This window comes from Mycobacterium sp. NGS22 (assembly GCF_059813095.1).
The window spans coordinates 1-56,599 of record NZ_JCALDY010000022.1; the positions used below are offsets into that span (position 1 = coordinate 1).

52 protein-coding genes and 4 pseudogenes are annotated in these 56,599 nt (G+C 66.0%); 26 read left to right on the forward strand and 30 right to left on the reverse strand.

Annotated elements, in window-relative coordinates:
• Window positions 1-79: 79 nt before the first annotated feature.
• Together AC5Y47_RS19195 and AC5Y47_RS19200 are read left to right on the forward strand one after the other, a co-directional pair.
• Window positions 80-1,102 (forward strand): TauD/TfdA family dioxygenase, encoded by a 1,023-nt coding sequence (locus tag AC5Y47_RS19195; RefSeq protein ID WP_499945841.1) that lies wholly within the window; start codon window positions 80-82, stop codon window positions 1,100-1,102.
• Window positions 1,103-1,220: 118 nt separating this feature from the next.
• Window positions 1,221-4,517 carry an MMPL family transporter gene (locus tag AC5Y47_RS19200; RefSeq protein ID WP_499945842.1) on the forward strand — a complete coding sequence of 1,099 codons (3,297 nt, stop codon included), beginning with the start codon at window positions 1,221-1,223 and terminating at the stop codon, window positions 4,515-4,517.
• Window positions 4,518-4,625: 108 nt separating this feature from the next.
• Here the strand turns inward: AC5Y47_RS19200 and AC5Y47_RS19205 are convergent, their stop codons facing one another.
• Window positions 4,626-5,192: a dihydrofolate reductase family protein gene (locus AC5Y47_RS19205; protein ID WP_499945843.1), complete on the reverse strand. Its 567-nt coding sequence runs from the start codon at window positions 5,190-5,192 to the stop codon at window positions 4,626-4,628.
• A 97-nt stretch (window positions 5,193-5,289) separates the two neighbouring features.
• Here AC5Y47_RS19205 and AC5Y47_RS19210 point away from each other — a divergent pair.
• A pseudogene (locus AC5Y47_RS19210) lies at window positions 5,290-6,536 on the forward strand (HNH endonuclease signature motif containing protein).
• A 419-nt stretch (window positions 6,537-6,955) separates the two neighbouring features.
• Window positions 6,956-7,139: pseudogene (locus AC5Y47_RS19215) on the forward strand (IS256 family transposase); the annotation flags it as partial.
• Window positions 7,140-7,379: 240 nt separating this feature from the next.
• On the opposite strand, the gene AC5Y47_RS19220 reads toward AC5Y47_RS19215, so the two are convergent.
• From AC5Y47_RS19220 to AC5Y47_RS19265, 10 genes and pseudogenes are all read right to left on the reverse strand, one after another.
• Window positions 7,380-9,032 carry a TerD family protein gene (locus tag AC5Y47_RS19220; protein WP_499945844.1) on the reverse strand — a complete coding sequence of 551 codons (1,653 nt, stop codon included), beginning with the start codon at window positions 9,030-9,032 and terminating at the stop codon, window positions 7,380-7,382.
• Between the two features lie 518 nt (window positions 9,033-9,550).
• Window positions 9,551-9,886, reverse strand: coding sequence for a type II toxin-antitoxin system PemK/MazF family toxin (locus AC5Y47_RS19225; RefSeq protein WP_499945845.1), 336 nt, complete (start codon window positions 9,884-9,886; stop codon window positions 9,551-9,553).
• Window positions 9,883-10,116 (reverse strand): hypothetical protein, encoded by a 234-nt coding sequence (locus tag AC5Y47_RS19230; protein WP_499945846.1) that lies wholly within the window; start codon window positions 10,114-10,116, stop codon window positions 9,883-9,885. Before AC5Y47_RS19230 ends, AC5Y47_RS19225 begins: the two co-directional genes overlap by 4 nt.
• A 240-nt stretch (window positions 10,117-10,356) precedes the next feature.
• Window positions 10,357-10,664, reverse strand: a pseudogene (locus AC5Y47_RS19235) (type II toxin-antitoxin system PemK/MazF family toxin).
• Window positions 10,654-10,887 carry a hypothetical protein gene (locus tag AC5Y47_RS19240; protein ID WP_499945847.1) on the reverse strand — a complete coding sequence of 78 codons (234 nt, stop codon included), beginning with the start codon at window positions 10,885-10,887 and terminating at the stop codon, window positions 10,654-10,656. Before AC5Y47_RS19240 ends, AC5Y47_RS19235 begins: the two are co-directional and overlap by 11 nt.
• Window positions 10,888-10,972: 85 nt before the next feature.
• Window positions 10,973-11,272 (reverse strand): type II toxin-antitoxin system PemK/MazF family toxin, encoded by a 300-nt coding sequence (locus tag AC5Y47_RS19245; protein WP_499945848.1) that lies wholly within the window; start codon window positions 11,270-11,272, stop codon window positions 10,973-10,975.
• Window positions 11,269-11,505, reverse strand: a complete 237-nt coding sequence (locus AC5Y47_RS19250; protein WP_499945849.1) for a YlcI/YnfO family protein — start codon at window positions 11,503-11,505, stop codon at window positions 11,269-11,271. Before AC5Y47_RS19250 ends, AC5Y47_RS19245 begins: the two co-directional genes overlap by 4 nt.
• Window positions 11,506-11,832: 327 nt before the next feature.
• Window positions 11,833-16,101 (reverse strand): patatin-like protein, encoded by a 4,269-nt coding sequence (locus AC5Y47_RS19255; protein ID WP_499945850.1) that lies wholly within the window; start codon window positions 16,099-16,101, stop codon window positions 11,833-11,835.
• Between the two features lie 208 nt (window positions 16,102-16,309).
• Window positions 16,310-16,942 (reverse strand): ATPase, encoded by a 633-nt coding sequence (locus tag AC5Y47_RS19260; RefSeq protein ID WP_499945851.1) that lies wholly within the window; start codon window positions 16,940-16,942, stop codon window positions 16,310-16,312.
• 13 nt (window positions 16,943-16,955) lie between these two features.
• Complete coding sequence (locus AC5Y47_RS19265; protein ID WP_499945852.1) at window positions 16,956-17,303, reverse strand: type II toxin-antitoxin system Phd/YefM family antitoxin; 348 nt, start codon at window positions 17,301-17,303, stop codon at window positions 16,956-16,958.
• A 134-nt stretch (window positions 17,304-17,437) separates the two neighbouring features.
• On the opposite strand from AC5Y47_RS19265, the gene AC5Y47_RS19270 reads away from it, so the two are divergent.
• On the forward strand, window positions 17,438-18,001 hold the full coding sequence (locus AC5Y47_RS19270; RefSeq protein WP_499945853.1) for an FKBP-type peptidyl-prolyl cis-trans isomerase: 564 nt from the start codon (window positions 17,438-17,440) through the stop codon (window positions 17,999-18,001).
• 297 nt (window positions 18,002-18,298) lie between these two features.
• On the opposite strand, the gene AC5Y47_RS19275 is transcribed toward AC5Y47_RS19270, so the two are convergent.
• The 3 genes from AC5Y47_RS19275 to AC5Y47_RS19285 form a co-directional block, all read right to left on the reverse strand.
• Window positions 18,299-18,769 (reverse strand): DIP1984 family protein, encoded by a 471-nt coding sequence (locus tag AC5Y47_RS19275; protein WP_499945854.1) that lies wholly within the window; start codon window positions 18,767-18,769, stop codon window positions 18,299-18,301.
• Between the two features lie 97 nt (window positions 18,770-18,866).
• Complete coding sequence (locus AC5Y47_RS19280) at window positions 18,867-19,265, reverse strand: type II toxin-antitoxin system VapC family toxin (RefSeq protein WP_499945855.1); 399 nt, start codon at window positions 19,263-19,265, stop codon at window positions 18,867-18,869.
• Window positions 19,262-19,522, reverse strand: a complete 261-nt coding sequence (locus tag AC5Y47_RS19285; protein ID WP_499945856.1) for a type II toxin-antitoxin system Phd/YefM family antitoxin — start codon at window positions 19,520-19,522, stop codon at window positions 19,262-19,264. Before AC5Y47_RS19285 ends, AC5Y47_RS19280 begins: the two co-directional genes overlap by 4 nt.
• Before the next feature lie 127 nt (window positions 19,523-19,649).
• Between AC5Y47_RS19285 and AC5Y47_RS19290 the strand changes: the two genes are divergently transcribed.
• The 3 genes from AC5Y47_RS19290 to AC5Y47_RS19300 are packed head-to-tail and all read left to right on the forward strand — an operon-like array spanning window position 19,650 to window position 22,478.
• Window positions 19,650-20,603 carry a GGDEF domain-containing protein gene (locus AC5Y47_RS19290; protein ID WP_499945857.1) on the forward strand — a complete coding sequence of 318 codons (954 nt, stop codon included), beginning with the start codon at window positions 19,650-19,652 and terminating at the stop codon, window positions 20,601-20,603.
• 57 nt (window positions 20,604-20,660) lie between these two features.
• Window positions 20,661-21,584 (forward strand): class I SAM-dependent methyltransferase, encoded by a 924-nt coding sequence (locus AC5Y47_RS19295; RefSeq protein ID WP_499945858.1) that lies wholly within the window; start codon window positions 20,661-20,663, stop codon window positions 21,582-21,584.
• Window positions 21,585-21,632: 48 nt separating this feature from the next.
• Entirely contained in the window at window positions 21,633-22,478 is an 846-nt protein-coding gene (locus tag AC5Y47_RS19300; protein ID WP_499945859.1) for an aldo/keto reductase, read from the forward strand.
• A gap of 16 nt (window positions 22,479-22,494) precedes the next feature.
• On the opposite strand, the gene AC5Y47_RS19305 is transcribed toward AC5Y47_RS19300, so the two are convergent.
• The 3 genes from AC5Y47_RS19305 to zwf are packed head-to-tail and all read right to left on the reverse strand — an operon-like array spanning window position 22,495 to window position 26,423.
• Entirely contained in the window at window positions 22,495-23,730 is a 1,236-nt protein-coding gene (locus AC5Y47_RS19305) for an osmoprotectant NAGGN system M42 family peptidase (RefSeq protein WP_499945860.1), read from the reverse strand.
• Window positions 23,731-23,768: 38 nt separating this feature from the next.
• Complete coding sequence (locus AC5Y47_RS19310; RefSeq protein WP_499945861.1) at window positions 23,769-24,908, reverse strand: M42 family metallopeptidase; 1,140 nt, start codon at window positions 24,906-24,908, stop codon at window positions 23,769-23,771.
• 3 nt (window positions 24,909-24,911) lie between these two features.
• Window positions 24,912-26,423, reverse strand: coding sequence for a glucose-6-phosphate dehydrogenase (zwf, locus tag AC5Y47_RS19315; protein ID WP_499945862.1), 1,512 nt, complete (start codon window positions 26,421-26,423; stop codon window positions 24,912-24,914).
• Between the two features lie 107 nt (window positions 26,424-26,530).
• Here zwf and AC5Y47_RS19320 point away from each other — a divergent pair, with 107 nt between their 5' ends.
• Window positions 26,531-27,610, forward strand: coding sequence for a YihY/virulence factor BrkB family protein (locus tag AC5Y47_RS19320; RefSeq protein ID WP_499945863.1), 1,080 nt, complete (start codon window positions 26,531-26,533; stop codon window positions 27,608-27,610).
• A 17-nt stretch (window positions 27,611-27,627) separates the two neighbouring features.
• On the opposite strand, the gene hrpA is transcribed toward AC5Y47_RS19320, so the two are convergent.
• A complete protein-coding gene (hrpA, locus tag AC5Y47_RS19325; RefSeq protein WP_499945864.1) occupies window positions 27,628-31,425 on the reverse strand; it encodes an ATP-dependent RNA helicase HrpA in 3,798 nt (1,265 codons plus the stop codon).
• A 28-nt stretch (window positions 31,426-31,453) separates the two neighbouring features.
• Entirely contained in the window at window positions 31,454-31,768 is a 315-nt protein-coding gene (locus tag AC5Y47_RS19330) for a hypothetical protein (RefSeq protein WP_499945865.1), read from the reverse strand.
• Window positions 31,769-31,889: 121 nt separating this feature from the next.
• On the opposite strand from AC5Y47_RS19330, the gene AC5Y47_RS19335 reads away from it, so the two are divergent.
• Complete coding sequence (locus AC5Y47_RS19335; RefSeq protein ID WP_499945866.1) at window positions 31,890-32,531, forward strand: cutinase family protein; 642 nt, start codon at window positions 31,890-31,892, stop codon at window positions 32,529-32,531.
• 16 nt (window positions 32,532-32,547) lie between these two features.
• On the opposite strand, the gene AC5Y47_RS19340 is transcribed toward AC5Y47_RS19335, so the two are convergent.
• The 3 genes from AC5Y47_RS19340 to AC5Y47_RS19350 form a co-directional block, all read right to left on the reverse strand.
• Complete coding sequence (locus AC5Y47_RS19340) at window positions 32,548-33,936, reverse strand: PPE family protein, SVP subgroup (protein ID WP_499945867.1); 1,389 nt, start codon at window positions 33,934-33,936, stop codon at window positions 32,548-32,550.
• A gap of 204 nt (window positions 33,937-34,140) precedes the next feature.
• Entirely contained in the window at window positions 34,141-34,575 is a 435-nt protein-coding gene (locus AC5Y47_RS19345) for a hypothetical protein (protein ID WP_499945868.1), read from the reverse strand.
• 1 nt (window position 34,576) lies between these two features.
• Window positions 34,577-35,386, reverse strand: a complete 810-nt coding sequence (locus AC5Y47_RS19350; protein ID WP_499945869.1) for a 1-acyl-sn-glycerol-3-phosphate acyltransferase — start codon at window positions 35,384-35,386, stop codon at window positions 34,577-34,579.
• Between the two features lie 303 nt (window positions 35,387-35,689).
• On the opposite strand from AC5Y47_RS19350, the gene manT reads away from it, so the two are divergent.
• Genes manT through mmpH form a run of 3 tightly spaced genes read left to right on the forward strand, consistent with a single transcriptional unit; the run spans window position 35,690 to window position 38,746 of the window.
• Window positions 35,690-36,940, forward strand: coding sequence for an MMP alpha-(1->4)-mannosyltransferase (manT, locus tag AC5Y47_RS19355; protein ID WP_499945870.1), 1,251 nt, complete (start codon window positions 35,690-35,692; stop codon window positions 36,938-36,940).
• The gene (locus AC5Y47_RS19360) at window positions 36,934-37,668 is read left to right on the forward strand and encodes a class I SAM-dependent methyltransferase (protein WP_499945871.1); all 735 of its coding nucleotides are present in this window, start codon (window positions 36,934-36,936) and stop codon (window positions 37,666-37,668) included. Before manT ends, AC5Y47_RS19360 begins: the two co-directional genes overlap by 7 nt.
• Before the next feature lie 10 nt (window positions 37,669-37,678).
• Window positions 37,679-38,746 (forward strand): MMP endo-(1,4)-3-O-methyl-alpha-D-mannosidase, encoded by a 1,068-nt coding sequence (gene mmpH / locus AC5Y47_RS19365; RefSeq protein WP_499945872.1) that lies wholly within the window; start codon window positions 37,679-37,681, stop codon window positions 38,744-38,746.
• On the opposite strand, the gene AC5Y47_RS19370 is transcribed toward mmpH, so the two are convergent.
• The 3 genes from AC5Y47_RS19370 to AC5Y47_RS19380 form a co-directional block, all read right to left on the reverse strand.
• Window positions 38,747-39,403: a class I SAM-dependent methyltransferase gene (locus tag AC5Y47_RS19370; RefSeq protein ID WP_499945873.1), complete on the reverse strand. Its 657-nt coding sequence runs from the start codon at window positions 39,401-39,403 to the stop codon at window positions 38,747-38,749.
• Between the two features lie 100 nt (window positions 39,404-39,503).
• Window positions 39,504-39,782 (reverse strand): hypothetical protein, encoded by a 279-nt coding sequence (locus AC5Y47_RS19375; protein WP_499945874.1) that lies wholly within the window; start codon window positions 39,780-39,782, stop codon window positions 39,504-39,506.
• Window positions 39,783-39,877: 95 nt separating this feature from the next.
• Window positions 39,878-40,747, reverse strand: coding sequence for a cyclopropane mycolic acid synthase family methyltransferase (locus AC5Y47_RS19380; RefSeq protein WP_499945875.1), 870 nt, complete (start codon window positions 40,745-40,747; stop codon window positions 39,878-39,880).
• 182 nt (window positions 40,748-40,929) lie between these two features.
• On the opposite strand from AC5Y47_RS19380, the gene AC5Y47_RS19385 reads away from it, so the two are divergent.
• The 3 genes from AC5Y47_RS19385 to katG all read left to right on the forward strand — a co-directional run bounded on the left by AC5Y47_RS19385 (window position 40,930) and on the right by katG (window position 44,420).
• Entirely contained in the window at window positions 40,930-41,622 is a 693-nt protein-coding gene (locus AC5Y47_RS19385) for a DUF899 domain-containing protein (protein WP_499945876.1), read from the forward strand.
• Between the two features lie 70 nt (window positions 41,623-41,692).
• Complete coding sequence (locus tag AC5Y47_RS19390; RefSeq protein WP_499945877.1) at window positions 41,693-42,130, forward strand: Fur family transcriptional regulator; 438 nt, start codon at window positions 41,693-41,695, stop codon at window positions 42,128-42,130.
• A 49-nt stretch (window positions 42,131-42,179) separates the two neighbouring features.
• Window positions 42,180-44,420 carry a catalase/peroxidase HPI gene (gene katG, locus AC5Y47_RS19395; RefSeq protein ID WP_499945878.1) on the forward strand — a complete coding sequence of 747 codons (2,241 nt, stop codon included), beginning with the start codon at window positions 42,180-42,182 and terminating at the stop codon, window positions 44,418-44,420.
• A 476-nt stretch (window positions 44,421-44,896) separates the two neighbouring features.
• Here katG and AC5Y47_RS19400 read toward each other — a convergent pair whose 3' ends face one another.
• The 3 genes from AC5Y47_RS19400 to AC5Y47_RS19410 all read right to left on the reverse strand — a co-directional run bounded on the left by AC5Y47_RS19400 (window position 44,897) and on the right by AC5Y47_RS19410 (window position 46,989).
• Window positions 44,897-45,226, reverse strand: a complete 330-nt coding sequence (locus AC5Y47_RS19400; protein WP_499945879.1) for an STAS domain-containing protein — start codon at window positions 45,224-45,226, stop codon at window positions 44,897-44,899.
• Window positions 45,227-45,356: 130 nt separating this feature from the next.
• Complete coding sequence (locus AC5Y47_RS19405) at window positions 45,357-46,154, reverse strand: DUF1906 domain-containing protein (RefSeq protein ID WP_499945880.1); 798 nt, start codon at window positions 46,152-46,154, stop codon at window positions 45,357-45,359.
• Between the two features lie 37 nt (window positions 46,155-46,191).
• A complete protein-coding gene (locus tag AC5Y47_RS19410) occupies window positions 46,192-46,989 on the reverse strand; it encodes an enoyl-CoA hydratase-related protein (protein WP_499945881.1) in 798 nt (265 codons plus the stop codon).
• 242 nt (window positions 46,990-47,231) lie between these two features.
• Here AC5Y47_RS19410 and AC5Y47_RS19415 point away from each other — a divergent pair, with 242 nt between their 5' ends.
• On the forward strand, window positions 47,232-47,870 hold the full coding sequence (locus tag AC5Y47_RS19415; RefSeq protein WP_499945882.1) for a cutinase family protein: 639 nt from the start codon (window positions 47,232-47,234) through the stop codon (window positions 47,868-47,870).
• 3 nt (window positions 47,871-47,873) lie between these two features.
• On the opposite strand, the gene AC5Y47_RS19420 is transcribed toward AC5Y47_RS19415, so the two are convergent.
• Window positions 47,874-48,146, reverse strand: coding sequence for a hypothetical protein (locus AC5Y47_RS19420; RefSeq protein WP_499945883.1), 273 nt, complete (start codon window positions 48,144-48,146; stop codon window positions 47,874-47,876).
• A gap of 760 nt (window positions 48,147-48,906) precedes the next feature.
• Here AC5Y47_RS19420 and AC5Y47_RS19425 point away from each other — a divergent pair.
• From AC5Y47_RS19425 to AC5Y47_RS19440, 4 genes are read left to right on the forward strand one after another with little or no spacing between them, the layout of a single operon-like run.
• A complete protein-coding gene (locus tag AC5Y47_RS19425) occupies window positions 48,907-49,206 on the forward strand; it encodes a PE family protein (RefSeq protein WP_499945884.1) in 300 nt (99 codons plus the stop codon).
• 30 nt (window positions 49,207-49,236) lie between these two features.
• Window positions 49,237-50,424, forward strand: coding sequence for a PPE family protein (locus AC5Y47_RS19430; protein WP_499945885.1), 1,188 nt, complete (start codon window positions 49,237-49,239; stop codon window positions 50,422-50,424).
• A gap of 23 nt (window positions 50,425-50,447) precedes the next feature.
• Entirely contained in the window at window positions 50,448-51,635 is a 1,188-nt protein-coding gene (locus AC5Y47_RS19435) for a PPE family protein (RefSeq protein ID WP_499945886.1), read from the forward strand.
• A gap of 52 nt (window positions 51,636-51,687) precedes the next feature.
• Window positions 51,688-52,497 (forward strand): glycoside hydrolase family 16 protein, encoded by an 810-nt coding sequence (locus tag AC5Y47_RS19440; RefSeq protein WP_499945887.1) that lies wholly within the window; start codon window positions 51,688-51,690, stop codon window positions 52,495-52,497.
• Window positions 52,498-52,593: 96 nt separating this feature from the next.
• Here the strand turns inward: AC5Y47_RS19440 and AC5Y47_RS19445 are convergent, their stop codons facing one another.
• Window positions 52,594-52,800: a hypothetical protein gene (locus tag AC5Y47_RS19445; RefSeq protein WP_499945888.1), complete on the reverse strand. Its 207-nt coding sequence runs from the start codon at window positions 52,798-52,800 to the stop codon at window positions 52,594-52,596.
• Window positions 52,801-53,059: 259 nt separating this feature from the next.
• Between AC5Y47_RS19445 and AC5Y47_RS19450 the strand changes: the two genes are divergently transcribed.
• The 5 genes and pseudogenes from AC5Y47_RS19450 to AC5Y47_RS19470 all read left to right on the forward strand — a co-directional run bounded on the left by AC5Y47_RS19450 (window position 53,060) and on the right by AC5Y47_RS19470 (window position 56,524).
• Window positions 53,060-54,064 carry an NADP-dependent oxidoreductase gene (locus tag AC5Y47_RS19450; protein WP_499945889.1) on the forward strand — a complete coding sequence of 335 codons (1,005 nt, stop codon included), beginning with the start codon at window positions 53,060-53,062 and terminating at the stop codon, window positions 54,062-54,064.
• Window positions 54,065-54,186: 122 nt separating this feature from the next.
• A complete protein-coding gene (locus tag AC5Y47_RS19455) occupies window positions 54,187-54,480 on the forward strand; it encodes an EF-Tu/IF-2/RF-3 family GTPase (RefSeq protein WP_499945890.1) in 294 nt (97 codons plus the stop codon).
• A 37-nt stretch (window positions 54,481-54,517) separates the two neighbouring features.
• Window positions 54,518-55,948, forward strand: coding sequence for an amino acid permease (locus AC5Y47_RS19460; protein ID WP_499945891.1), 1,431 nt, complete (start codon window positions 54,518-54,520; stop codon window positions 55,946-55,948).
• Window positions 55,949-55,960: 12 nt separating this feature from the next.
• A pseudogene (locus AC5Y47_RS19465) lies at window positions 55,961-56,167 on the forward strand (nitroreductase/quinone reductase family protein); the annotation flags it as partial.
• Between the two features lie 87 nt (window positions 56,168-56,254).
• Window positions 56,255-56,524 carry a hypothetical protein gene (locus tag AC5Y47_RS19470; protein ID WP_499945892.1) on the forward strand — a complete coding sequence of 90 codons (270 nt, stop codon included), beginning with the start codon at window positions 56,255-56,257 and terminating at the stop codon, window positions 56,522-56,524.
• Window positions 56,525-56,599: the final 75 nt, after the last annotated feature.

A 56,599-nucleotide genomic window follows, 5' to 3' on the forward strand; every position in this document is an offset into this window, starting at 1 on the left:
GGCGGCTTTCCAAGAATTCATCAAGGCGGACACGTCAAACTCATAGAAAGCGCCAAAGCTAGACCAAAGGGGAGAGATCATGGGGATGATCACCGCAGAACGCAGCAGGGACGAACTGCTCTTCGGAAAGAAGGCGGCACAACCTCAAGCGGCCGTCCGTCCTCCGATTACCGGACCGTCGGTCTGGAACCGGGACAGCCTGCACGCCTGGGACTACATGATCGCGGTGGGACCGCGCCAGGTCGAAGCTTTCCTGGACATCCGCAACCGGCTGCGCCGTCGTGGCCGCCGGCTGGACACCATCGTGGCGTCGGACTTCCGGCAGCCGGAGCTGGTGGAGGTCGCCCGCGCGATGCGGCACTGCCTGCGCCTGGGGCCGGGCTTCTGCGTGCTGCGCGGTCTGCCCCTCGAGGGCTGGACGGACGAGGAACTCTCGATGCTCTACTGGGGTGTGGGCACCTACCTGGGCGGCCCGCAGCCGCAGAACCGCCAGGGCGACCGCGTCTACCTGGTTCAGGACACCGGGCAGACGGTCGGGGAGGCACGCGGCTCGAAGACGAACTCGGCGTTGATCTTTCACACCGACTCGGCGTGCGCCTACGCCGGCAGCCGGCCCGACATCCTGGGGTTGTTGTGCCTGCGCAAGGCGGTGTCGGGCGGTGAGTCGCTGATGGTCAGCGGCCACAGCGCCTACAACGCGCTGCTTGCCACCGACCCCGGGCTGGTCGACGAGCTGTACGGGCAGTTCTGCTTCGACCGCTCGCACGAGACCCAGCCGGGTGAGGACCCGATCACCGAGGGCGCGATCTTCACCGACACCACCGACGGTGTCCGGATCCGCTACAACCGGCTGCACATCGAACTCGGCCACTACCGCGGCGGCCGCCCGCTCACCGACCGGCAACGCCAGGCGCTCGACGCCTTCGACCGTGCCCTGACCGACCCAGCCAACGCCGTCGAATTCACGCTGCAACCCGGTGACGTCCTGTTCGCCGACAACTACACGACGCTGCACAACCGCCGCGCTTTCGTCGACGCGCCTGACGTGCGGGCCCGGCGCTGCCTGGTGCGGCTGTGGCTCGCCGGAGAACCGCGCAACTAACCGTCGACACGGCCAGCTGACCGGCCTAGATTCACGCTGTGATCTCCATTTAGAAAGCGCCAAGGTCCGCGCGGCACGCTGCCAGGAGCAGCAGAACAGGCACGGGGGAGAGGCAGACATGTTGAGGCGGTTGGCCGAATTCACCGTGCGGCGACCCAAGCTGGTGCTGGCGGCCGTGCTGGTCCTGCTCGGCATCAGCGTCGTGCTCGGCGGCTCGGTGTCCGACAAGCTCGGCACCGGCGGCAACACCGATCCCGCGTCGGAGTCCTCGCAAGCCGAGGACTACATGAACGCGCAGTTCGGCACGAATCCGAATCTGGTGATTCAGCTGCTGCCGCGCGAAGGCACCGTCGACAGCCCCGAGGTCGCGGCGGTGCGCGATCAGGTGCTTCGACTCGTCGCGTCCGAGCCGAAAGCCAGGATCACCAGATCCTTCGGCGACGAGGGGGCCTCGGACCTGCGCAGCAAAGACGGCCGTTCCGGACTCATGCTCGTGCATGTCGGTGGCACCGCCGACGAGGCCGCCGAGACCGCCAAGCGGATCATCGCCGATCTGCCCCATGACGGGAACGTCGCGGTGCGCGCCGGTGGCGGCCTGGGGGTGCAGCAGGAGATCCGCGACAAGGTCAAACAAGATCTCAAGACCAGCGAGAGCATCGCGGTGCCCGTTTCGCTCGCCGTGTTGGTCGTCGTGTTCGGCGGCCTGATAGCCGCGGCGCTGCCCGTGGTGGTCGGCGTCGTCTCGATTGTCTCGACGCTGTCGGTGTTGCTGCTGATGACGGCGATCACCGATGTGTCGGTGCATGCCCTGACAGTCACCACCGCATTCGGTCTCGGATTGTCCATCGATTTCGGCTTGCTGATGGTGTCGCGGTTCCGCGAGGAACTGGCCAACGGCAAAGAGCAACATCCCGCCATCGTCGCCACCGTCACCACCGCCGGCCGGACCATTCTGTTCAGCGCGGCAACGGTCACCCTGGCGATGACCAGCCTGCTGGTGTTCCCGACCTACTTCCTGCGGTCCGTCGGTCTTGCGGCCACGGCCACCGTGTTGCTGTCGGCGTTCGCCGCGATCGTCGTCCTGCCCGCGCTGCTGGCTCTGCTCGGCAAACGCGTCGACTCGCTGTCGATCATCCGCCGCAAGGTGGCGCCCTCAGCCGATTCCCTGTTCTGGCGGCACTTCGCCGAACTGGTGACGCGCAAGCCGCTCATCTACGCCCTGCCGGTCGTCGCAATGCTGCTGGGACTGGGCATTCCGTTCCTCAACGTCCAATTCGCCACGCCCGACGAGCGAGCGTTGCCGACGAACTCGAGCGCGCGGTTGGTCTCCGAGTCCTTGCAACGCGACTTCGCGCTGGACCCCTCGCAGGCGATCACCCTGGTCACCCGCAAAGACGCCGGCGCGCTGCAGACCCTCGCCCCCGACATCTCGCGCATGAACGGCGTCGTGCTCGTCACCGGTCCCATCGGCAGATTCGAGCACGGCCAGGCGGCCGGACCGACGCCGGCGGTGTCCGGGCCGAGCTACGCGATCGTTTACCTGTCGGTGCAGGCCGATTCGGACACCGCCCAGCACGTCGTCCGTGACATCCGGGCCAAGATCACCAACCGTCAAATCGAGGTGGGCGGTCCGACCGCGACGCTCATCGACAGCCTCAGCTCAATCGGCGCCAAGCTCCCACTCGCGATAGGTCTGATCGCGGTGGCCACCTTCATCCTGCTGTTCCTGTTCACCGGCAGCGTCGTGGTGCCGATCAAGGCGCTGATGCTGAATCTGCTTGTGATGAGCGCGGTCCTGGGGATCATGGTCTGGGTCTTCCAGGAAGGGCATTTGGCCGGGCTGCTGGGAATCACACCGGCGCCGCTGAACCTGTCGATGGTCGTGCTGCTGTGCGCGATCGCATTCAGCTTGTCCGTCGACTACGAGATCTTCCTACTCAGCCGCATCAAGGAAGCCCGCGACTCCGGGCTTTCGAATACCGCGTCCACCGTCATCGGATTGGGCCGGGTGGGCCGGATCGTCACCAGTGCCGCGCTGTTGCTGACGATCACCCTCGTCTCGTTCGCCAACGGATTGTCGTTCATGAAGATGTTCGGCATCGGCACCGCGCTGGCCGTGGTGATCGACGCGACGATCATCCGCGGCGTCGTCGTGCCCGCGTTCCTGCAGGTCGCCGGCGACCTCAACTGGTGGGCGCCAAAACCGTTGCGGTGGTTGCACTCTCGCATCGGCATCAGCGAGGCGCCGTCCGCGGAAGTCATCGAGACCCCGGCCACGGCGGCCGTCGCCCCGGCCCCGGCTGCACCCGCGGCCCCGTCGGCCCCCGCCCCGGCGGGTCCCCCCGAGATGCCGGTTGGCGTTCCTGCGTGGGTGCCCCAGGAACCCGTCGTGGTCGGGCGCACCCCGGCCGCGTCGTCCAGCGAGATCGAGGTCATCCCCGGACAGCACCTGGTGGCCAACGTCAACGGCACAGTGATCGTCGTGGCGCACCGCGAGCGGTCGCCGCTGTCTCAGCACTCCCTGGCCGCCAAGCAGATGGCCGCATTGTCCGACATGGTTGGACGGTCCGACCCGCAGAAGCTGGTCAGCGCGTTCCAGAAACTCGCCAAGGAGCCCTGGGACCACACGCTGGTCGACATCGGGATCGTGATGCCGACGGCGACGGGTCTGGAGATCCTGCTGTGCGGCAGTGTCACCGTGGCACTCGACGACGGTATGGGTCAGACGGTGTTGCGTGGCCGCGGACGCTTGGTGCACCGGTCGGTGCCGGTACCGGTCGTCGCGGCCGTCATCACCGTCGACGAATTCATCGCGAGGCCGCGCGCCGCAGCCGAGGGACAGGGCGTTTACAAGCTCTCCGGCGGGACCGTGCCGGGACAAGGTGCCGTCCTGTGGTCGCGGCGGGACGCGCCGGCGGTGCCCCCGCACCGCCCCGAGCCCGCCCGCTTCGAGAACGTGCCTGCCGCCCCGATGGACCATGCGCCGCAGCCGAAGCGCTGGGTTTCCCTCGACGACAACTCCCGCTTCGAGGTCGATCGGGACTGCTTGATCGGTCGGGATCCGCACGGGTCGGAAGCTGCGCAGCGGGGACTTCGTCCCGTGCGCATCGACGATCACTCCGGCGAGATGTCACGAGCCCACGCCGAAGTGCGCATCGTCAACGGCGAAGTGTTCATCGTCGACACGAATTCCACCAATGGAGTGTTCGTGCGCGAACAGCCACAGCTGCGCTGGTCCAGGCTCAGTCCGTGGGAGCCCGTCGTCTGGCGGCCGGGCGCGTACGTCCAGGTCGGCGGGCGGATTCTTCGGTTGCACGAGACGACCGCGGATGCCTTGCAACGCGGACCGCGGGTCAATGTGCATCACGGCGTGCCGGGACGTCCACATTCGGGGCGGGCGGATATCGGGAGATAGGTTCGTGGGCAGGGGATTTGGGTGGTTCTAGCCGCCCGGACTCTCGGCAGGTCGCGGCCATCGGGGCAGAGTCGACGTCTTGCGCGGGGGATTAGTAGGGAAGCGCTATCAGTCGCGTTTCGCTTCGTAGCGCAGCAGGACCGTGCCGCACGGGAAGGTGCGATTCTCCAACAGTCGCAACGAGATCCATGACGGCAGGGCCGGGAAGAACGGGGTGCCGCCGCCCACGGCGGTAGGCGCAACGACGATCCGGTATTCGTCTACCAGCCCGGCCTGCACGATCGGTGCGGCCAGGGTTGCACCGGCCACCTCCAGCCTGCCGTCTGTTTCGGCTTTCAGCTTCGTCACCACCTCGACCGGGTCGCCGCGTTCCAGGCGGGAGTTCCAGTCGACGGACTCCAGCGTGCGCGAGAACACCACCTTGGACATGTCGCGCCAGATCCGCGCGTAGTCGACGATCAAAGGGGTGGCGTCCGGGGCCTCGTCTGCGGTCGGCCAGTACGCGGACATCAGTTCGTAGAGGCGTCGGCCGTAGAACGACAGGGCGGTCTCTCGCGCGAAGTCGTTCCAGTATTGGTGCAGTTCTTCGCTCGGCTCGGACCAGTCGATGTTGCCGTGCGCGTCCGCGATGTAGCCGTCCACCGACACGTTGAAGCCATAGATGAGTTTGCCCATGCAGATCAGACTGCACCGGCGGACAAAAATCATCGCGGCGCCACGCGCCTGAATTGCGCGGTCCGAACTTGTCATACCTCGCTGCGATGATGAGGTTATGTCGTCGTCTCCCGTCGTGAGTCCGCGTGAGCGTCTGGATACGTTGGTCGAGGAACTGGCGGAGTTGGCCGGTCAGCGCAACGCCATCGATGGGCGCGTGGTGGAGATCGTGGCCGAAATGGAGCGCGACGAGTTGTGCGGGGCCACCGGTGCGCGTTCGGTGGCGGCGTTCGTGGGCTGGAAGCTGGCTTTGTCTTCGGCGACCGCGCACACGCTCACCACGGTGGCGCGCCGGCTCGAGGAGTTCCCGCGCTGCGCCCAAGGAATGCGGGAGGGACGGTTGTCGCTGGATCAGGTCGGGGTGATTGCCGCGCGCACCGGGGAAGGATCTGACGAGCACTATGCGCAGTTGGCGGCGGTGGCCACGGTCGGCAGTTACGCACCGCGGTCAAGCTCGAACCGCGCCCCGAGCCCGAGCCCGCGCCCGAGCCGACGCGACCGGTGATCACCAAGACCTGCGATGAGCGGTTCACCTGCTGGCGGATCAAACTGCCGCACTTGGATGCGGCGACATTTGACGCCGCGCTGACTGCGCATCGGGAAGCACTGGTCACCGAATGGAAAAACGATCACAGCGACGGCGACCCCGATCTGCGCCCGCCGCTGCCCGGTAACGGAGAGGCGTTTATGCGGCCGGTCGAGGCCGGCTGGGACACCGAGGCCGCCCGCCGTCCGCATGGGCAGCACACCACCGTGGTGGTGCACGTCGATGTCGCGCAGCGCGCCGCCGCGCTGCATCTGGGGCCACTGCTCAGCGAGGCTGAACGCCAGTATCTGAGTTGTGACGCCACCTGCGAGGTGTGGTTCGAACGCGACGGCGAGCCCATCGGCGCGGGCCGCACGACTCGGGTGATCAATCGGCGGCTGCGCCGGGCGCTCGAGCACCGCCATCCCACCTGTGCGGTGCCCGGGTGCGGGGCCACCCGGGGTCTGCATGCCCATCACCTTCGCCATTGGGAAGACGGCGGGCCTACCGAACTGTTCAACCTGGTGCTTGTGTGCCCCTATCACCATCGGGCCCACCACCGCGGGTTGATCACCCTCACCGGACCCGCCGACAGTCTGGTGGTCACCGACAGTGACGGGCGGGCGCTGAGCTCAGGATCCCTGGCGCGTCCGCCCAACGAGCCTCCGCCCGACGTCCCGCCGTGGCGGGGACCCCACGGCGAACGCGCCGACTGGTGGTGGTACCAACCCTACGAACCACCGGGCACCGCAACCGAAGCTAAACAGGCTGAGACTTAGCGACGACGCGCTGACCACGATTCGTTTGTTGTTGCCTGATCTGCAGGGGCCTCAATAACCCAGCGCTGTAACGCAATTCGTCACGGTGACGAAATAACAGTGGAGGGCGGCGGCGCCTGTGCAGGACCGGTGCGGGTCAGCGGTGGGTTGCGACGCCACGGCAGTCAGGCCGTCGCACTCTGATGACGACGGAAGGGTGACGCCCGGCCATTGGCGGCTGCGGATTGAGACAGTCGGCGACGCAAGCAGTAGAGCTCAGTTGCCTGCGGCAGGCCGTGGGTGCACGGCAGTGCAGTGGCGAATCTCCAGGCGTTGCAGGACAACTCCACCGTCCGCCCACGTAGTCGATTTGCCGATAAGCGACATTATGTCAACTAAGCGTCGCCGTTTCATCTGATCAAACGCACGCGCCGACGTCGTTAAAAATCTTCCCCAACCCCGCCGCGTTCCTGCGCCTGGCCGCCGCCGGTCATCGAAGGTCACGACGAATGGCAGGTCACCCGCCGCTACCTGTCCGAGATCTCCATGGCCGAACTCCGCAAAGTCATCGCCACCAAACAGTCCGCCGACCAACCCCTCGCCGAGCAACGCCAAATCGCCTAACATTCATCGCGACTCGTTGATCACCACGCGTGAGCACACGCCGATCCGAAGTCCACCACCCCACGGGGCACTGTCGCATACTACTTACTCAATTGGTCGAACCGACCGTGCAAGAGGCGCTACGCCTCTCAGGCCGCCCCTAACTAAGAAGCAGCGCCATACCGCTCGCCGCATCCTGGCCCGGATCGTCGATGGGCATGGCTGCGGTCCGCTCTAGACGCCTAGCGGGCCAACTTCGGCTCAGATTCGTGCGCCTTTGGCGAGATTGCATCGGCGGCACAAGATTTGCAGGTTGTCGACGCTTGTGGCGCCGCCGCGGGAGAGTGGGATGTCGTGGTCGTATTCGAGATATTGTGTCGCGCGACATTGCCTGCACATGCCGCCGTCACGTTGCCAGACAGCCGATTTAACGTGTTGCGGGATCGCGCGAGTGTCCCGCTGGCCGCGAACCAGGATGAGGCGTTTTGCGACTCGCACCGTTCCTTCCAAAACCGCAGTCACATACGCGCTGTCGTTCACCACATAGGTGGCGCTGCCTCGCGCCGTGGTCGCCTCGACGACGACATTCCGGTATTCGCTGCGCACCGAGATCACCTTCGTCCACGGCAACTCGGTGCCACTTCCGACGCCGACGAACCGAAGCTTGCGGCTGCTGGCGATCAGCCGACCTGGGTTCTGCTTTGGCCCACTGGCGAGATACCGAATCTGTGTCGCCGGCTCATCGAGGTGGAGGATCTCGTCCATTTCGAGGTGCAGACTTCCGTGCTGAATGCGAGGGAGGTTGCCGTCGCGGATGCGTGAAAGCTCCAGGCCACGAAGCAGTCGGTTGCGCATGTCGTCGATGGAGGGATCGGCGATCCCCAGGGCTGCGACGGCAGTTTCGAATCCGTCGAGTTCGTGTTGTTCGATCACACCGTCCGCGAAGGCGAACGCAACGACACGCTCAAGGTGGGCCAATGCGAGCGGGCGTAGGATTGCGCGCCCGGAGTCCTCGGCGATCCGAGCGCGCCGCAGTGTTGACCAGAGAGAATCCCAAGGCGGTCCGTGGGGTCCGGTGGTGGCGAGCACGTTGGTGGCGTCCACCCGCCACTGGCTGAGGACGGCGTTGGCGTGGTTTTCACACGTCCGACAGGGGCGAGGAGCGCCGAATCGTCGCTTCTTTCGTGGTTGGCCGCAGCGCTCACAGACGACCGGGTCGTGCTGTGGCGGTAGGCGGTAGGACTCGCCGGTGTAGCGGCTCCCGTCCCACCAGAGTTGAACACTCGCATCAGCAGGGTCGGGGTACCAGTCGGCGCGCCGGCCTAGAGGCGGCGGTGGGGTGTCTGGATGCGATCCACCAGGTTGGACTGGTGGTTCCTCGTCGACGGTGATGCCGTAGTCGATGGCAAGGCCCTTCAACCCGGTGTCCCATCCCTGGCCGACGGCGCGGAATTTCCAACCGTCGTTTCGGCGGTATATCTCACCCAACACCATCGCCGAAATCGCCTGTGGATCAGCGAGCTGGAATTCGACCAGTGCTCCGGCGGTCGACCCAACAGTGATCGATACGAACCGGGTGTCAGCGAATGTGCCGGAATCCACAGAGCCTGCGATAACAATCGCGTCGATGCCGGACTCGACCGCACCGAGGTCGATCAGCATCGTGGCAGCGGTGGGTGTCGTTTCCTGAAGCGATACTGCGCCGGATCGGTGTCGGGGCGCGTTATAGAACACGAAATCGTGATCGGATCGAACTTTCCGCGTCGAGGTAACCAATAGCGCCTCGGGGTCGACGTTAATACCTGTCCCCCATCGGAGCCGGATCGTCAGCTGGGTAGTCGGCACCACCGTATTGGCGCCACGTGCTAATTGCTTTGGGTTAGGGCACACTTTTGACCGATCCGATCCCGCCACTTTCGATGGACGGCCGCCGACATCGTTGAATCATGCATCTTGGTGCGACACCTCGCCGGTTTCTACGAGAAGGGCCGCGGCGGCCTCGGCGGTTTGGCCAAGATGTCGGCCAGCTCCGAGGCAGTTCCACGCTCATACATTCAATCCCATCGACGGCCCGCTGAGAGACCCTACTCAGCTGCGCCGACATTCTGTCCGTTCAAGGAATCGGACTGATGATAGTCGCGACCCCGAGCGATGCCAGGGCCGTTGCCTCGGGCTCGCCAGCTGACCGCGAGACCCGTCCAGCAAACAAATCGCTGGCTAATTTCGGGTCGGCGGCTGACCGTCGCCCGGTCCGGCATCACGTACGACACAAGCCGTCCGGACTCGGCTGCCAGAGTCAGTCCCCCGCAATGCACGGATAGGAATACGACGAAATCGAATATGGCGGGTTACCGGTAAACTACGCCGTTTCATCTGATGAATCAGCCCAATTGTTTCATTCGACGACGACGCGCTATCCCGAGAGCTGGGCATCACAGATCTAGGACGAAGCGCAGTGCTTGGTCAATGGCTTGAATCTGTTCTTGACTAACCATTCCCTGGCGAGATGACAGTCGTTCGACGGAGATCACCCGCAGTTGGTCGCAGCGCGCGTAGGAAGTGTGGCCCAACCCGCTGATCACTGGCTCAAGTTCGACGTGGCTTCGCAGGCCGTAACCAGTGGTCGTGATCGGGACGACGACCACTAAACCGCCCGGTCCGTTGTTGAGAATGTCGACCGACACCACCACCGCCGGTCGGCGAAAGGCTGGCTCGTGTCCGACTGGCTGGCCGAGATCGACGTGGTAGACCTCCCCTCGCCAGATCAAGCCAGTGCGTCCCACTCGTGACGCTCGGCCAGGTATTGCTCCCACAGTTCGGGGTCGTTGCGCAGGCGCTGGTAATCCCCATTGAGCCCGCGCAGGAATTCCTGCCTCTCCAAGGCGTCGATGGCTGCGTGCACGACGTCGACGACAGCGGTTTGACGAGCCTTGGCTAGAGATTGCAGCCGCTCAGAATCGGAACGGCGGACTCGGACAGTTGTGGTTTCTGCTGCCATAAAGCCAGTGTAGACGAATTGTAGACATAGGGCATGGCGGATCGTCCCATGCGTTCAGCAAACGAACGCCGGGCAGGCTTCGAGTGCTACCCGACCCGTGCTCTCCTGCTTGGCCAGGACGACGCCCAGATTTCAGATCTAGGACTCGGTGGCGATCGCGGCTTGCCTCGGTGAGGAATACGGCGAGATCAAATATGGCGGGTTACCGGTAAAGCTCGCCACGTTGCGCTGCGGCAGCGCTCAAAGATCGAGGACGATGCGCAACGCCGCATCAACGCGGCGCATCTCGTCGAAGCTGAGGAACCCGATGCTCCTGCCGAGTCGGCCCGGGTCGACCGCCGCGGCCTGCTCGGCAAGCACCCGGGTGTTCACGCCACCGATCTGAACCTCGGGACGGAAGCTTGCGGCACGGGCCGACGTAGACGTTGAACCAGCCAGGTTGACAGAGGCAGCTGATCTGACTGGACGACGACGGCGTAGCGGGAAACCGACAGCTCGTGACCGCGACTCCCCCGTGGGGCATGCAACTGAAAGACCTCACCACGCACGCAGCGTCTCCATATCGCGCAGCACCTGCATTGCCTCAGCGCGATCGGACTCGTCTTCGGCAAGACTTTCCGCCTCGGCGCGAATCGCCGCGGCGGCCTTCCGTCGTGCCGCCTCGATGAGGGCAGATCGAACGGCCGCGGACACGGCCGTGCCATCTTTGGTCAAGACCTCCAGCGCCTTGGACGTGTCGTCGTCCGGCCGGAAGGAAATCGTGTCAGCCACAGCAACAGCGTACGACGTTTTGTATGACAGTCGGCGCATCGGCAATAAGCCGCGCGGCAAGCGAATTCGCCACGGCCCCTGCTTGTCAGTCCAGATCGAAGGCGTGCTGAATCGCCGATGTCAGCGATTCCTCTTGATCAGGAAGAAAGAACCCGATCTGGCGGCCCAGGGCCGTAACCGGGATCGTGACAATGTCGTCGACGCTGACGACGGAATCTTTCTCGAGCCCGTTACGCACACCTACTGGAACTTCGGTCGACAGGCCGCGAGCTGTTCCGGTGATCGGTGCCACGGTGACTCTGGTCAGGTGAGGCCGCACGAGTTCCCGAGTGAGGATCAGAACCGGCCGAGCCTTATCGAGTTGGGCGAGGTGAATTGGCCTCAATCGATATCCAACTCGAGGGTAGAGGTATGAGCAGCGAGCGCATAGAAGTCATCGTCGGCCGTGGTCCGGGTGGCCAGAATCGCCGCATCGCGGGCGGCGATAAGCCGGCGTCGCTCACGTTCGAGCGCTTTGAGTACAAACGATGCACGGCTCTCGACGTGCCGCTGGTCCACTTCCCTGTCAATGAAATCGACGACCTCGTCCGGGAGCCGAACGGCGATCTGTTTGCTCATCGCGCTATGGTACCGATGTGGGATGCGAGACGCTACCACTGATTGACGCGTGGACGCTTGCCAGCCGACGTTTTCTCGGATGGGTCGGATATCCGCCCGAGGAGGATCACCGTTGAGGTGTCCAGGGTCCCCCGGCTCGAAACGGTTGTCACAGCGACGAGTCGGTTCAGATCATCGATGGCGCGTCGGAGCGCGTCTGGACGCTCACCTGTGGGAGATTCTTGCGGCGACGAATGAGTTCGGCTGAGCCTGCGCTGGATCGCGGCAGCGGGCGGAGCTCCGCCAACACCGCCGCCGGCTTCCGATAACCGCTCCCCGCTCGGCGGCTCAGAGTTCCTTGGACTGCTTGCCAGCCCGGCCGGCGGCTAGCGACCCGGTTGGATTACGTTGCCGCCGTTGGCTTTCGACGGAACGGCAAACGCGCTTCTGCACCCGCTTGCCGTGCTTCGACAAAACGGACGGTCGGATTGTGGGGCCGACGGGCAGCGTGTCGGCCCCGACGGGCGTCGTGTCGGCCCTCTGATCCGTCTTGACGCCCAGCAAGTAATTGGAGAACTCTCCGACAGTCGCTAGCGCGCTGATGAACTCGGCATCGTCGTAAGGATTGCCGCGCGGTCCGAAATGTGTCGCGAGTCGTCGTACAAGTCGTCGCTCGCGCAGGAACGGAATCAGATGTACCGCGACCACGCAGAAAACCAGCCCGAAGACGGTCGAGACGATTGCCGCGGTCTGCAGCCAATTGCGTACGCCCATACCCAAAAGGGGTACCAATGTGACACCCGCCAGGAGGTAGAAGGACCCGTACACCGGCGACCACGCCGTCGCCAGACCGGCCGGGTCGGCTAGCCGCGTGACAGAACCGGCCGGTGCTGACGGACGGAACCGCCTCGAGATGAGATACGCCGCAACGCCTCCGTACAGAGCCGCGCCAACCACCGGAACGATTGCGAGAGAACAAAAGTCGCCGGTCCACGGACTGCTGCTGAGGTTGCGTCCCAGCCACGCAACCAAACCCTGTGCCCACGGGCACCGGTGGTAGAGATCCAGGATCGGCTGCCTCAGCCAGACGTAAAACAGCAGTGCCGCCGCCCCACCGGCGACAAAGATCAGCAGTGTGCGCACCAGCACGGCCTTGCGAGCGCGTATCCATGACCGTGACGCGCGAAACAACTTGTTGAGAGTAGCAATTGGCGATCGCGTGTTCGGGGCAAAGTTGGCGACGACCACCACCGATGCCACCAGCAACACCAGACAAATCACTCCGACACTTGCTTCGCCCGGGGCCTTGGCGTTCGTAGGCTGCGTGGCACCGGCTGTCGCGTAGGCGATCAGTGGAATGTACAGGCCGAGTAACGCCGCCCCGTGTACCAACGAGCGCGTCCGCAACGTGGCGAACACCAGAAGTGTGAGCAGCGCCGTGATCCCGACGGTCGGCACCAACTTGCCCACAAAGCCTGGCAGATCCGTAAGCAGCGACAGCGCAGTCAAAGTCACGCCGAGTGCCAACATCAAGGTGGCCAGAGTTCTGGCGACGGGGCTTCGACTGGACAAACTCGTCAGCGTCCAATACGGCAGAGCGATGAAGCCACGAGCCACCCTGGTCACCGGTGCGGCGAAACCCAATCCGGACCTCTCGGAGCTCAGTGCTGTCAACGCAGTGGCGGCCGCGGTCGCGGTGGTACGAATCATCAGATCGCTCGGCATCTGACCGGCCAGAGCTTCCTGTCCGATGCGCGAGTCGGCAAACAGCGTGAGCAACCGATAACCGTCAGGCGGCCGGCCGCCGTCACCGTCTCGGTGAAGGGAATCAAACTGATTGATGAATTCGGCGGTCTCTGCCCCGGTCGCCCCATCTTCGCGATCGTCGAGAATCGTCGTGGCCAGCCACGGGACATCCTCTGCGGCTGTTGCGATTTGGAAACCGTACGCGGCAAGGCTGGCGAGATTGACCATCGGCTCGTCACTGCCGGCGAGGGCCCGTTTCACGTCCGTGATCGCGTCCGTACGCAATCGCCCCAGCTTGCTTGGCGCCTCGTTGGCAGGTGTGGGTTTCGCGAGGGCGACATAGAGCTCATCGTTCGCAAACGCCCGCTCGGCTATATCGTCGACAATCTGTTCGGCGCTACCGTTTTGCCCGGCGGCCTCGCTGTTGCTGTCATTCAGTCCTCGAATCATCTCGGGCGTCAAGATGATGAGCATCAGTATCTTGGCCGCGTCGAGCCGACCCCAGATCCAGTCGTTGGCGCGCCATGCCCGCTTCAGGAACGCGCCGAACCGGTTCAGGGACATCCCGGCGAGTTTGTCGTCGGAGGTGAAGCGGGGCGCGAAGTGTTGCTGGATCTGCGCACTCAACTGGACGAATTCGATTGGCGCAGTGGGCACCGACGCGTCGTTGACGTCCTGTTCGGCGGTGAGATAGGCCACGATCTCGATTTGGACCATCCGCTTCAGAAGCTCGGTTTCGTCGGTGACGTTGCGCAGCGGATTGTGCGGCTCCAGCAGTGATGCGGTCTTGTTTCGCGGAACCTCCTGCGCCGTACCATCACGGTGAGGGGCACCTGAGTTCGACGCGGCGAGTGCTGCCTGGAGAGCGGTGACGACCTTGACAAAAGAAGAAGCGATACGGCGCAATGCCTTTATCGTTCTTTCGCCGTCTGAGGTCTCCGCGGTGTTGGTCGCATCGCTGGTAGTCGTCGACAGCATCTTGGTGGCGTAGTCGCACAGGTTTTGGCGAAGGCATTTGCGGATTCTGTTGCTCTCCTGCTCCTCTTCGTGTGGCGGACTGTCGACGGACGCGCGTTGCCTGGCAGCCGCTATCCGGCGTTGTCGGGCGGCGGCCGCTTTGGACCGTCTTTCCCGATCTTGTTCCTCCCCGATCTGATCGAGCTCGATGCCGACGTTCACCGCTGTCTCCCACGCCTCATAAGCTTTGGCGATTAGGTCGGTGCAGTCTGTCTCGGAGACCGGAATGTCCTGTCGCGAGTTGATCAGCTGGCGCAGCACATCGGTCGCTTGGGTCGCGACGCCGACCGCCAACTGCAGTCCCCACCGCCATTCCTTCGAGTTCTTATCGAAGTCCTTGGGTCCGGGTGGCCTCTTGGGCAGGAATGGCAAGCCAGCCGCATTGCTGTCATCAGCGTCCTGCAAGACTTCGGCGGCGTACTGCATCAACTTGGCGAAAGGCGTTGCGAAATCTTCGCGTATCTGCTGCGCCATGACGTACGCGGCGCGCCGCATTCGCATGCGACGGAACAGCTGCCAGGACGGGCACCCGTCGTCGGTCTCACCGATGAAGTCGGCCAGCGTGTCGGAAGTGAACTGCACCATCGCGGCTTCTCGGCCGTCGCGCCACCGCAGCGCGAGGTCATTGTGTTGGCGGATCTCCTCGACGTAAGTGCGAGAGCCAACAGATCCGGAGGCGCTCAGGACCTTCGTGAGAGTGCCTGCGAGCGTGGGTGGTTTGCCTGGATCATCACCGATGTTGTCGATGTCGCTGGCGTATTCAGCGTGTGGATGGACGAGGACAAGGACCCGGCGCACCATTGTCTTGGTGACTGTTTGTCGGCGAATCGCCGACAACGCGGGGCGGGTCGGCGTGTTGGCGAGTACTCCCCCGTCAACGGCAAAACGTGACAGATCTCGTGTGTCGTCCTCTTGCTTTCCGGTGACTGCCCAATCCGCGTAATACCCCATGTCCGGCCGGTTGTCATCGGTGGTGCCGTCGTATCGCACGGGAACAAAGGTCGGCTCGAAGGCCGCCGGGAAGCCTGCGGAGGCGCGCGCCGCCAGCGCGAGAGCTTCAACGGTTACATCGATTTCGCGCCGCTCGTCGCTGTCATCCTTGACGTTTCGTCCATCCCTCTTTGCGGGTCCATCCGAGAAGGCGTCTGCCGGTGGACCGTCGTCCGGAACACTTCGGTTGCTGCCCCGAAAATAGAAGAGACCCGCATGTTGGGGCTGCACCATGCCGGTTCCCAGATCATCGACCGAGAAGGTTTGGATGGGGGTCAGCAATGTGGCAGGAATCGTCAAATCCACTGGACGCAAACGTCGTTGGCCTGCGGGACGTGCGGCGGAATCCTCAGAGTCCTCGACTATCTTGGGGGCTCGTTGGTAGCCGTCGATCAGTCGTTTGAAGGCCGCGCGGATCTGCGGGTAGAAGAAGTCGTCACCGCGCAAGATGGATGCCGGACCGGCATGAAAGGGCTCCCTCATCAGGTCCCCGATCTGCCCGTGCTGAATCCACAGCCCTTTCAACACATCCAGATCGCCGTTGACGTTGGCTTGGGCAAGCGCGAGCGCCGCGGCGTTGATCCCGCCGGCTGAGGTGCCTGTGATGACGTCGATGATGGGTAACACATCAGACGGCTCGTCGGTCGGGCCCTTCGACGCGTAACCGAACTTCGACAGCAGTGCGCGATATCCAGCGGCGCCTCGGGTGAATCTGTTGAATTCGTGTGCGACACCACCGATATAGACCGCCAGGCTGACGCCGCCGTTCATCGTGACGGCCAGCCGCAATTCGCGTTCGATTTCCGGATCGGTCTTCTCTATCGGAGATTTCGGCGTCGCTGCCGCCGAAGTTTTCTCGGTCATCGCGCCCCCCTCGCGGTCGATGGGCACGACAGACGGCCCATCACTAGAGTGTGTCACTGGTGAGACGCCCTGTACCGCTGTTTCGTTGTGCTGGGCGAGATTCGCCGACGGCTGCAGGTGGCGATCGCGACGGATAGGCGGCCTTGTCCGCTGCCGCACAAGCGGTTTGGCGGTGCCGACGTTGATGATCCCGGATTCGGGGCCTTGATCAGTTGGTGAGTTCCAGCGCGGCCGCGACGACGGGTTTGGCCCAATCTGGCGTAGAGGTCAAGTCGGGGGGACCGACTATCCGGCGCTCCTTCCAGTGCAGCACCAAGACCGGACGCGGTGGCTGCCCCTGCGCGGGATCGGCGGTGATCGAGTTGTCGTACACCCGCAACTCGGTGAGCACCGGCAGCAACGTCACAAGATTGATCATGCTGTGCCGGTACCGCCGGCGAATGTCGGCGTCGGAAATGTCATGCCCGCCGGCGCGAACCCGCTGCCCTACCCGTGCGATATGCATATCCGGGCTGGCGAGCCCGACATAGAAGACGTGAATCTCTATGCCGCGCTTGGCGGCTGCGGCCAGCAGTGCCGTTATCGTGTTGCCGCCGAGTGTGGTCTCGAACACGAAGTCGAGACCGTCATCGATCGCCCGTTGCAACAACATTCGGCCCTGTTCCCACGCCGCGGCATTAGCCTCGGTCTGGCCCAGTCCGGCATGGGCCGCCATGATCTCCCGTGCGGCTTCGTCGGGGTTGTAGTACTCACCGCCGTTGTCGCGGATGGTCGCGCCGACGATGCTGCTCTTGCCGGCGCCGTTGACGCCCGCTACTACGCTGATGCGTGCTGGGGCCATGAGCGGTGCCGGATCACCGCCGTCGGGCGGCCCTCACCGCAGCGGCCCCGAGCTCCTCGGGTGTGGCGTCGAACGCCGCAGCAACCCCGGCTTTGGCTTCGGAGGTCTGCATCGCTGACAACAACTCGTCGAACCGCGCACTGAGGCCATCGAGGACGGGGGTCGCCGAAGCGGTCAACGCCTCGAATTCGGCGAACGACACCAGCACCGCCCGCGGGGTGTCGTGCTTGGTGATCACCACTGCCCCACGGGTGGCGGCCTCTTCAAAAACGGCGCCGAAGGCATTTCGGAGGTGACTGGCAGTCACCGTGGGTACATCGACCAGCTTGCCGTCGCGGTTACGGAAGGCGACTGTAGACATGGCGCTCACTCCCCTCGGTTACGTCCATTCTGACTGTTTTGTCTAATTTGTGCGATTAGTCCAATCTACTGCGGCTCCCCAGCTTGCGCCACCGGGCGGACTCGCGGCGAGCGAGGCCTCGAGGTGGCTGTAGCGTGGCGGCCGTGAAATTCTCCCGGGTCTGTTCCTCCGTCGCGCTCGCATCCGCCGTCTTCGCCGGCGCCACCCTTGATGGATCGGGCGTAGCGACCGCCGCCGGCACCTGCCCCACCGCGGCACCACCGGCCGGCGCGGCAAGCGACTGGACGCTTTCGGGGACTACCGGCAGCATCGCGGTCGTCGGTCCGACAGATGCGGCCGCGCCGCGGGTGACGGTGACGGCGCCGTTCAGCGTCTCCCAAACCCAGGTCCATACCTTGCAGGCCGGGGACGGGCCGGTGGTACCGGCTACGGCGCGGGTCTCCGTCTGCTATCAGGGCGTCAACGGACGCGACGGCTCGGTGTTCGACAGCAGCTACGAGCGCGGTGCCCCGGCCAGCTTCTCGCTCCTCGGGGTCATCCCCGGCTTCCAGAAGGCCATCACCGGACAGAAAGTCGGGTCCACGGTGGCCGTCGCCGCGACGCCCGCCGACGGTTATCCCGAAGGTCAGCCCAGCGCAGGAATCCGGCCGGGCGACTCGCTCATCTTCGTGCTCAAGATCCTCGCCGCCGCGGGCTGAGCCCGGGTTAGACGGGTGGATTCGCCGTCAGGGGTCAACGTATAACGGCCTGTCTTTTTCTGGTCCGATGAAAGCTCCTGGATGGTGAATACCCCGAACCCGCCCTCGTCGTCATGGATCTGCACGGTGGTGGTGTGCTGTGTGCCGTGCCCTGTCACCTGTGCGCGATGCGGGGCTGCGATGTGATCGAGGGAATCGAACCCTCTGCACTGCCCTCCGTGCGCCAGAGTGACCAGCTTTGCCCGCCGGTCAAGGGCTTGTGCACGCCTCCATGACAACTACCTGCTTCACCTCCGCTCAATCCAGCAGTTCCGCCTCCCAGTTGGTGCGCTGGATCAGCACGTCGAGCTCGCGCAGCTCTCGGGCCACTCCGTCGGCTCGACCACGCAACTCGGCAACCGGCAACGCGGACAACATCTTCAGCTCGGATCGCAGTTGGCGTGCGTACCCGGACTGACTGCTGCCCGCCGCCGCATCGGCCGCCGTGTTCAGCACGTGATGCCGCAAGCGCAGCGCGTCACGGCGAGCCAGCGCATCGGTCAACGTGCCCTCCGCGCCCACCTCGGTGGCGGCATTGGTGCGGTTGATGCGACGGATGAGAGCTTCGAACTCGTCCAGGACCTCATCGACCTCGGTGAGCAGCGCGGCGGCGTTCTCAGCCGGGTCTTCACCCTCTTGGTACCGCGCATTGCTCACGATTCGAGACCGCAATTGTTCGATCCGGCGCGCCGCAGTTGCGCGCAGCGACAGCGCCTCTGCCAGCTTCACAATCCTCAACTCCTCCGTGAAATCAATGGCTGCCCGACGGGCACAGCCATCATGGCGCCGAATCGTCAAGACAGCAACGGATTTTCGCACGTCGCGGCTAGACGTGAAGAACCGTCAGACCGGCAGCACCTTCGAGCGCGTCGAAATCATCGTCCTGGGTCACTACCGCTAACCCGCGCGAAGCGGCGATGGCCGCGATCCACAGAGCGTTGACGCGGACCCGCCGGCCCGTTTCGGCCAAATGAATGCGAAGCCGCGCCCACATCCGCGCTGCGTTGTCATCCACGGGCAAAGCGACCATGTCAGCGACCGCATCCAAGGTTTGCAGTCGTTGCGCTCGGACATCGGACGAGTCCGCCGCAAGCACGCCGAGATTGAGCTCGGCCAGAGTGACCACGGTTGTCGCCACATCGTCGGGGATTTGTGACACATCCAGTCGGCGACCGCTCTCCTTCGCGATGAATACGGATGTGTCGAGCACGCCTGCGGATGTCATCGTAGGGGCCCGAGGTCATCGGTCGTGTCGCCGGCAAGTTCGGAGAGCTGTTGGCGCAGTGCAGGATCCGCTTGTGCGTATTCAAGACGCTGGAGCAGTTCGGCCCGGCTCAACCACCGGCGCCGAGTCGGCCGCACCGCGGTCAGCATCGCGACGGCTTTTCCGTTGACGGTCACAGTGATGTCTTCGCCGCCCTGAACCCGTCGCAACAAACCTGCGGTGTCGTTGCGGAGTTCACGGGATGCCACGTCTGACATGCTACGAACGTAGCACATCTGTAGAAAGTAGCCTTTCGGCTATCCCGGTAGCTGGATCACCAGCACGTCCCGACGGCGTAGTCGAAGTCGTCGCCGAGATAAGCCGCCGCAACCCTATTCTTGGCTCGTGTCCTGGCACGTGGACCCTCCACCCACAACGCGACGCTGGCATGCGATCGGTGTGGCGGGATATCTGTGCATGCTCGGTATCTACGCTGTGGCGGCTGCGCACGTCGAGGCTGCCAAGGGAGAAACCCGGCTGCACTGGCTGCTGGCCGGAGCCGCGGTGTTGGGCGTATGCGGCGCGGTGGTCGGCTGGCTTCGCGGCTGGGAACGGCGGCGCGACCTGCTGCTGGCGTGGCCGGTGGGAGGGCTCGTCGTCACCGTGCTGGCCGGGTGGATCGATCCGCACGCCACCCGGGACTTCCCCGGCACCATCACGATCGCGTTCGCCTACATCGGCCTGACCCGCCCCCGCTGGCAGTCGCTGACCCTGGTGCCGCTGGGAGTCGCGGCGTTCCTGGTGGGCGGCGCCAGGGACTTCCCCGCCGCGCTACCGGCCGCGGTGCCGCCCGCGATCATGTGGGTCCTGGTCGCCGAAGTCCCGGCCTGGCTCATCGACCGGTTGGAGCGGCAGAGTGCGCTGCTGCGCAAGATCGCGCAGACCGACGCCCTCACCCAACTGCTCGACCGCAGCACGCTGGGACCCCGGTTGTCGATGCACGCCGCCGAATCGGCGGTCGTGCTGCTCGACCTCGACAACTTCAAGCGCTACAACGACCGCCACGGCCATGAGGCCGGCGACGAACTGCTGGTCGCCTTCGCCGATGCGTTGCGCTGGTCAGTTCGCAAGGAGGACATCATCTTTCGGATCGGCGGCGACGAATTCCTGCTCATGCTCGTCGGCGCCGACCGCGCCCAGGCCGAACAGGTTGTCGAACGGCTGCGCCGCCGCTGGTCCGAGGTCGAGGGCCAGGTCGGTTTCAGCGCCGGGATCGCCACCGGCGAGCAAGACCTGCTGCGTCTGGCCGACGAGCACATGTACGCGGCCAAGCGCTCCCGCGGTCTGCCCGCTGACTGATCGACGACGGTTAGGCTGGCGAAGGATCGCATCGTCCCGGCGGAACGGAGTACGCGGATGTCGTCATTTGGTTCAGCACGCACCGACGGGGACAGCTGGGACCTCGCCTCCAGCGTCGGGGCTACCGCGACGATGGTGGCGGCGGCGCGGGCACTGGCCTCCACCCCTCCCGAACCGCTGCTCGACGACCGCTTCGCCGAGCCGCTGGTGCGCGCGGTCGGGCATCCCTTCTTCATCCGCATGCTGGACGGGGAGATTCCGCTCGACGACGCCGACATGCCGATGACCTATCAGCAGCGCCGCGAGCAGATGGCCGTCCGGACGAGGTTCTTCGACGACTTCTTCAACGCAGCGACGACCGCCGGAATCCGTCAGGCGGTGATTCTGGCCGCCGGGCTCGACGCCAGGGCCTACCGACTGCCGTGGCCGGCCGGCACGGTGGTCTTCGAAGTGGATCAGCCCGACGTCATCACCTTCAAGGACGTGACCCTCGCCCAGCTGGGCGCCGAACCGGCGACCGAACGCCGTCCCGTCGGGATCGACCTCCGGGAGGACTGGCCAGAAGCGCTGCGCGACAACCACTTCGACATTGCCCGGCCGACCGCCTGGATCGCCGAGGGGCTACTCCCCTACCTGCCGCCCGAAGCTCAGGACCGGCTGCTGGACAACATCACCGCGCTGAGCGCACCCGGAAGCCGGTTGGCGACCGAGAACATCAAAGACATGAGCGTGTTCACCGACGAACGTGCCCGCGCGATGCGCAGCAGCTGGCGCAAACACGGACTCGACATCGACGTCGCCGAGCTGGTGTGGCTGGGACCCAGGCGTCAAGCCGCTGAACATCTGGCGTCCACCGGCTGGACAGTCACCCGGCATTCCACCGAGCAGGTCTACGCCGACTACGGCTTCGTGGTGCCGGACAATGAGATCCTGGCCGAATTCCGCCAGGCGGTCGGTTACCTCAGCGCCGAATTAAGTTGACGGGAAGTGGGCATCCAGTCCACAACCGCAACGAGGAGGAATGAGTACATGACCGACGTCCCGTCAATCACCCTCAACGACGGGAACCTGATCCCGCAACTGGGTCTCGGGGTCTTTCAGATCGAGCCCGACGAAACGGCCGCCGCGGTTCGTTCCGCGCTGGAGTTGGGCTACCGCCACATCGACACCGCGCAGATGTACGGCAACGAAAAGGAAGTGGGACAAGGGATTCGAGACGCGGGTATGGACCGCAGCCAGGTCTTCGTCACCAGCAAACTCAACAACGGATTCCACCGGCCCGACGACGCGCGGCGCGCCTTCGATGAGACGTTGACGGCGCTGGGGTTCGACTACATCGACCTCTTCCTCATCCACTGGCCGCTGCCGACGCTCTACGACGGCGACTTTCTCGCCACCTGGACCACGCTCGAGGAATTCGCCCGAGACGGGCGCGCCCGCAGCATCGGCGTCTCGAACTTCCAGCCAGACCACTTGGATCAGCTGTCGGCCTCAGCGATCGTGCCCGCGGTCAACCAGATCGAAGTACACCCCTACTTCACCAACGACCAGGTGCGCGCGTACAACTTGCAGCACGAGATCGCGACCGAGGCGTGGTCGCCGATCGCCCAGGGCAAGGTCCTCGACGACCCGGTGGTGGTAGGGGTCGCCGAATCAGTGGGCAAGACACCTGCGCAGGTGGTGCTGCGCTGGCACATCCAGCGCGGCGACATCGTGTTCCCGAAGTCGGTGAATCCCGAACGGATGAAGGCCAATTACGAGATCTTCGACTTCGAGCTGTCCGGGGACGACATGACGGTGATCAGCGGACTGGACCGTGGCGAGGATGGCCGCACCGGAGCCCATCCCGACGAGTTCGACTACATCCCCGACTGATCGGACGCACGGGACCTCACGCCTGCGGACCCACTGAAGGTGGCCAGTGCGTGCCCGGCGATGCGTCACCGGGTTCGGCGTGCTCCCCGCGCGACAGCGGCACCCACTGCTCACTCGGCGCCGGCTGGTTCGACGACGGAAAGTCACGCAACTTGCCCGACGGCTTGGCGTCCCAACGCGCGAACGTCAACGGCGTCTGCAGCCAGGCGTGCAGCAGGTTGTACACGGCTTCCAAGGAGTCCATGTGGGTGCGTTCCCAGCCGTGGCTGCCGTCCAGTCCGAAGCCGACCAGCGCGGCCCGGGTGCCCGCACCCGCCTCGATCGCCGCGGCGGCGTCGGACCGGTAGTAGCGGAACACATCCCGCGCGAACGGTATCTCGCATCGCTCGGCGAGCCGGCACAGCTTGCGCGTCAGGTGATAGTCGAACGGGCCGTGCATGTCGGCCATCGGGATGGTCACCCCGTCCTCGCGGGAGTGCTGGCCGGGCGCGCACACCGCGTTGTCCACAGAGATCAGCTCGGCGACGTCGGCGGGCAACCCGTGGCTGGCGCCGTGCCCGACTTCCTCGGTGATGGTGACCATGATCGTGGTCCGGTGCGGCAGCACCAGCTTGTTCTCGGCGAAGTTCTTGGCCAGCGCGAGCGCCACCGCCACGCCCGCTTTGCCGTCCAGGTGCCGGGACACGATGAAGCCGTCGGCGGTGAGCTCTGGGCTGGCGATCAACGCGACGAAGTCGCCGACGTTCAGGCCGAGACGGACCAGGTCTTCCCGCGAGGACACCTTGCGGTCGATGCGGACCTCGACGTGCTCCCAGTCGGTGGGCTGGGTGTCGATCTCGTCGCCGAAGGCGTGCCCACTCGCCTTGAGCGGCATCACCGTGCCGGTGATGAACTCGTCGGGATCGTCGATGAAGATACGCACTCGGGCGCCGGCGGCGAACCGTGCCGAGAAGGTGCCCACCGGGACCAGCTCGAGGCGGCCGTTGTCCTTGAGGTCGCGCACCATGCAGCCGATGGTGTCGGCGTGCACCACCAACGCCCGGTCGGTGGTCTTGGACTTTCCTGCGAGTTCGGCGGTCAGCGCCCCGCGGCGGGTCAGCGAGAAGGGCACGCCGAATTCGTCGAGAGTGTCACCGATCAACTGCATCACCGCGTCGGTACGGCCCGCCGGGCTCGGTGTCTGCAAAAGCGCCAGCAGCGTATCGATCATCCAGGCGCGATCGGCTTCCGACATGGCCGCTTCTTGGCCCACGCCGCCTCCCTTCCAGGTTGTTCGGACTCGTGTTCAACCTAGCGGGTGGCCTCGGGATGCTGTTCGGTGAGGAACTCGACGACGATCGCCGCCATCGCGTCGATCGCGTTGCGCGCGATGACTTCGAAACCGTGCGTGCTCAACGTGGGCAGGCACAGCAGGCCCGCGCGCGGCGTCAGGCCGTTGGCCTTGGCGTGGGAGGCGTCGGATTCGAAGGCGCCGAGGGCCGCGGCCTGGGGCTCGAGTCCCTGCTCGGCGGCGATCTTCATCAGCCGGTCGGCGACGTCTTTGTCGTAGACGCACAGCGCATCGTTGTAGCCGACGATCGGGCCGCCGGCGACGCTGGTCCCGTACTCCTGCTCGGTGGGGCCGACTTCCAGGGCGAGGGCGAGCGTGCCGGGCAGCGAAGCACTGGCGTAGGAGCCGCCCACGCCGCCGATTTCTTCGTTGGTGGTGAACACCAGGTAGGCGTCCTCGGCCGGCCGCCGCCCGGCGGCATGAAGGAGCCGCGCCGCGCGCAGCAACGCGGTGATCGCGGCGCGATCGTCGAGGAAATAGCAGCCGATGTAGTCGCCGAGTTCGACCAGCGTCCGCTTGGTCCGGTCCACGCAGATGCGGGTCCCCGGGTGCACCCCGGCCTCCTCGAGCTCCTGCTGGCTGCGTCCGGTGAAGACGTAGACGTGTTGCCAGTCCAGTGCCCGATCACCCTGGTCGGGTTTGGTCTCCCAGATGCGCTGGCTTTCCTTGGTGGTGTGCTCGGAGCCCAGGGTGAGCACCGCGGTGAACGTCTCCCGGTCGCCGAGCACGGCAACCGGTCCGAGACCGAAATTGCCCGGATACATCGTCCCCAACTGCGTCAGATGCAGCGTGCCGTCCGACTCGACGCGCTTGACCAGCATGGACAGTTCGTCCATGTGCGCCATGACTTTCGTCCCGGATCCCGGTCCGGTCGCCGGGTTCCAGCGGTGACGGCCCTGGGCCAGGGCGTCGCCGTCGGGATCATCCCCGGCGGCGATGTAACCGATCAGATTGCCGGCGGCGTCGGTCCACATGTCGTCGACGAACGGGCGCAGTTCGCGGGCACAGACCGCCCGCACTTCGTCTTCCTGACCGCATGGCCCGTACGTCCACAACAGTTCCTGCAGGAGGTCGTCGGTCGAGTCGCTGTCGGGGTGCACGGCCTAGTCCCCCTGCGCGGATTTCTTCTCGCGCCATTCCCGCTCGAATGGCAGCCGCCACGCATTCGGCGCGATCAACTGGTGGATGGCGTTGGGGCCCCACGTCCCCGGCTGGTACATCTTGACCGGCGGCGGGTCGTCGAGGAGATCCTGGGAACGCTCCCACAACGACTCGATGCCCTCGGCGGTGTTGAACAGCGTGTGGTCGCCACGCATCGCGTCGAGGATCAACCTCTCGTACGCTTCGAGCACGTCGGCGACGGCGTCGATCTCCTGGGTGGAGAATTGCATCGACATCTTGTCGAGCTTCATTCCCGGGCCCGGCCGCTTCCCGTAGAAGGACAGCGAGACCTTCGAGTTGTCGGCGAGGTCGAAGGTCAGGTGGTCGGGGCCCTGGGTGCCTACGCCCGATCCGGGTGGGAACATGGTCCGCGGTGCCTCTTTGAACGCGACCGAGATGACGCGGATGCCTTCGGCCATTTTCTTGCCGGTCCGCAGATAGATCGGTACGCCGGCCCAACGCCAGTTGTCGATGCCTACCTTCAGCGCGATGAACGTCTCGGTGTCGGAATCCTTGGCCACTCCGTCCTCTTTGCGGTAGCCGGCGTATTGACCGCGCACCACATGGGACGTGTTGACCGGCAGCATCGAGCGGAACACCTTGTTCTTCTCTTCGCTGATGGCGCGTGGCTCGAGCGCCGTCGGTGGCTCCATCACCACGAACGCCATCACCTGGAACAGGTGAGTGACGACCATGTCTTTGTAGGCGCCGGTTTGCTCGTAGAAATTGGCCCGCTGGTCGAGTCCGAGTTCTTCGGGGATATCGATTTGGATGTGGTCGATGAAGTTGCGGTTCCAGATCGGTTCGAACAGCCCGTTGGCGAACCGGAACGCCAGGATGTTCTGCGCGGCTTCCTTGCCCAGGAAGTGGTCGATACGGAAAATCTGCGATTCCTTGAACGTTTCGTGCAGGAAGTCGTTGAGGGAGACCGCGCTGGCCAGGTCGGTTCCGAACGGTTTCTCCATCACCACCCGCGAGCGCTCGACCAGATCGGCGTCGCGCAGCATCGTTATCACGGGGCGGGCGGCCTTGGGCGGCACGGACAGGTAGTGCAGCCGTCGGGTGTTCGGTCCGAGTTCCTTTTCGGCTTTCGCGACGGCGGCTGCCAACGCCTCCGGTCCGGCGTCTTGCGGGACGTAGGTGAGGATCTTGGAGAAGTCCTCCCACTGCTCGTCGGTCAGCTTGTGGGTGCCGTAGTTGTCGATTGCTTCCTTGGCGAGCTCCCGGAACTCGTCGTCGGTGAGGTCTTCCAGTGACGTCGCGATGATGTGGATGTCGGGCGCGAGCTCGGACTGATCCAGGTAGGCCAGGCCGGACAGTAATTTGCGCTTCGCCAGATCCCCGGTCGCACCGAACAGGACGATGACATGGGGCTCGAGCGGGTCGGAGTCGTTGCGGCGCGGGCGGGACCCCGGCGCCGGATAGGAGATCGTCTGCGGTTTCTTGGTGGCCACTCTGGCGATACTTCCATCGCTGCGCCGTGTACGCACCCATCCCCGCCAGATCAATCTCATCGAGATTTCGGCGGTGTGGATCCAGCGGCTGCGGGGAACGAACGAGTATGGCCCACACCGAAACCGACCCCGAGATGGGCTCCGAGCGCACCGAGGAGAAGAACCGGGCACCCGATCCCGACGACCCCAGCAAGCCGGAATCTCCGCACGACCTCACCCAGGCGTCGTGGTTGTACGTGCTACGAAAGACGGCGCACGAATTCGTCGACGACCAATGCACCGACCTGGCCGCGGCGCTGACGTACTACGCGGTGCTCTCGCTGTTTCCGGCACTGCTGGTGATGGTTTCGCTGCTCGGTGTGTTCGGGCAGGGCCGCAGTACCACCAACGCGCTGCTCGACGCGGCCGCCGGCCTCGTGCCGGCCTCCGCGGTCGACATGCTGCGCGAGCCGGTCCAGCAGATCGTGGACAACCCGTCGGCCGGGTTCGCGCTGATCGTCAGCACGCTGGCGGCGCTGTGGACGGCCTCGGGTTACGTCGGCGCGTTCGGGCGGGCGATGAACCGCATCTACGAGGTGGCCGAGGGACGGCCCATCTGGAAGCTGCGCCCGCTGCAGGCCGGGCTAACCCTGGCCGGCGTCGCGCTGGTCGCCGCGGTGGCGTTGATGCTGGTGGTCAGCGGACCGGTCACCGACGCCGTCGGCGACGCGATCGGCTTGGGTGAGGCGGCACAGACCGCCTGGACGGTCGCCAAGTGGCCGCTGATCCTGGTGTGCGTCTCGCTGGCGGTGGCGATCCTGTACTACGTCAGTCCTAACGTGCAGCAGCCGAAGTTTCGCTGGGTGAGCATCGGCGCGGCGGTCGCGATCGTGGCGTGGGCGATCGCCTCAGTCGGCTTCGGCTTCTACGTCACCAATTTCGGCAGCTACAACAAAACCTACGGGGCGCTGGGTGGTGTCATCGTGTTCCTGCTGTGGCTGTACATCACCAACGTCGCGCTGTTGTTCGGCGCCGAGCTCGACGCCGAACTCGAGCGGGGACGAGAGCTGCAGGCCGGCATCCCGGCCGAGCGGGAACTTCAGTTGCCCCCCAAAGACACCCGCGTCGTGGAGAAGAACGAAGCCACCGAGGAGAAGGACATCAAGCGCGGTCGCTGGTTGCGCCACACCCGGGGCCGACGCGAGTAGCGGGCTCGGCACCGGCGTCAGAGCCGATCGCGCACGCTGTCGATCGCCCGCAGGATGCGCTGTTCGCTGACCGGTCGCGGGGTGCCGAGCTGCTGAGCCCACAGGCTCACCCGCAATTCCTCGATCTGGCGGGCGATGTCGCCGACGTCGGCTCCCCGGGCCCGGGCCGGTGGCAGTTCCCGCAGCAGATCCTGGTAGGCCCTCTGCACGGTGTGCACCCGTTGCATCCGTTCCCGGTCGGCCTGGATGGCGTGCGGCAACCTGTCCAGGCGGCGCCCGATCGCGGTCAGGTAGCGGGTCAGATCGTCGAGGTGTTCGACCCCGGTGGCCGTGACGAATCCCGGCGACAGCAGCCGATCGAGCTGCGTTCGCACATCGGAGATCGCCTCGGCCTGAGCCGACGGCGGGTGTGCGGGCAACAGCAGCTCGACCTCCCGCGCGGCAGCCAACACCTGCTCCACCCGCCGCACGACGTCCAGGGTCGCGGCGGGCAGGGTCTGCGCCAGCCGATCGCGCAGCGCCGCGAATTCGTCGCGCGTCCAGACCGGCTGCTTGCACAGCGTGTCCGTCGCGGCGTCGGCGCAGTCGTCGAGCAACGCGCGCAGCGAACCGTCGGGATTGCTGCCCAGCGCCAACCTGGTCCGCGGATCCAATTGCCGCTCAACGGTTTTGGCCGGCGACGGCGCGCTGAGTCGCAACAGCCGACGCAGGCCGGCGGCCAGCGCGGAATGCTGCTCGCCGGCCGTTGCGAAAACCCGCAGATCGACGGCGGTGCCGGCGTCGACGAAGGCGGGATAGCCACGTACGGTCCGACCGTCGACAGTGCGCTCGGGCGCCGCCAACTCGTCCTGCAGCGCCGGCAGATCCTTGCCGCGGGCCACCTCGGTGCCGTCGGCGGCCTCGACGGCGAACGTCACCCGCAGGTGCGCCGGCAGCGCATCCAGGTCGAAGGCGTCCACCGGCACCAAAACCCCGGTGCGGCGGCGCAATTCGCGCTGCAGCGCGACCAGCAGCGGCTCGCCGACGGGGTCGATGTGGGCGAGCACCGCACGCGCCGTGTCGGGCGCCGGAACAAAGTTGCGCCGCAGATCTTTTGGCAGTGAGCGGATCAGGGCGGTGACGAGTTCCTCACGCAACGCCGGTACCTGCCAGGCGAACTCGTCGCCGCCCAGGCGCGCCAATACGTCGATGGGCACGTGCACCGTGACGCCGTCGTCGGCGGCGCCGGGCTCGAACCGGTACGTCAAGGGCAAGATGGCATCGCCGGTGCGCCAGGTGTCCGGCCGGTCGACGTCGTCGTTGCTGCGCAGCAGTTCGTCGCGGGTGAAGGTGAGCAGGTCCGGGGTGCGGTGGCGCTGCTTCTTCCACCACCCGTCGAAGTGCCGGGTCGAGACGACGTCGGCGGGGATGCGGGCGTCATACAGGGCGTAGACCTCCTCGTCGCCGACCAGCAGGTCGCGGCGCCGGGCGCGTGCCTCCAACTCCTCGAGTTCGGCCCGCAGCCGAGCATTGTCGGTGAAGAAGCGGTGGCGGGTGCGCCAGTCCCCCTCGACCAGTGCGTGCCGGATGAACAGCTCCCGGGCCACCGCCGGCTCGACCCGGGCGTACCCGACACGGCGGCGCGCGATGAGCGGCAGGCCGTAGAGCGTCACCCGCTCGTAGGCCAGCACCTCCCCGCGCGTGGCGTCCCAGTGCGGCTCGCTGTAGGTGCGCTGCACCAACTCCCCCGCGACCCGTTCCACGATCTCGGGTTGGACGCGCGCGGCGATCCGCCCGTAGAGGCGACTGGTCTCGACCAGCTCGGCCACCACCACCCAGCGCGGTGGCCGCCTGCTGAGCACCGAGCCGGGCGCCAGGACGAACCGGGCATTGCGCGCGCCCAGGTACTCGCGTCCGTCCTCCCGGCGCATCCCCACATGCGAGAGCAACCCGGACAGCAGCGCCGCATGGATCCGGCCGGGGTCGGCGGGCTCGTCGGATTCGGTGATACCCAGGTCACGGGCGATGCTGCGCAGCTGCCCGACGAGATCCTGCCATTCCCGGATCCGCAGGTAATGCAAAAACTCGTCCCGGCACATCCGTCGGAACCCATTGCCGGACAAAGACTTTCGTTGCTCGCCGAGATAGCTCCACAGGTTGAGGTAGGCCAGGAAGTCCGAATGCTCGTCGGCGAACCGGGCGTGTTTCTGGCGGGCGGCCTCCTCGCGGTCGGCGGGTCGTTCCCGCGGATCGGGAATGGTCAGCGCCGCGGCCAGCACCAGCACCTCCCGCAGGCACCCCTCGGTGTCGGCCTGCAGAATCATCCGGCCCAGCCGCGGGTCGACGGGCAGCCGCGCCAGCCGCCGGCCCAAGTCGGTGATCGCGCCCTGCTGATCGAAGGCACCCAGCTCCTGCAGCAGCTGCACGCCGTCGCGGACGCTGCGCCGATCCGGTGGGTCGAGAAACGGGAAGTTCTCGACATCGCCGAGCTGCAGGGCCGCCATCTGTAGCAGCACCGCGGCGAGGTTGGTGCGCAGTATCTCCGGCTCGGTGTAGCGGGGCCGGGCCTCGAAATCCGGCTCGGAGTAGAGGCGGATGCACACGCCGGGCGCCACCCGACCGCACCGGCCCGCGCGTTGCGCCGCGGAGGCCTGCGAGATCGGCTCGATCGGCAACCGCTGCACTTTCAGCCGGCGGCTGTAGCGCGAGATGCGGGCGTTGCCCGGGTCGACGACGTAACGGATCCCCGGCACCGTCAACGAGGTCTCCGCGACGTTCGTGGCCAGCACGACCCGACGGCCGGTGTGCGGCGCGAACACCTTCTGCTGTTCGGCGGTGGGCAGCCGGGCATACAGCGGCAGCACCTCGGTGTGCCGAAGCTCTCGCAAAGCCTCGGCGGTGTCCCGGATTTCGCGCTCGCCGGACAGGAACACCAGAACGTCCCCGGCCGGTTCAGCGCCCAGTTCGTGCACGGCGTCGACGATCGCCTCCACCTCGTCACGGGTCTCGGAACGCACGACCTCGTGATCGGGATCGTCCGGATCCTCCTCGGCGGCAATGGGAACCGGTAGCTCCAACGGTCGGTATCGAATCTCGACCGGGTAGCTGCGTCCCGACACCTCGACGATCGGTGCGCCCCCGAAGTGCGCGGCGAATCGCTGCGGCTCGATGGTCGCCGACGTCACGATCACCTTCAGGTCAGGCCGCCGGGGCAACAACTCGCGCAGATACCCGAGCAGAAAGTCGACGTTCAGGCTGCGCTCGTGGGCCTCGTCGAGGATCAAGGTGTCGTAGCGCAGCAGGCGACGGTCGCGCTGGATCTCGGCGAGCAGGATGCCGTCGGTCATGAGTTTGACCAGGGTGCGGTCGCTGACCTGGTCGGTGAATCGCACGCTGAAGCCCACCACGTCGCCGATCGGGGTATTCAGCTCGTCGGCGATGCGCTGGGCGACGGTGCGGGCGGCCAGCCGCCGCGGCTGAGTGTGACCGATGGTCCCCTGGACGCCGCGGCCGAGCTCCAGGCAGATCTTCGGCAGTTGGGTGGTTTTGCCCGAACCGGTTTCGCCGGCCACGATCACCACCTGGTGCCGACTGATCGCCTCGGCGATGTCCCGGCGCCGATCGCAGACGGGCAGGTCGGGGTAGGTGATGGCGGGAACGGCGGCACGCCGGGCGGCGATCAGCGCTTCGGCTGCGGTGACCTGGGTGGCGAACCGTTGCAGTTGCTCCGGCTTGCCGCCGCGCACGGTACGCAGCCGTTTGCGCAGGCGCGCGGCGTCGCGGATCGTCAGCTCGTCGAGGCGGCTGCGTAGCTCCGCGGGGGTCGGGTCGGCCACTCCGCAGAGGATAGGCCGTCAGGCTCGCCTATCCGGCCGGCTGCACGGGCCGGCACACGTTGGCCCCCGGGTCCCACCATTCGCCGTCCGCGCACGCGAGCGGCTGCGGTCCCACCCCGAGCGGCCGGCACACGTTGGCCGTCGGATCCCACCACTCGCCGGCCGCGCACGCCAGCGGCTGCGGTCCCACCCCGAGCGGCCGGCAGACCTTGCCGGTGGGATCCCACCATTCACCGTTGGCGCACTGGGCCGAGCTGACCGCGGGCGATACGAATGTCACGATCGCCCAGGGCGCTACCACCATGGCGGCGACGGCGACCAGACGGCTGAAAACTGTCCACATTGCACACCTCGTATCCGCGCTGTTCAGGTGACCAGATGCCGGATTCGTTCCCGATGCGGCCAGATCCCAAACTCGCAGGCCGCCGACGAACGCGCTACGGCCGGTATGCCAGGATCTGGATATGACTGCACGCAGCCTCGCACGGATCTCCGGTGTCTTCGCCATGGCGACGTGGGCGGTGCTCAGCGTGCCCAGCGCCGCTCCGACCGCCGCCGCCGACCCGTGCGCCGACGTCTCGGTCGTCTACGCCCGGGGTACCCACCAGGAACCCGGCCTCGGCAACGTGGGCCAGGCCTTCGTCGACTCACTCACCTCGCAGATCGCCGGGCGTTCCGTCGAGGTCTACCCGGTCAACTACCCGGCCAGCGACGACTACCACGGCAGCGCCCCGGCCGGCGCCGACGACGCCAGCGCCCACGTCCAGGGCACCGTGGACAGCTGCCCGAACACCAAGATCGTGCTGGGTGGCTACTCGCAGGGCGCGACCGTGATCAATCTGGCCACCAATCAGCTGCCGCCCGCGGCGGCCAACCGGGTGGCCGCGGTCGCCTACTTCGGCGAACCGTCCAGTGGATTCTCCAGCGCGTTGTGGGGTGGCCCGCTGCCGACGATCAACCCCGCCTACAGCGGCAAGCTGATCAGCTTGTGCGCCACCGATGACCCGATCTGCACCGGAGGCGGAAACATCATCGCGCACGTCTCCTACATCGAGAACGGCATGACGAACCAGGCCGCGACCTTCGCCGCCAACCGGGTGAAGTAGCGGCCCGGCCAGGACCTCACTGGGCCAGCAGGCGCCGCTTCTGCTCGGTGAACTCCTGCTCGGTGAGGATTCCCGCGTCGCGCAGCGACGCCAGCTCCCGCAATTCGGCGGCGATGCTGGTGATCGGCCCGCCGGCCGGTACCGGCGGCGCAGCGACGGGCTCCTTGCCGGCCGTCGCCGCCTCCGCATCGGGTTTTGCCGGCCGCTTGGTCACGCCGCCCAGTTGCTCGCGGGCGCGTGTCCCGGCGCCGCCGCCCGAACCGGTGGTGCCGGCCACCGCACGTCCGGCCAGGCCCGCCAATGCCATCTGGCTGAACAGGTTTCCGGCGCTGCCCGCCACGCCTTCGGCGGCGGCAGCGGCGGCCGGCACTGCCAAGGTAGTCATGCGGATGGCCGGCGCCGCCGTCGTCCAACCCGCAGGTACCGACAACCCCCCGACCGTGGCGGCTTCGCCCAGGCCGGCCGACACAGTGGACCCCGCCGCCGGTGGCAGCGGCACGGGACCCGAGTACGCCGGTAGCCTGGCCCAGCCGCTGACGATGTCGTCGGTGTGCAGACCGACGTAATACCCGTCGATGTCGTAGGGCAGGGCCGCGCCGGCGAGGATTCCGTCGAGCGTCACTCCCGCGGTACCGATCTCCGGATCGAGGAAGATGCCGCTGAAGTCGCCCAACAGATCCAGGATCTGCAGCGGCGACAGGCCGGACGCTAGTGGATCGGTGACGGCGGCCGGGCCGGCCAATCCGGTCAGCGCGTTCGGGACCGCGGACAACGTTTGCTGCGCCGAAGAAGCAGCCGAGGAAACGGCGCTTTGCGCATCACCGGCGGCGGTGCCGTTGGCCTGCGCGACCGCACCGGCCTGCGCCGACAGCCCACCCGGATTGGTGCTCGACTCGGGCTCTTGGAACGGCGTCAGCGTGGTGGCGGTGGCAGAGGCGAGTGCGTACGCCAGCATGGTCCCGGTGTCTTGCGCCCACATCTCGGCGTACTGAGCCTCGGTCGAGGCGATCGCCGGCAGATTCTGCCCGAAGAAGTTCGTCGCAATCAGCGTCGCCAACAAGCTGCGGTTGGCCGCGACGACCGGCGGCGGCACCGTCGCGGCGAAGGCGGTTTCGTAGGCGACAGCAGCCGCAGCGGCCTGGTCGGCCGTCTGCTCGGCCTGCTGCGCGGTGACCTGCAGCCACGCGACGTAGGGGGCGGCCGCACTCGACATCGACGCCGACGCCGGCCCTACCCAGGGTCCGGAGGTCAGCGTCGTGATCACCGATTCGTATGCACTCGCCGTCGAGTACAGGTTGGCGGCCAATTCCTCCCACGCCGTGGCGGCGCTGAGCATCGACCCCGAGCCGGGTCCGGCATACATCAGCGTCGAAATGATTTCCGGCGGCACCAACGCGAAGTCCATAACGTTCCCTCCCGGTCGGGTGCAATCGGCTGCAACACCCCGAACGCCGACGCACCGGCCCGAGATCACTTCGTCGTGGCGAGCCAGGCCCAGTGATATTGCCTGTCGTTCGCACAGCCGCTACCAATAAAGCACATATATGCGCAGTGCGTGGAATCCGCTCACGTCCCCACCGACGTGGGCATCGTCACAGGTCGGAGGCTATTACCGCTCGAACTCGAGGTAGTGACGGATCTCCTCGACTGCCGCGTCCAGGTTCCGCGACACCAGGCCGCGCCCGACCCATTCGCTGAGCCGCGCGATCCCGAGGCCGGTGGTGGTGAACGTCAGAGTCAGCGTGAGACGGCTGCGGTCGCCGTCGGGTTCGGCCAACGCCGCGAACGAGTGCCGGGTGCCCTGCACCGAACGCCACTTCAGCAGGCTGCCGGTCGGGGTCGCGATGAGCACGCGTCCGCCGAGTTGAATCGTGCCGCTGTCCAAATAGACATCCCACAGCTCGCCGTCGTCGCGGGCGTGGATGAACCGGCAGCGGCTGAAGACCGACACCGCGTCGAACAGGCAGTGCGGGTCGGTGACGAAGCCGGCGGTGTCCGCGAACGGGCAGTTGATGTGGCGTGTCACGCTGACTGTCTGCGTCATCTCACCGAACCAGCGGGACGACGGTTTTGCTGGCCAGTTTGGACAACCCGACCTGCATGACGCTGGTGACGTAGGCCGACGCCTGGTCCCAGTCGGGTTCGTCACCGAACCGGGCTCGCACGTCGATGGGGTCGAGTACCTGCATCCGGATCTTGGCCGGCAGCGGGAAGTGCGGCAGCGGCAGCGGTGACAGACCCCAGGGGATACTCAACGTCATCGGCATGCTCTTCACCCGGGCGAGTTTGTCCAGCCGCAGCAGTTGCGCGGTGCGCCGGCCGTCGTTCAGCACGATCAGCGTGTCATGGCCGCCGGTGGCCACGACGGGAACGATCTTGACGTTGCTCTGATGCGCCAGGCGCAGGAAGCCCTTGCGGCCGGAGAAGACGATCTTGTTCCGGTCGCGCCACGGCCGCAACGCCTCGACGTCGCCGCCCGGATAGACCAGCGCCGAGCCGCCGCATTCGAAGACGCGCTCGGCGAAGGAGTGCGCGGCCGGAACGACGCCGAGTTTGCGGGTCACCCTGCCGATACCGGGCGCGGCGGTGACGGTGTCGTGCGCCAGCGCGTACAGCGGACGGCCTTCGACGGTGAAGTAGGTGTTGTAGGCGAGCAGGAAGATGAACGTGTCCGGTGTGGCGCCCCCGCCGCTGTGATTGCACACGAACAGCACCGGCTCGTCGGGCACGTTCTCGAAACCGCACACCTCGGCTCGGAACCAGACAGTCGATGCCAGCCACAACGGGGGCAGCACGGCACGGATGAACTCCGGGTCGCGGTGACGGAGTTCCTTCGGGAGACGAGGCCGCATCATCTCGATGAGATTAAACCGATACGGCGCGATCCAATCGCATTGGGGCGTTCGTCGGTCCGTCGCAGGGGCGCGGATCGAGGGGCGGGTCTCCGTTCGCACCCGCCGTAGTCGGTGTCGTAGCTTGAGACGGGAGCGGCCGCGCGGCTGGTCCAGGTCTTCGAGTGGGGGGCAGCGTTTGCGTCGATTAGGTGACCGAACTATCATCTGGACACATGTCCAGTTTGCTGTCGCGCGGGCGGGTGCGTTGACTGCAAACCGACGGGTGCCCTTCCCCGGTGGTTCGGCGACGGTAAAGGGTTGAGTATGCGAATCGCGCTGTTGTCCTACCGGAGCAAGGATCACTGCGGCGGACAGGGTGTCTACGTGCGGCATCTCAGCCGCGGTCTGGTCGACCTCGGACACGACGTCGAGGTGTTCTCCGGTCAGCCCTATCCGGAGTTGCTCGATCCGCGGGTCCGCCTGACGAAGGTCCCCAGCCTGGACCTGTACCGCGAACCCGACCCGTTCCGGGTGCCGCGCCCGAGCGAGATCCGGGACTCGATCGACCTGCTGGAACTCGCCACCATGTGGACCGCCGGCTTCCCCGAGCCGCGCACGTTCACCATGCGGGTGGCCCGGCTCCTGGCCGAGCGGGCCAGTGAGTTCGACGTCGTCCACGACAACCAGAGTCTGGGCACCGGCTTGCTCAGCATCGCCGCCGGCGGAACGCCGGTGGTGGCCACCGTGCACCATCCCATCACCCGGGACCGGGTGCTGGATCTGGCTGCCGCGAAATGGTGGCGAAAGCCGTTGGTGCACCGCTGGTATGGGTTCTCCACCATGCAGAAGCAGGTGGCGGCCCAGATCCCGGACCTGCTGACGGTGTCGTCGTCGTCGGCGCAGGACATCGTCACTGACTTCGGGGTCTCCCCCGATCAACTGCACGTGGTGCCGTTGGGCGTCAATACCGATCTGTTCAAACCGGTTTCGGCGCCGCGACAACCTGGCCGGGTGATGGCGATCGCGAGTGCCGACACTCCACTCAAGGGCGTCAGCACGCTGTTGCACGCGGTCGCCAAGTTGCGGGTGAACCGCGACCTGGAACTGCGGCTGGTCGCGAAGGTGGAGACCAACGGCCCCACCCACAAGCTGATTGCGGAGTTGGGTATCTCCGACATCGTCCACATCGCCAGCGGTTTGTCCGATGCAGACCTCGCCGCTTTGTTCGCTTCGGCCGAGGTTGCTTGCATTCCCTCGCTCTACGAAGGGTTTTCGCTGCCCGCGGTGGAAGCGATGGCCAGCGGAACCCCGATCGTGGCCAGCCGGGTGGGTGCGCTGCCAGAGGTGCTGGGGACCGACGGCGCGTGTGCCGAACTGGTGGCGCCCGCCGACGTCGACGCCCTCACCCACGCGCTGGGCAAGCTGCTCGACTCGCCGGAAAAGCGGCGCAGCCTGCGCCAGGCCGGCCGGGCGCGCGCGGTCGGCGTGTTCAGCTGGGAGGCGGTGGCGGCCCAGACCGTGCGCGTCTACGAGCGCGCGATCGACCGCGCCGCTGAGGGCCGTACGCGATGCTGACGATTGACTTCGACCGGCTGGACATCGGTCCCGGCACGACGGTCATCGACGTGGGCTGCGGGGCTGGGCGGCACGCCTTCGAAGCGTATCGGCGCGGGGCTGACGTCGTCGCCTTCGACCAGAACGAGTCCGACCTGCGCGACGTGGATGCCATCCTGCGCGCGATGGGCGAAAGCGGCGAGGTACCGGAATCGGCCACTGCCAAGGTGGTTCGCGGCGATGCGCTGCATCTGCCCTATGCCGACGGAACCTTCGACTGCGTCATCGCCTCGGAGATCCTGGAGCACATACCCCACGACGAAGCCGCCATCGCCGAACTGATCCGGGTGCTCAAAGTCGGTGGCACACTAGCGGTCAGCGTGCCCCGCTGGCTTCCCGAGCGGGTGTGCTGGTTGCTGTCCGAGGAGTACCACAGCAACGAGGGCGGCCACGTCCGCATCTACCGGGCCAGCGCGCTGCGGGACAAAATCGTCGGCCGCGGACTGGAATTGACCCACGCACACCACGCGCACGCCCTGCACTCGCCGTTCTGGTGGCTCAAATGCGCTGTGGGCGTGTCGAATACGCAGCACCCCGCGGTGACCGCTTACCACAAACTCCTGGTGTGGGATCTGATGCAGCGGCCCAAGTTGACCCAGCTGGCCGAGACGGTGCTCAATCCGTTCGTCGGTAAGAGCGTGGCCATGTACTTCAGCAAGTCGCGGCCGGTAAAAACCAACGCAGCGTGAGGTATTGAATTTGCTTCGCGATAACGCGCCGGCCGTGGCCGGCATCCTCACCCCTGAGCAGTGCCGGCAGACCGCGGTGTCGATCGCGGCCGCCCAGGAGCCGTCCGGAGCCATCCCCTGGTTCGCCGGCGGCCACACCGATCCGTGGGATCACGTGGAAAACGCGATGGCCCTCACCGCGGCCGGACTGCTGGAACCGGCGCGGGCCGCCTACGAGTGGTGTCGGCGGACGCAGCGGCCCGACGGTTCCTGGCCGATTCAGTTGCGCTCGGGTGTCGTCGAGGACGCCAACAGCGACAGCAACTTCTGCGCCTACATCGCCACCGGCGTGTGGCATCACGTGCTGGTTACCGGCGACGAGGCGTTCGCCGCGACGATGTGGCCGGTGGTGCACAAGGCAATCGACTTCGTCATCGATCTGCAGATCGGCTACGGCGAGATCTGTTGGGCCCGAAGCGAAGTCGGGCCCGTGACGGAGGCGCTGCTGACCGGTTGTGCGAGCATTTATCACAGCATCCGCTGCGCGTTGGCGCTGGCCGCCTTCATCGGCGAGCCGCAACCGGAATGGGAACTGGCCGCGGGCCGGTTGGGGCATGCCATCATCGCGCACCCCGAGGCGTTCACCGAGAAGGACCGGTACTCGATGGACTGGTACTACCCCATCCTCGGTAGCGCGTTGCGTGGCCCGGCGGCCGCCGTCCGGATCAAGCAGCGCTGGGACGAATTCGTGGTGAGCGGCCTGGGTATTCGGTGCGTGTCGGACCGGCCCTGGGTCACCGGTGCCGAAACGTGCGAATTGGTAATGGCTTTGGATGCCATCGGCCACCGTTCGGCGGCGTACCGGCAGTTGGCGGCGATGCAGCACCTGCGCGAGGGCGACGGTTCTTACTGGACGGGTCTGGTGTTCGCCGACGGGAAGCGCTGGCCCGAGGAGCGGACCACGTGGACCGGTGCGGCCATGATCCTGGCCGCCGACGCGCTGTCGGACACCACCCCGGGTAGCGGGATCTTCCGCGGCGACGCGTTGCCGACGGGCCTGCAGACCGACTTCGACTGCGAGTGCGTGGCGACCGGGTAGTCAGACCTGCTCGCCGGCCTGACCGCCGGTGCGCTCCAGCACGCGCAGCGAACCCAACGCCGCCACTTCCTTGAACTGGCCGGAATCCAGTGCGCGGCAATAGATCTGGTATGGAGCGCGGCCCCCGTCTGCCGGATCGGGGAACACGTCGTGGATGACCAGCGCGCCGCCGGCGGACACCCATTTGGCCCAGCCGTCGAAGTCCCGGGCGGCGGCGGCTTCGGTGTGTCCGCCGTCGATGAACAGGAACTGCAGCGGCGTGCGCCATCCCTGCGCGACGAGCGGGGACTTACCCACGACGGCGACGACGTGGTCGTCGAGGGCGGCGGCGTCCAGCGTGCGGCGGAAGGTCGGCAGCGTGTCGAACAGTCCGGTGACCTCGTCGACCAGTGACGAGTCGTGGTATTCCCAGCCGGCCTGGTGCTCCTCGGAGCCGTGGTGATGGTCGATGGTGAACAGCACACTGGCCGTCTCGAGCGCCGCCGCACCCAGCAGCAGGGTGGACTTGCCGCAGTAGGTGCCGATCTCGACGCCGATGCCACCGTCGAGGTAGCGCCGGGCGGCGTCGTAGAGTGCGCGACCCTCGTCGCCGGGCATGAAGCCGCGCACCTGCTCGGCCAGCGCGAACAACCGGTCGGTCGCGTCGTGATCGCTCATCGGCTCAACCTATCGGTCGCTCGTCGAGCGCCGGCGCCGTGGTCGTCGGTCCTTGCTGGCTTGTCCTCGTGGGCGACTCGGCTGGACAGCAGTCCGGGGGTCAGCCGTGCGGCGCTTCGGAGATCTTGCTGTCCGGCTTGCCGACGGTCTGACAGTAGGTCTGCACCGAGAGGCGGGTGGCGGTGATCTCCAGTGAGGCCGGTTCGGTGCCGCTCTTGTCCTTGAGCATCTTGCTGACCTCCTCACTCTGCTTCTTCTCGTCCTGGCTGACGAAGTCCTTGCATTTGGTGTCGCCGCCGGTGTTGATCACTTCTGACGGCGAACAAGCACTGAACATCAGCGCGGCGATGATGACTGCGGGAGGGGCGAAGCGCTTCATCGAAGGCCTTTCAGAGTCGGGGTCGCTGCTATTTATAGACCGCGGTGCCTGATTCCAAACGCCGCCTTGGGATCCCGGCCTGCGGGTGGCCCGGGTCAGGGCTGCTTTTCCAGTGTGAACTGGTTGACGTCGATATAACCCGCGCGGAAGTTGTCGGCGCAGCCGGTGAGGTACTTCATGTAGCGGTCGTAGACCTCTTCGGACTGAATGGCGATCGCTTCGTCCCGCCGGGATTTCAGCGCGGCCCCCCACAGGTCGAGGGTCTTGGCGTAGTGCTGTTGCAGCGACTGCTGGCGGGTCAGGGAGAAGCCGGCTTTCCCGGCGTGCGTGGCCACCATGTTGGTGCTGGGTAGCCGTCCGCCGGGGAAGATCTCGGTGAGGATGAACTTGGCGAAGCGGACCGTGTCCATGGTGATGGGCAGACCACTTGCGGTGAGCTGCTCCTGATCCAGCACGGTGATCGAGTGCAGCAGCATGACGCCGTCGGCGGGCAGGACCTGGTAGGCCAGCGCGAAGAAGTCGTCATAGCGGTCGTAGCCGAAGTGCTCGAACGCGCCGATCGACACGATGCGGTCGACGGGCTCGTCGAACTCTTCCCAGCCCTGCAGCAGCACCCGCCGGCTGCGCTCGGTGTCCAGCTCGTCGAACGTCTGCTGCACGTGCGCGGCCTGGTTCTTGGACAGGGTCAGACCGATGACGTTGACGTCGTACTTCTCGATCGCGCGGCGCATGGTGGCGCCCCACCCGCAGCCCACGTCCAGCAACGTCATGCCCGGCTGCAGACCCAACTTTCCCAGCGATAGGTCGATCTTGGCGAGCTGCGCCTCTTCCAGGCTCATGTCGTCGCGCTCGAAGTAGGCGCAACTGTAGGTCCGGGTCGGGTCGAGGAACAGTTCAAAGAACTCGTCCGACAGGTCGTAATGGGCCTGTACGTCGTCGAAGTGCGGCGTCAATCGATCGTTCATGGGGGGGGAGATGCCTTTCCGGCTTCAGAGGCACTGGGGAGCCCGGCATTCCCGCCGCCGGCTACCCCAGGGTTCCCCGGAAAGCCCAGATCAAACGGTGCGGCGATGAGTTTCGGTCGCACCGCGGGTCATAACGTTCACTACTGACACATCGACAGCGTGCGCGAGCAAAGGTGGATTTCATGTCTCATGCCTCCCCGACCCTACCCCCTGTCGTCGATCATCAGACCTGGCGCGTTCAGCTGGATGAACTTCGCAAACGCGAGAAGGCCGCCACCCGGGAACTGGATGCCATCGCCGCCCAGCGCCGCCGGCTCCCGATGGTCGCCTTGCCCGATTACACGCTGATCGGCGCCGATGGTCCCCTCAGTCTGAGCGAGGTGTTCGACGGCCGCGCGCAGCTCATCACCTACCACCACATGTGGTCGCCGGGAGCGGACTGGCAGTGCGGCGGCTGCACGGGATTCACCTCGCAATTCACCCGATTGGAATTCCTGGACAACTACGACGCCCGGTTCGTCGTCGTCACCACCGGAACCATCGAGGAGGCCCTGGCGTACCGGAAGAAGGTCGGCAACAGGATGGAGTGGTACTCGTCGTCGGACAGCACCTTCTCCGCGGACATGGACGCACCGGCAGGCGGCGGGTTCGCGGTGAATGTGTTCCTGCGCGACCGTGACGCGGTGTACCGCACCTGGCACACGGCCGGCCGGGGCACCGAGCAGCTGAGCCATTCGTTCGGCCTGATCGACATCCTGCCGTGGGGCCGGCAGGAGGAATGGCTCGATTCGCCACCGGGCTGGCCGTCCCGACCCACCTATTCCGGCTGGCTCGACTCCCCCGACATCGCCCGCGCTTACGGCGCCCCGCATTAAGCAATCCGGTTAGCGGACTGGGTTCAACAAAGTCTTGACTGAATCCAGACGAGCGCGAAATATGTGCGCTGTGTCCTCAGCCCAGGATTACGCCGAGCAATTGCGGCGGGCCGATCTGCGGGTGACACGACCAAGGATCGCAGTGCTGGAAGCCGTGCAGGTACATCCGCACGCCGACACCGACACCATCTTCTCCGCCGTACGGCTGGGCCTGCCCGACGTGTCCCGTCAGGCCGTCTATGACGTCCTGAACGCGCTGACCGCGGTCGGTCTGGTCCGGCGAATCCAGCCGTCCGGCTCGGTGGCACGGTACGAGTCCCGGGTCGGCGACAACCACCACCACGTCGTGTGCCGATCCTGCGGGGTGATCGCCGACATCGATTGCGCGGTCGGTCAGGCTCCCTGCCTGACTCCGTCGGACGACGACAACGTCTTGGATGGGTTCGTTCTCGACGAGGCCGAAGTCATCTATTGGGGCCTGTGCCCCGACTGTTCGAGTGATTCCTGATCACAACCGTGGTCACTGCCCGTTTCACCTAACACCCGGAAGGAATGCTGTGTCATCCGATACGTCCGACAGCCGCCCACCCCACGACGACGCGGGAACCGCCAGCACGAGCGAGAGCGAGAACCCGGCGATCCCCTCGCCCACGCCAAAGTCGGATGCGCCGCGGACCAACCAGGACTGGTGGCCCAATCAGATCGATGTGTCGAAGCTGCACCCGCACTCGCCGCAGTCCAACCCGCTGGGCGAGGACTTCGACTACGCCGCGGAGTTCGCCAAGCTCGACGTCGACGCGCTCAAGGCCGACCTGACGTCGGTGATGACCACCTCGCAGGACTGGTGGCCCGCCGACTACGGCCACTACGGCGGCTTCTTCATCCGGATGAGCTGGCACGCGGCCGGCACCTACCGCATCTACGACGGTCGCGGCGGCGGCGGCCAGGGACTGCAGCGGTTCGCGCCGCTGAACAGCTGGCCCGACAACGCCAGCCTGGACAAGGCGCGCCGGCTGTTGTGGCCGGTCAAGAAGAAGTACGGCAACAAGATCTCCTGGGCAGACCTGCTGGTCTTCGCCGGCAACGTGGCCCTGGAGTCGATGGGATTCGAGACGTTCGGCTTCGCGTTCGGTCGTCCGGATGTCTGGGAGCCCGAAGAGATCCTGTTCGGCGAAGAGGACGAATGGCTGGGCACCAACAAGCGTTATTCCGGTAAGCGTGACCTCGCCGAGCCGTACGGCGCGACCACGATGGGTTTGATCTACGTCAACCCCGAGGGGCCCGAAGGCAAGCCGGATCCGATCGCCGCCGCGCACGACATCCGGGAAACGTTCGGCCGGATGGCCATGAACGACGAGGAGACCGCCGCGCTGATCGTGGGTGGCCACAGCTTCGGCAAGACGCACGGTGCCGGCGACGCCGGCCTAGTGGGACCCGAGCCGGAGGCGGCCCCGATCGAGGCGCAGGGGCTGGGCTGGCAAAGCTCGTACGGCAGCGGCGTGGGCAAGGACGCCATCACCAGTGGACTGGAAGTGGTCTGGACACCGACCCCGACCAAGTGGGACAACAGCTTCCTGGAGACGCTGTACGGCTACGAATGGGAGCTGACCAAGAGCCCCGCCGGTGCCTGGCAGTACACCGCGAAGGACGGTGCCGGCGCCGGGACCATCCCCGACCCGTTCGGTGGCCCGGGCCGCAACCCGACCATGCTCGTCACCGACGTCTCACTGCGCGAGGATCCGATCTACCGCGAGATCACCAGCCGCTGGTTGAAGAACCCCGACCAGCTCTCCGAGGCCTTCGCCAAGGCTTGGTACAAGCTGCTGCATCGCGATCTGGGACCGATCTCGCGCTACCTCGGGCCCTGGGTTGCCGAGCCGCAGCTGTGGCAGGACCCGGTTCCGGCGGTCGACCACGCTCTGGTCGACGACCAGGATGTGGCGTCGCTGAAGGCCAAGGTTCTCGACTCCGGTCTGACGGTCCCCCAGCTGGTCAAGGCGGCGTGGTCGTCGGCGAGCAGCTACCGCAACACCGACAAGCGCGGCGGGGCGAACGGGGCGCGGGTTCGGCTGGAGCCGCAGAAGGACTGGGAGGTCAACGAGCCGGCTGAGCTGGGTCAGACGTTGGCGGTCCTCGGGCAGATTCAGCAGGACTTCAACGCCTCTGCCGGGGACGGCAAGAAGATCTCCTTGGCCGACCTGATTGTGCTGGCCGGGTCCGCGGCGGTGGAGAAGGCGGCCAAGGACGGCGGCTACGAGATCTCGGTGCACTTCGCCCCCGGGCGCACCGATGCCACGCAGGAGAACACCGACGTGGAGTCGTTCTCGGTGCTCGAACCGCAGGCCGACGGGTTCCGCAACTACGTGCGCCCCGGCGAAAAGGCGCCACTCGAGCAGCTGCTGCTCGAGCGTGCCTACCTGCTGGGGGTGACCGGCCCCGAGTTGACGGTGCTCATCGGTGGTCTGCGTGCCCTGGGCGCCAATCACGGCGGCACCAAGCACGGCGTCTTCACCGACAAGACCGGCGTGCTGACCAACGACTTCTTCGTCAACCTGCTCGACATGGGTACGCAGTGGAAGCCGTCGGAGACCGCAGAGAACGTCTACGAGGGCACCGACCGGGCGACCGGCGAACTCAAGCGGACCGCCACCGCCAACGACCTGGTGTTCGGCTCGAACTCGATCTTGCGGGCCTTGGTCGAGGTGTACGCGCAGGACGACAATCAGGGCAAGTTCGTCGAGGACTTCGTCGCCGCCTGGGTCAAGGTGATGAACAGCGACCGGTTCGACCTGAATTAGTTCGGGGCGAGAGGGCACCCCGCGGGCCACGTGCTCGCGGGGTGTCGCTTTCTCAGCAGACGTGGTTGGCCGGACCGATGACCGCCCACACCGTCTTTCCGGAGTCGGTGGGAGTGTTCCCCCACTCACGGCTGAGGACCCGCAGGACCTCCACGCCTGACGCGCCGGCACGGCTGTACAGATATGGCGCAGTTGCGTGGGCGTGGGATCCGGGTCGTCGACGGCAACCGTGACGCTGGCGCCGTTGGTTTCCAACCGCAGCTTCGCGCAGCCGCCGGAACGCTGATTGATCAGATCCTCGAAGAACACCGTCGCGACGGTCGTGGCCGCGGGGATGAACTCGCACTTCGACCATCGGGTGAGCCAGTCGGTGATCAGGCTGCAGGCCCGTGCCACCGTGTCCGGCATGATCGGCAACTCGACGTGCGCGCGACGCCGCAGCGGACTCTCGCGGGGCACGTTGGCGACGGCTTCGGTTAGCGACGATAAACCGTCAGATACCGCGTCAAACCGTTACGCCGGATCGCCTCGCGACCTTGCTGGTGGGAGCAGACCAGCGCCATCGGAACCTCGTGCCAGACGTTGACCTGCCAGTAGGCGTTGAGGAACACCATCCAAGCCGAGGCGGCCGACACCTCCAGTTCGGACACGTCCACCACCACCGCGACCGGGTCGTCGACGGCGGTCTTGACCAGGTAATCCCGCAGCCGCAGATACGTGGTGCTGTCGAGCACACCTACAGCAGTAACCAGGGTGACGTCGTCGCGCACGGACGGCGTCAACTCCAGTCGACTATGAATGCCCAAGCTGCGCCCCCTAGCCCAGAACCACCACCTGTGCGTATCTTGCACCGGGCGTCCTAACTGTGGCAACGGCCGTTCGTCGATCGAGCTTGCCGGATGCGATGTCAGCAAACGATGTTCGGCGCGGCACCGATCAGCGCGTCAAGTCCCACTGCCCGTAGTCAGCCGCAAGGATGTCGTCCACGTCCACTTTGATGCCGTTGAGGACGGGACCTTCGAGCACTCGCTGATACAACACCGCGGCCGGCTCGCGCTGGCCGTGCGACCACCCGATCGTCTGCCATGCCCATTTGTGGCCCGGGGTGGTCGAGTTTCCGATGACACCGTCTTTGATCGCCCAGCCGCATACCTGGTAGCTGCCGTAGATGCCGCTGCGGCCGACGCCGAGTACCGAGTTGATGCCTCGAAACCATTGCAGCGCAACGGTGTTCCAGGTGTTCTGGTCGATGTCCTCGTCGACGCTGAAGAAGATCGGGGCCGACGGTGGGCCGCCCGCGGCCGCGTGCAGGCTCTGCGCCGTCTGGGCATCGGCCACGCCGCCGTCATATCCGCGGGTGTAGTCCGACGGCGAGTCGACCCAGCCCGGCTTGCCGTATTGAAAGTTGCTGACGATGTGCAGACCGGCGGCGCGCAGGGAGTCGGCGTACTGGCGGGTGATCGGCTTGGCTTCGAAGTGCGCGCCGGGCCGCTCCGTCGACACGTAGTTGACGACCCCGTCGTAGCCGGCCGCCTTGATCTCTTCGGGTGGGATGCGGCGTTCGGCGAAATCGATCAACTGGCCGCTGGCCGCCGACGCCTTCGGTGGGTTCTGAGTGGCGGCCCACGTCCCCAGGCCGAGCAATACCGGAGCGGCGGCGTACCGGAACGCGTCGCGTCGGGTCACCGAACGCGCATCGAGGTGCCTACCTGGTGATTCAGCCGAATCGTGCACGGCGCGATGGTAACAAGCCTGTTGTCGCCGCACCCGGTCAATGCCCGGAGAAGTTCGGCGACCTCTTCTGGGCGAACGCCGACAACCCCTCCTTGGCGTCTTGGGAGCGCATGACCTCTCTGACGAAGCGTCGCTCGATGCGGCGAGCGTCTGCGTCGTCGAGCCATCCGCTGGCCAGGATCGACGCCTTAGCATTGCGGACGGCCAACGGACCATTGGCGGCGATCCGCGCGGCGATCCCGCGTGCCTTGGCCAGTGACTGCCCGGTGGGCACGACATGTCCGACGAGGCCGAAGTGATAAGCCTCCTCGGCAGTGAGGGGATCGCCGGTCAGGATCATCTCCATGGCTTTGGTGTAGGGGATCTGGCGCTTGAGTCGCACGGTGGATCCGGCGCCGGCGATCATCCCGAACTTGGCTTCCGGCAATCCGAAGACGGCCTGCTGCTCGGCGATCCGGATATCGGTCTGCTGCAACATTTCACACCCGCCGCCCAGGCACGGCCCGTTGACCGCCGCGATCAGCGGCTTGGCCAGCGACCGGCTGAGCAGCAGGCCCTCGCTGATGATCGTGCCGACATCCTTGGGCGGCGCCGAATCCGACGGCTTGGCCGCCTCGACCATCCACCCGTCGGCCAAATCGCCGCCTACACAATAGGAGTCGCCGGCCCCCGTCAGGATCGCCGCCCGGATCCCGTCGTCGGCGTCGATCTCGTCCCAGGCAGCCGCCATCAAGGTGAGCATCGACGGCGTGAGTGCGTTCTTGCGACGTGGATTGTTCATCGTGAGAATGACGACGTCACCGTCGCGCTGGTAGCTCAAATGAGGTTCGGTCATTCGTCCGCCTATCGTAAAAGTTTGTGCTGCAGTGCGATTGGTCGATTGCCGCGCGCAGATTCGACGGCGGGAGCGTCGTCGTCGGGCATCGGACAAGTATCGCCGACAGCCGGCAGAACGCCAGTGTGCTGCGCATCTCGAATCAACCCGCGCGCGGGTCGGGTGCGAGTCGCTACCATCTTGCTGTGCGTCGAGAAAATGCCCGGAAATCGGTTGATCTTGGCCTCGCGGTGCTCGCGACCGTGGCCGCCCTCCTGTCGGCCGGCGTGGTCTTGCCCATCGCCGCGCTGGTCGCGCCGCCGTCAGCGGCGGCCGCGAACTGTCCACAGATCGAGGTCGTCTTCGCCCGCGGCCGACTCGAGTCGCCGGGCACCGGCGTCCTGGGCAATGCGTTCATCAACGCGCTCAGCTCCAAGGTGGGCGGTCGCAGCATGGGCACTTACGCCGTGAAGTACCCGGCGGACACCGAGGTCGACGTCGGCGCCAACGACATGAGCCGGCACATCCAATACATGGTCAACAACTGCCCGAACACCCGGCTGGTGCTCGGCGGCTACTCGCTCGGTGCCGCGGTCACCGATGTGGTGCTCGCGGTTCCCATGAGCGCCTTCGGGTTCGACAGTCCCCTGCCGCCCGAGGCGGAGCAGCACATCGCCGCGGTGGCGTTGTTCGGCAACGGCAGCCAATGGGTCGGGCCCATCACCAACTTCAACCCGGTCTACAACGACCGGACCATCGAGCTCTGTCACGGCGCCGACCCGATCTGTAATCCGGCCGACCCGAACACGTGGAAGCAGAATTGGCCGGCGCACCTCGCAAGTGCCTATGTGGCCGACGGGATGGCCAACGAGGCGGCCGATTTCGTCGCGGGCAAGCTGTAGCCGCTACCGCCATCTGGGCCGGGGCCGCGCGGTACGGCCGCGCCTGCCGATAGCCGCGGGCAGTATGCGCCGGGCGCGCAGGCTCCGCCGCAGACGACGGGCCACTACCAGGACGATCAGGCTCCCCGCGGTTCTGCCCAGGGCCAGCCGGCTGGTGCGCTGCTGCCAGGACGGTGCTCTGTTCCTGGCCGGCGATCTCGCGCCGGCGTGCCGGCCGAACTGGTAGCCGGTGCACAACGCAGTCAGCAGCGCAAAGCCGATTACAAACGCCGCCATGCTCAACAGCGTGCTCGGTTGCGGTCGCGTCGAGGTCACATGCCAGATACACCTCGGCCAAAAAGTCGCGCTCGCGGTAATGGAATGCAACCTAAAATCAGTTTGAAAATAAGAGCCGAGACCGGCGAAGAGCCGGGCCGGCACAGGAAAGAGATAACCTCACCCTGAGTTCAACTATTGCCGGCGAGTCTCATATGTTCGTCGTGCGGAAATCTCTTCAGTTATCCGCGATAGCTGTGCTATAGGGCCGCGCGGTGCCGTTGCGGCCGTGGTGCGTCCGGCGGGACGGGTCGCCCGGCGCGTCCGCTGCGGCAGGCCCCTCCAATCGACGAGTCGGAGTCCTGGTGACGGCTGCACGGATCGGGTGTGGCCCTGTCGCAGACGGTCGCGTCGAACCTGGCATTCCGCGAAAGACGGTCACTGACAGGCTGATTCAGCGCGGCCGGGCGGGTGTCGTTTCGCGCGGCCGGCGTCTGGGCGGCGCATTCCAGGACAAACCGGACTGCGGGACTGTTGCGCCGCGCCGGGCCGCCGTTCTTTCCGCGCCGCATCCCGCGCTCGGCAACAGCGGCCTTAATTCTATGAAGTGCATGTGACTAAAAATCAGGGTGAATGTTGTGAAAACATCAAGATCAGCGTCCATTTATGGGACGGACACGTTGGGACGGTTCGGCACAGAGTCAATACCGTGTCGAAATAACAACGCAACACACAGACGTGTGCGTGTGCAATTTTCCCAATTCTTGTTGGAGGAAATCCTATGTCTTTCGTTCGCACATATCCAGAGCACTTGACGGCGGCCGCCAGCAACCTGCAGTCGCTGGGCGCGGCGCTGAACATCGGGACCGCGGCGGCCGCCGCCCCGACCACCGGCGTGGTTCCCGCGGCTGCCGACGAGGTGTCGATCCTGACCGCGGCGCAGTTCGCCACCCACGCGATCCGGTTCCAGGAACTGCACGCCCAGGCGGCCCGGATCCAGGCCACGTTGACGGCGACGCTTTCGGCCAGCGGCGGCTCGTACGCGGAGACCGAAGCTGCCAACGCCGCGGCAGCGGGCTAGTCAGCCTCGGACATCTAGGGAGTCATAGCAATGGTGGACTACGGATTGTTGCCGCCCGAGATCAATTCCGGGCGCATTTATGCAGGCCCGGGTGCGGGTTCGCTGGTGGCCGCGGCGGTCGCCTGGGGCAACCTGGCCGCTGACCTCGGCGAGGCCGCGGCCGGACACCGTTCGGTGATCGAGAGCCTGACCAGCGGCCCCTGGCTGGGACCGGCCTCAGCGCAGCTGGTTGCGGCTGTCTCGCCGTTCGTGACGTGGTTGAGCAGCAGCGCCGAACAGGCAGCCGAGGCCGCCAGTCAATCCGCCGCGGCAGCGGCCGCCTACGACGCGGCGTTCGCGGCCAGCGTCCCGCCGCCACTGATTGCGGGCAACCGGGCCCTGGTGCAGGAGCTGACCGCCACGAACCTGCTCGGCCAGAACAGCGCGGCCATCGCGCAGCTCGAGGCCCAGTACGCCGAGTTCTGGGCCCAGGACTCTGGCGCGATGTATGCCTATGCGGGTCGCGCGTCGTCGGCGACCCAGCTGTCCGAGCTGGCGGCGCCGGCCGAGGTGGCGGACCCCTACGGCCTGGTCGACCAGGCGCTGGCGGTGTTCAAGGCGGAGTACAACTCCGCGTACACCAACGTCAACCAGGTGCTGGCGCAGATCAACCCGAGGGTCGGCGATGTGCTGAAGACGCTGTCGACGCCGATCAACCAGCAGGCGATCGACGCGTTCCTGGTGCAGAACACGCCGCTGGACGACATCGTCGGGCTGTACAGCAAGTACATCGGGCCGTACGTGCAGGCGCTGCAATCCGGGATTCAGTCCACCCAGTCCTTCGGTCAGGTCACCAACGGTCTGGTGGCGGCAGCCAACTTCGCCAAGCCGGCCGCGTCCGCTGCCAAGGCCGCCGAAGGCGCGGCGTCGGCGGCCGGTGCTGCCGCCTCCAGCGCGGGCCAGGCCGCGGCCGGTGCAGGTCAGGCGGCAGCCGGTGCGGCGGCAACGCTCGGCAAGGCCATTCCGATCGGCGGCTTGTCGGCCCCGGCCAGCTGGGTCCCGTGGCAGTCCACCCTCAACCCCGGCGTCGCGTCGGCGATTCCGGCCGGCGTCGAGACCGCCAACAGCTTCCCGATGGCGCCGCCGTTCGGACAGTTCCTCAACGGTGGCTACGGCCGGAACCAGCCGACCTACGGATTCAAGCCGTCGGTCATGGCCAAGCCGCCGGCAGCCGGCTAGCGGTCGGATCTGGGGGACAAACCATGGTCGACTATGGCCTTTTGCCGCCCGAGATCAATTCGGGACGTATATACGCCGGACCGGGGTCGGGTCCGTTGCTGGCTGCCGCGGCGGCATGGAGCGGGGTGGCCGCGGACCTGCAGGCCGCCGCGTCCGGTCATCGGTCGGTCATCACCGAACTGACCAGTGGCCCGTGGCTGGGGCCCTCGTCTGCGGCGCTGCTCTCGGCGGTGACTCCGTTCATCGCCTGGCTGGACAGCGGTTCGGTGGAGGCTGAACAGACGGCGAGCCAAGCCTATGCGGCGGCGGCGGCATACGAGACGGCGTTCGCGGCGCACATCCCGCCGCCGGTGATCGCGGCCAACCGCGCCCTGCTCGCGGTGTTGGTTGCGACCAATTTCCTGGGTCAGAACACCCCGGCGATCGCAGCGACCGAGGCCGTGTACGCCGAGTTCTGGGCTCAGGACGCGGCCGCGATGTACACCTACGCGGGCAGTTCGGCGGCGGCGACGGAACTGACGGAGTTGCCGCAGCCGGCCGACGTGGCCGACCCACTGGCGGTGATCGACCAGACCCTCGCGGCATTCAAGTCACAGGTGACGTCGTTGCAGAACCAGCTCACCAGCGTGATGAACCCGATCAACACCAGGGTCGCCGACGTCCTCAAGACGCTGTCGTCGCCGATTAACCAGACGGCAATCGATCAGTGGTTGATCGCCAATACGCCGCTCGACGACCTGGTCCCCCTCTACAGCAAGTACATCCAACCGTATCTGCAGGCACTGCAGGGCGTGTTCCAGTCCGGGCAGGCTTTCGGGCAGGCGACCAGCGCCCCCATCGCGTTGAACACCTTCGCGAACAATCTGGCACCCGCGGCCAAGGCGGCCGCCGGTGCGGCTCAGGCCGCCGGGTCTGCGGCGGGCAACATCGGATCGAAGGTCGGCAGTGTGACCGCCGGTCTGGGCAGGTCGCTTCCGCTCGGCCGGCTGTCGGTGCCGGTGAGCTGGACCTCTGCGACCGGCTCGGCGACCCCGGCGGCGACCGCCGCCGGCAGCGCGGGCGCGGTCCCGGCCGCGGCGGAAGGTGCTGTCGTCGGAAACACGCCGGTGGCGCCGCCGTTCGGCCAGTTCATCAACGCCGGGAACGGTCGCAAGACGCCGTCCTACGGGCACCGTCTGACGTTCATGACCCGACCGCCGGCGGCCGGCTGAGCGGTTCGCGGATTTTCCCGAGGTTCGGCGCGGCTGCTATGGTGCGTTGCTTATGCGCGAAATAGATCGTCGCCGCATGCTTTTGATGACGGGGCTGATGACGGGGGCGGCCGCGCTGACCGCAGTCCCCTCCCCCAAGGTCTCGGCAGCGCCCAGCGGCGGCTCGGGGCCCTACATCTTCCACGACGAATTCGACGGACCGGCCGGCTCGGCGCCAGATCCGTCGAAGTGGACGGTGTCGAAGGCACGCGAGACCATGAAGGACCCGACCTATTGGGAGCAGCCCGAGCGTGTCGGGCAGTACCGCGACGACCGGCGCAACGTGTTCATCGACGGCAACTCCAACCTCGTCATCCGGGCTGCCAAGGACGGCGACACCTACTACGGCGGCAAGGTCTTCAGTCCGTGGCAGGGCGGCATCGGGCACACCTGGGAGGCCCGGATCAAGTTCGACTGCCTGACCGCCGGCGCTTGGCCCGCATTCTGGTTGTCCAGCGATGCTCAGGGTGAGATCGACATCGTCGAGTGGTACGGAAACGGCAAGTGGCCCTCGGCGACGACCGTGCACGCCAAGGCCAACGGCTCGGAGTGGCAGACGCACAACATCGCGGTCGACAGCGGGTGGCACACCTGGCGGGTCCAGTGGGACGACGCCGGCATGCGCTTCTGGCAGGACTATGCCGATGGTGCGGCGCCCTATTTCACCGTCGCCGCCCACTCGATGGCGGATTGGCCGTTCAACAATCCCGGATACCAGGTGTTCCCGATCCTCAACCTCGCGGTCGCGGGCTCCGGTGGCGGTGACCCGGGACCCGGGACCTATCCGGCGCAGATGCTCGTCGACTACGTGCGGGTCTGGTAGAGGAAATACTTCAGCAAACCCACGCCGGAATCCTCAGCGCGTTCAATACGACAAGTGTCGAATATGGGGGTCGAAAGCGAAAATCGTGCGAAATCGTCAGGCCGGAGCGTCGTCGGTACCGTAGCGCCGAGGCCTGTGGGTAACGCCCTGCACGTCGTGACCCATCGCGAGTGCGCGCTGCCTGCCGATATATGCCGGGTGGCGCCGCATAGCGGCTTCGAGTTGGCGTTCCCGGCGCTGAGCTGCCGTCCACAGCGGGTGCGATTGGAGGTCAATCACTTTGGCCTCGGCTGCCTTCGCCATGATTGTCAGCTCCTCTCCGATTAGCACGCATAAGCGAAAATCGGGTATTTTGTCGCCTGTTTCGCAAGGATGCCCAGCAAAGCTGTGACCTAACCGTGTCTGAAGATGAGAATTTGCCGTGAATTTGCAACTCGGCAGTTATCTGCATCACAGGAAGCGCTCCTCGGACCAACAGGTCGGGGTTCGGCCGTGACATGCAAAGCGTTATAACACTCACCGGTGACAACGTGGCGGAACGCGCATGGGTACCGTTCGGGGCATGGCCAACCGACGCTTTCTCCTGCACAAACGCCCCACCGGACGCATCGGAACGGACACCTTCGAACTCGACGAGCAACCCGTCCCCGACATCGGCCAGGGCGAGGCGCTGGTTCGGGTGGACTGGATCTCGCTGGACCCGACGAACCGCATGTGGATCACCGATGTGCCGACGTACCTGCCGCCCGTCGGCATCGGCGAGGTCATGCGGGCGGGCGGTATAGGCGAGGTCGTCGCCTCCAACAACCCGAACTACCCGGTGGGGCAGACCGTCCAGGGCCTGGTCGGCTGGCAGGAGTATGTGGTCGCGTCCGACACGATGCCGCTGATGCCGGTCCACGTTGCTGACGGCGTCTCTCCGAGCGCCTACATGGGCGCGCTGGGAATGACCGGGCTGACCGCCTGGATCGGTATCCGCGACATCGGCAAGCCGAAGCTGGGTGAGACGGTGGTGGTGTCCGCGGCTGCGGGCGCGGTCGGCTCGGTCGCCGGTCAGCTCGCCAAGGCAGACGGTGCCCGCGTCGTCGGAATAGCGGGTGGCCCGGAGAAGTGCGCGTTGCTGACCGAGCAACTCGGTTTCGACGCCGCAGTCGATTACAAGACGGACGACTGGTACGCGCAGCTGGCCTCGGCGACGCCCGACGGCATCGACGTCGACTTCGAGAACGTGGGCGGCCCCATCATGGACGCCGTCTTCGCGCGGCTGAATATCGGTGCGCGCGTTGCGCTTTGTGGTTTGATCTCGGGTTACAACGAGGCCGATCCGCCGCCCGGGCCACGCGCGTTCGGAAACCTGCTCATCCAGCGCGCGACCGTGCAGGGTTTCATCGTGCTGGACCATTTCGGCCGCGCTCCCGAAGCGATCAGCGAAATCGGCGGGTTGATCGCCGAGGGCAAGCTCACGCCGCTGGAAACCGTCGTCGAGGGCTTCGAGCAGTTGCCGACCGCGATCAACATGCTCTTCGACGGCCAGAACGTCGGCAAGCTGATGGTGAAGATCACCTAGTGGCATCGTCATGACACGCAGTGCCCCTGAAAAACCAAGGTGGACACCGTATTACGGGTTGAGGAGGTCGAGTCGGGCCGGCATGTGAGCTGCAGTCAGCGTGTAGCACGTAGCGTTGTCGCATGTTTCGCATGACCGTCCAGGACGTATTCGTCATCCGCGGTCGCGGCGTGGTGGCTACCGGAGAGGTGCAATACGGAGAGTTGAGCGTCGGAGATCGGGTGCGGATCAACGACGGTCCCGAGGTCCGGGTGGACGCTATCGAGACCTTCCGCAAGAAGGTGAAAACGGTCGGCGCCGGTGACAATGTCGGCCTGTTGTTGTCGACGCTGGCCAGTGATGACGTGGCGTCCGGCGACGTGATCACCGGTCTTGGCCGAGCAGACGCAAACGCCCCCTTTTTGTCGACGATTTAGGGGCTTTTGCGTCTGCTCGGCAGATTAAAGTCGTCCCATGCCGCAGGACGCCGGGTTGGACGGTGACCGGCACCTGCATCGCGACCTGTCCAATCGGCAGATTCAACTGATCGCGATCGGTGGCGCGATCGGCACCGGCCTGTTCATGGGATCCGGGCGGACGATCAGCCAGGCCGGGCCAGCGGTCGTGGTCATCTACGCGATCATCGGGTTCTTCGTCTTCTTCGTGCTGCGCGCGATGGGCGAACTGCTGCTGTCGAACCTGAACTACAAGTCGTTCGTCGACTTCTCGGCCGATCTGCTCGGACCCGCGGCCGGCTTTTTCGTCGGCTGGTCCTACTGGTTCGCCTGGGTGGTCACCGGGATCGCCGAAATCGTCGCGATAGTCGGCTATTCCAGATTTTGGTGGCCGGAGTTGCCGGCGTGGATACCGGCGCTGGTGACGGTAGCTCTGGTGCTGGTCTTCAACGTGTTCAGCGTGCGCAACTTCGGTGAGATCGAGTTCTGGTTCGCGTTGATCAAGATCGTCGCGATCCTGGGACTGATCGCGGTGGGCGTGGTGCTGGTGGCCACCGGGTTCGTCTCTCCCTACGGTGATCGCGCTGCGGTCGAAAACCTCTGGCAGGACGGCGGATTCTTCGCGACGGGATTCTTGGGCCTGGTCGGCGGGTTCCAGATCGCCTTCTTCGCTTTCGTCGGAGTGGAACTCGTCGGCACCGCGGCGGCCGAGACCGCCGAACCGCGCCGCACGCTCCCCCGCGCCATCAACGCCGTTCCGTTGCGGGTGGCGGTCTTCTACATCGCTGCGCTGCTGGCAATCTTGGTGGTCGTCCCGTGGCGGCATTTCGCCAGCGGCGAGTCGCCGTTCGTGACGATGTTCGCCTTGGCCGGTCTCGCGACTGCGGCGTCGACGGTGAATTTCGTCGTGATCACCTCGGCGGCCTCGTCGGCGAATTCCGGTGTGTTCTCCACGGGGAGAATGCTTTTCGGTTTGGCCGACGAAGGCAGCGCACCGTCGGTGTTTCGCCGGCTCAACCGTGCCGGCGTGCCGGCGCCCGCGGTGCTGTTGACCGCTCCGCTGCTGTTGACGTCGGTTCCGCTGCTGTATGCGGGTGGTTCGGTGATCGGTGTCTTCACCGTCATCACGACGGTCGCCTCGCTGCTGTTCATGTTCGTCTGGACCATGGTGGTGATCAGCTACCAGGTCTACCGGCGGCGTCATCCTCAGCGGCACGCCGAATCGAGCTACAAGATGCCCGGCGGGGTGGCGATGTGCTGGGCCGTGTTGGCCTTCTTTGTGTTCGTGGTCTGGACGCTCTCCACGGAGCGGGACACCGCCGTTGCTCTGGCCTGGTTCCCGGCCTGGTTCGTCGTGCTGGCTGCGGGCTGGCTGATCGTGCGCCGCCGGCCCGGTCGCGCCGAGCAGTACCGTGTGTTCCAGGCCGAGATGCGACAACCCGCCCCGTGACCCACCGACGTCGACCCGGCATGGCTACACAACCTGCGCGCGCACCCGGACGCGCACATCGAAATCGGTACCGACGCCTACGATGTGCGGGCCCGTGAGCTGCCTCGCGACGAACGCGACGCCGTCTACCCACGGATCGTCGAGCGGGCACCCGGGTTCGGGGGTTACCAGGACAAGACCGACCGGGTCATCCCGATCATCGAACTGCAGCGGATCTGATTCTTGGGATCGGTAGCGGTCCGGCGGCTCTGTACTTGGCGCAACGACGACGCCAACGAGGCGCCGCGCCACGAAAGGAAGACCGCCATGAACATCGTCCCCGCCGGCATCGAGCAGCACATCAACCGCGTCGACCGGCAGCGCAGCCTGTGGATCGGGATCAGCATGGCCGTGCTGGCCGCCGGTTCGTTCTTCCGGTTGCTCTGGATGCTCTACGTCTCGATGACATTCGGCTGGTTCGTCGGTCCGATGGCCTTCAACATCGTGGTGTCACTCGTCGTCGGCACGGTCGCCGCGGCCGGCGCGATCGGCTTTCTGAACCGCTACTTCAACGGCCCCGAATCCCATCGACTTTGACGCGCAACAGACGAATGGTCCCGGGCTTCGGCTCGGGACCATTGGTCGTCGGACCGTTCGACCCAGAGGTTAGGC

Bases quoted from the DNA above. Each gene is read 5' to 3' on its own strand.
- AC5Y47_RS19195 (WP_499945841.1), top strand. From the start codon at position 80: ATGGGGATGATCACCGCAGAACGCAGCAGGGACGAACTGCTCTTCGGA.
- AC5Y47_RS19200 (WP_499945842.1), top strand. From the start codon at position 1,221: ATGTTGAGGCGGTTGGCCGAATTCACCGTGCGGCGACCCAAGCTGGTG.
- AC5Y47_RS19205 (WP_499945843.1), bottom strand. From the start codon at position 5,192: ATGGGCAAACTCATCTATGGCTTCAACGTGTCGGTGGACGGCTACATC.
- AC5Y47_RS19230 (WP_499945846.1), bottom strand. From the start codon at position 10,116: ATGGCAGCAGAAACCACAACTGTCCGAGTCCGCCGTTCCGATTCTGAG.
- AC5Y47_RS19250 (WP_499945849.1), bottom strand. From the start codon at position 11,505: ATGAGCAAACAGATCGCCGTTCGGCTCCCGGACGAGGTCGTCGATTTC.
- AC5Y47_RS19255 (WP_499945850.1), bottom strand. From the start codon at position 16,101: ATGACCGAGAAAACTTCGGCGGCAGCGACGCCGAAATCTCCGATAGAG.
- AC5Y47_RS19260 (WP_499945851.1), bottom strand. From the start codon at position 16,942: ATGGCCCCAGCACGCATCAGCGTAGTAGCGGGCGTCAACGGCGCCGGC.
- AC5Y47_RS19265 (WP_499945852.1), bottom strand. From the start codon at position 17,303: ATGTCTACAGTCGCCTTCCGTAACCGCGACGGCAAGCTGGTCGATGTA.
- AC5Y47_RS19280 (WP_499945855.1), bottom strand. From the start codon at position 19,265: ATGACATCCGCAGGCGTGCTCGACACATCCGTATTCATCGCGAAGGAG.
- AC5Y47_RS19285 (WP_499945856.1), bottom strand. From the start codon at position 19,522: ATGTCAGACGTGGCATCCCGTGAACTCCGCAACGACACCGCAGGTTTG.
- AC5Y47_RS19295 (WP_499945858.1), top strand. From the start codon at position 20,661: ATGTCGTCATTTGGTTCAGCACGCACCGACGGGGACAGCTGGGACCTC.
- AC5Y47_RS19300 (WP_499945859.1), top strand. From the start codon at position 21,633: ATGACCGACGTCCCGTCAATCACCCTCAACGACGGGAACCTGATCCCG.
- AC5Y47_RS19320 (WP_499945863.1), top strand. From the start codon at position 26,531: ATGGCCCACACCGAAACCGACCCCGAGATGGGCTCCGAGCGCACCGAG.
- AC5Y47_RS19330 (WP_499945865.1), bottom strand. From the start codon at position 31,768: ATGTGGACAGTTTTCAGCCGTCTGGTCGCCGTCGCCGCCATGGTGGTA.
- AC5Y47_RS19335 (WP_499945866.1), top strand. From the start codon at position 31,890: ATGACTGCACGCAGCCTCGCACGGATCTCCGGTGTCTTCGCCATGGCG.
- AC5Y47_RS19340 (WP_499945867.1), bottom strand. From the start codon at position 33,936: ATGGACTTCGCGTTGGTGCCGCCGGAAATCATTTCGACGCTGATGTAT.
- AC5Y47_RS19345 (WP_499945868.1), bottom strand. From the start codon at position 34,575: ATGACGCAGACAGTCAGCGTGACACGCCACATCAACTGCCCGTTCGCG.
- AC5Y47_RS19350 (WP_499945869.1), bottom strand. From the start codon at position 35,386: ATGATGCGGCCTCGTCTCCCGAAGGAACTCCGTCACCGCGACCCGGAG.
- manT (WP_499945870.1), top strand. From the start codon at position 35,690: ATGCGAATCGCGCTGTTGTCCTACCGGAGCAAGGATCACTGCGGCGGA.
- AC5Y47_RS19360 (WP_499945871.1), top strand. From the start codon at position 36,934: ATGCTGACGATTGACTTCGACCGGCTGGACATCGGTCCCGGCACGACG.
- AC5Y47_RS19370 (WP_499945873.1), bottom strand. From the start codon at position 39,403: ATGAGCGATCACGACGCGACCGACCGGTTGTTCGCGCTGGCCGAGCAG.
- AC5Y47_RS19375 (WP_499945874.1), bottom strand. From the start codon at position 39,782: ATGAAGCGCTTCGCCCCTCCCGCAGTCATCATCGCCGCGCTGATGTTC.
- AC5Y47_RS19380 (WP_499945875.1), bottom strand. From the start codon at position 40,747: ATGAACGATCGATTGACGCCGCACTTCGACGACGTACAGGCCCATTAC.
- AC5Y47_RS19385 (WP_499945876.1), top strand. From the start codon at position 40,930: ATGTCTCATGCCTCCCCGACCCTACCCCCTGTCGTCGATCATCAGACC.
- AC5Y47_RS19410 (WP_499945881.1), bottom strand. From the start codon at position 46,989: ATGACCGAACCTCATTTGAGCTACCAGCGCGACGGTGACGTCGTCATT.
- AC5Y47_RS19420 (WP_499945883.1), bottom strand. From the start codon at position 48,146: ATGGCGGCGTTTGTAATCGGCTTTGCGCTGCTGACTGCGTTGTGCACC.
- AC5Y47_RS19425 (WP_499945884.1), top strand. From the start codon at position 48,907: ATGTCTTTCGTTCGCACATATCCAGAGCACTTGACGGCGGCCGCCAGC.
- AC5Y47_RS19430 (WP_499945885.1), top strand. From the start codon at position 49,237: ATGGTGGACTACGGATTGTTGCCGCCCGAGATCAATTCCGGGCGCATT.
- AC5Y47_RS19435 (WP_499945886.1), top strand. From the start codon at position 50,448: ATGGTCGACTATGGCCTTTTGCCGCCCGAGATCAATTCGGGACGTATA.
- AC5Y47_RS19440 (WP_499945887.1), top strand. From the start codon at position 51,688: ATGCGCGAAATAGATCGTCGCCGCATGCTTTTGATGACGGGGCTGATG.
- AC5Y47_RS19445 (WP_499945888.1), bottom strand. From the start codon at position 52,800: ATGGCGAAGGCAGCCGAGGCCAAAGTGATTGACCTCCAATCGCACCCG.
- AC5Y47_RS19450 (WP_499945889.1), top strand. From the start codon at position 53,060: ATGGCCAACCGACGCTTTCTCCTGCACAAACGCCCCACCGGACGCATC.
- AC5Y47_RS19455 (WP_499945890.1), top strand. From the start codon at position 54,187: ATGTTTCGCATGACCGTCCAGGACGTATTCGTCATCCGCGGTCGCGGC.
- AC5Y47_RS19460 (WP_499945891.1), top strand. From the start codon at position 54,518: ATGCCGCAGGACGCCGGGTTGGACGGTGACCGGCACCTGCATCGCGAC.
- AC5Y47_RS19470 (WP_499945892.1), top strand. From the start codon at position 56,255: ATGAACATCGTCCCCGCCGGCATCGAGCAGCACATCAACCGCGTCGAC.